31 protein-coding genes are annotated in these 43,991 nt (G+C 60.6%); 28 read left to right on the plus strand and 3 right to left on the minus strand.

Annotated features, from left to right (window positions below; all coding sequences use genetic code 11):
- Positions 1–38: 38 nt before the first annotated feature.
- The gene (locus tag EXY20_RS31290) at positions 39–2,261 is read right to left on the minus strand and encodes a helix-turn-helix domain-containing protein (protein WP_167859657.1); all 2,223 of its coding nucleotides are present in this window, start codon (positions 2,259–2,261) and stop codon (positions 39–41) included.
- Positions 2,262–2,483: 222 nt separating this feature from the next.
- Between EXY20_RS31290 and EXY20_RS31295 the strand changes: the two genes are divergently transcribed.
- Genes EXY20_RS31295 through EXY20_RS31305 form a run of 3 tightly spaced genes read left to right on the plus strand, consistent with a single transcriptional unit; the run spans position 2,484 to position 5,839 of the window.
- Positions 2,484–3,632 (plus strand): GNAT family N-acetyltransferase, encoded by a 1,149-nt coding sequence (locus EXY20_RS31295; RefSeq protein WP_135556357.1) that lies wholly within the window; start codon positions 2,484–2,486, stop codon positions 3,630–3,632.
- 18 nt (positions 3,633–3,650) lie between these two features.
- A complete protein-coding gene (locus EXY20_RS31300) occupies positions 3,651–4,760 on the plus strand; it encodes a Gfo/Idh/MocA family protein (RefSeq protein ID WP_235886285.1) in 1,110 nt (369 codons plus the stop codon).
- A 59-nt stretch (positions 4,761–4,819) separates the two neighbouring features.
- Positions 4,820–5,839, plus strand: a complete 1,020-nt coding sequence (locus tag EXY20_RS31305; RefSeq protein WP_235886286.1) for a Gfo/Idh/MocA family protein — start codon at positions 4,820–4,822, stop codon at positions 5,837–5,839.
- 234 nt (positions 5,840–6,073) lie between these two features.
- Here EXY20_RS31305 and EXY20_RS31310 read toward each other — a convergent pair whose 3' ends face one another.
- Positions 6,074–6,874, minus strand: a complete 801-nt coding sequence (locus tag EXY20_RS31310; RefSeq protein WP_135556359.1) for a coiled-coil domain-containing protein — start codon at positions 6,872–6,874, stop codon at positions 6,074–6,076.
- A gap of 604 nt (positions 6,875–7,478) precedes the next feature.
- On the opposite strand from EXY20_RS31310, the gene EXY20_RS31315 reads away from it, so the two are divergent.
- The 14 genes from EXY20_RS31315 (at position 7,479) to EXY20_RS31380 (ending at position 25,437) form a co-directional block, all read left to right on the plus strand.
- Positions 7,479–8,309, plus strand: coding sequence for an electron transfer flavoprotein subunit beta/FixA family protein (locus EXY20_RS31315; protein ID WP_135556360.1), 831 nt, complete (start codon positions 7,479–7,481; stop codon positions 8,307–8,309).
- Between the two features lie 132 nt (positions 8,310–8,441).
- Positions 8,442–9,596: an electron transfer flavoprotein subunit alpha/FixB family protein gene (locus tag EXY20_RS31320; RefSeq protein ID WP_135556361.1), complete on the plus strand. Its 1,155-nt coding sequence runs from the start codon at positions 8,442–8,444 to the stop codon at positions 9,594–9,596.
- Positions 9,593–10,903, plus strand: coding sequence for an FAD-dependent oxidoreductase (locus tag EXY20_RS31325; protein WP_135556362.1), 1,311 nt, complete (start codon positions 9,593–9,595; stop codon positions 10,901–10,903). The genes EXY20_RS31320 and EXY20_RS31325 overlap by 4 nt, the downstream gene beginning before the upstream one ends.
- Positions 10,900–11,187 (plus strand): ferredoxin family protein, encoded by a 288-nt coding sequence (locus EXY20_RS31330; RefSeq protein WP_135556363.1) that lies wholly within the window; start codon positions 10,900–10,902, stop codon positions 11,185–11,187. Before EXY20_RS31325 ends, EXY20_RS31330 begins: the two co-directional genes overlap by 4 nt.
- Before the next feature lie 835 nt (positions 11,188–12,022).
- On the plus strand, positions 12,023–12,988 hold the full coding sequence (locus tag EXY20_RS31335) for an ABC transporter permease (protein WP_235886287.1): 966 nt from the start codon (positions 12,023–12,025) through the stop codon (positions 12,986–12,988).
- Complete coding sequence (locus tag EXY20_RS31340; RefSeq protein ID WP_135556364.1) at positions 12,982–13,851, plus strand: carbohydrate ABC transporter permease; 870 nt, start codon at positions 12,982–12,984, stop codon at positions 13,849–13,851. The genes EXY20_RS31335 and EXY20_RS31340 overlap by 7 nt, the downstream gene beginning before the upstream one ends.
- A gap of 99 nt (positions 13,852–13,950) precedes the next feature.
- A complete protein-coding gene (locus EXY20_RS31345) occupies positions 13,951–15,546 on the plus strand; it encodes an extracellular solute-binding protein (protein ID WP_135556365.1) in 1,596 nt (531 codons plus the stop codon).
- Positions 15,547–15,612: 66 nt separating this feature from the next.
- Entirely contained in the window at positions 15,613–17,964 is a 2,352-nt protein-coding gene (locus EXY20_RS31350) for a helix-turn-helix domain-containing protein (protein ID WP_135556366.1), read from the plus strand.
- A 21-nt stretch (positions 17,965–17,985) separates the two neighbouring features.
- A complete protein-coding gene (locus EXY20_RS31355; RefSeq protein ID WP_135556367.1) occupies positions 17,986–19,071 on the plus strand; it encodes a TolB family protein in 1,086 nt (361 codons plus the stop codon).
- Between the two features lie 311 nt (positions 19,072–19,382).
- Positions 19,383–20,765 (plus strand): ABC transporter substrate-binding protein, encoded by a 1,383-nt coding sequence (locus EXY20_RS31360; protein ID WP_135556368.1) that lies wholly within the window; start codon positions 19,383–19,385, stop codon positions 20,763–20,765.
- Between the two features lie 128 nt (positions 20,766–20,893).
- A complete protein-coding gene (locus EXY20_RS31365) occupies positions 20,894–21,793 on the plus strand; it encodes a carbohydrate ABC transporter permease (RefSeq protein WP_235886289.1) in 900 nt (299 codons plus the stop codon).
- Positions 21,794–21,797: 4 nt separating this feature from the next.
- Entirely contained in the window at positions 21,798–22,586 is a 789-nt protein-coding gene (locus tag EXY20_RS31370; RefSeq protein ID WP_135556370.1) for a carbohydrate ABC transporter permease, read from the plus strand.
- Between the two features lie 65 nt (positions 22,587–22,651).
- On the plus strand, positions 22,652–24,073 hold the full coding sequence (locus EXY20_RS31375; RefSeq protein WP_135556371.1) for a sulfatase-like hydrolase/transferase: 1,422 nt from the start codon (positions 22,652–22,654) through the stop codon (positions 24,071–24,073).
- Positions 24,070–25,437 (plus strand): sulfatase family protein, encoded by a 1,368-nt coding sequence (locus EXY20_RS31380; protein ID WP_135556372.1) that lies wholly within the window; start codon positions 24,070–24,072, stop codon positions 25,435–25,437. Before EXY20_RS31375 ends, EXY20_RS31380 begins: the two co-directional genes overlap by 4 nt.
- 279 nt (positions 25,438–25,716) lie before the next feature.
- Here the strand turns inward: EXY20_RS31380 and EXY20_RS31385 are convergent, their stop codons facing one another.
- Positions 25,717–26,907: an ROK family protein gene (locus EXY20_RS31385; protein WP_135556373.1), complete on the minus strand. Its 1,191-nt coding sequence runs from the start codon at positions 26,905–26,907 to the stop codon at positions 25,717–25,719.
- Between the two features lie 520 nt (positions 26,908–27,427).
- Here EXY20_RS31385 and EXY20_RS31390 point away from each other — a divergent pair.
- The 11 genes from EXY20_RS31390 (at position 27,428) to EXY20_RS31440 (ending at position 43,194) form a co-directional block, all read left to right on the plus strand.
- The gene (locus tag EXY20_RS31390) at positions 27,428–27,871 is read left to right on the plus strand and encodes an Hsp20/alpha crystallin family protein (RefSeq protein WP_135556374.1); all 444 of its coding nucleotides are present in this window, start codon (positions 27,428–27,430) and stop codon (positions 27,869–27,871) included.
- Between the two features lie 90 nt (positions 27,872–27,961).
- A complete protein-coding gene (locus tag EXY20_RS31395) occupies positions 27,962–29,041 on the plus strand; it encodes a DnaJ C-terminal domain-containing protein (protein WP_167859658.1) in 1,080 nt (359 codons plus the stop codon).
- A gap of 29 nt (positions 29,042–29,070) precedes the next feature.
- The gene (clpB, locus tag EXY20_RS31400) at positions 29,071–31,725 is read left to right on the plus strand and encodes an ATP-dependent chaperone ClpB (protein ID WP_135556376.1); all 2,655 of its coding nucleotides are present in this window, start codon (positions 29,071–29,073) and stop codon (positions 31,723–31,725) included.
- A gap of 455 nt (positions 31,726–32,180) precedes the next feature.
- The gene (locus EXY20_RS31405; RefSeq protein WP_135556377.1) at positions 32,181–33,839 is read left to right on the plus strand and encodes a response regulator transcription factor; all 1,659 of its coding nucleotides are present in this window, start codon (positions 32,181–32,183) and stop codon (positions 33,837–33,839) included.
- 108 nt (positions 33,840–33,947) lie between these two features.
- Positions 33,948–35,027: a beta-galactosidase BglB gene (gene bglB, locus EXY20_RS31410; RefSeq protein ID WP_235886288.1), complete on the plus strand. Its 1,080-nt coding sequence runs from the start codon at positions 33,948–33,950 to the stop codon at positions 35,025–35,027.
- Between the two features lie 139 nt (positions 35,028–35,166).
- On the plus strand, positions 35,167–36,954 hold the full coding sequence (locus EXY20_RS31415; protein WP_135556378.1) for a cache domain-containing sensor histidine kinase: 1,788 nt from the start codon (positions 35,167–35,169) through the stop codon (positions 36,952–36,954).
- A gap of 107 nt (positions 36,955–37,061) precedes the next feature.
- Positions 37,062–38,147, plus strand: coding sequence for a beta-galactosidase BglB (gene bglB, locus EXY20_RS31420; protein ID WP_135556379.1), 1,086 nt, complete (start codon positions 37,062–37,064; stop codon positions 38,145–38,147).
- 213 nt (positions 38,148–38,360) lie between these two features.
- On the plus strand, positions 38,361–40,286 hold the full coding sequence (locus EXY20_RS31425) for a heparinase II/III domain-containing protein (protein ID WP_135556380.1): 1,926 nt from the start codon (positions 38,361–38,363) through the stop codon (positions 40,284–40,286).
- Complete coding sequence (locus EXY20_RS31430; RefSeq protein ID WP_135556381.1) at positions 40,283–41,296, plus strand: glycoside hydrolase family protein; 1,014 nt, start codon at positions 40,283–40,285, stop codon at positions 41,294–41,296. The genes EXY20_RS31425 and EXY20_RS31430 overlap by 4 nt, the downstream gene beginning before the upstream one ends.
- A gap of 74 nt (positions 41,297–41,370) precedes the next feature.
- On the plus strand, positions 41,371–42,135 hold the full coding sequence (locus EXY20_RS31435) for an SDR family NAD(P)-dependent oxidoreductase (RefSeq protein ID WP_167859659.1): 765 nt from the start codon (positions 41,371–41,373) through the stop codon (positions 42,133–42,135).
- Positions 42,136–42,183: 48 nt separating this feature from the next.
- Positions 42,184–43,194, plus strand: a complete 1,011-nt coding sequence (locus EXY20_RS31440) for a zinc-dependent alcohol dehydrogenase (RefSeq protein ID WP_135556383.1) — start codon at positions 42,184–42,186, stop codon at positions 43,192–43,194.
- Positions 43,195–43,991 lie beyond the last annotated feature (797 nt).

Here is a 43,991-nt window from a genome sequence, read left to right on the forward strand (position 1 = left end):
TCATCTGCGCTTGTTGCCGGTCAATGCCGCAGCGGCGCTCATTCGGACGGGCTGTCGGGCTGCTCCTGCTGCAGCATTTTGCGGTAGTCCTGGGGGGTGACGCCTTCGTACTTCTTGAACAGCCGGAAGAAGGTGGCGCGGCTCAGGATGCCGATGCGCTCCGCGATTTCATCGTTTTTGAGACTGGTGGTGGAGAGCATGAGCTTCGCTTCCTGAATCCGTTTGATGCTGATGTAGTCAGTCAGGTTGGTGCCGGTAATTTCCTTGAACAGTTTGCTGATGTATTTGGCGGACAAGTTCATCTCCGTGGCGATGCGCTCCAGATACAGGTCGCTTGTGTAATGGGCGTCGATGTACGCGATGATGCGGGAGACGAGTTGACCCGACTTGGAATCTTCCGGACTGGCGGTGCGGCCGACGATTTCGCCGTAGAAGCGGCGCAGCAGCGCAAGGTGCTCGCGCAAATCGAGCATGTGCGGGCGGGTGCCGATCAAGGTCCGATGCTCGTGCTCCTGCAAAATGTGCAGCGGCGTAATCCCTTTCTCCGACGCGTATTTGACCCCGATCGTATACAGCTCGATCAGCAGCAAATTCATATATGGATTCGACGTGCCTTTCTCCAGGTTCGTGCGAACAATCCGCCCGAGCTCCGAATCGAGCAGTGCGATATCGCCGGCGCGTAAGCCGTTGACGATTTTCTGCTCGTCCACGAAGGTGAACTGGAAGCTTTCTTCCCGCGGCAGCCGCGAGGAGTCGATCACCTGGAAATCGACGGACGCGTCGGTGAGCGCCAGCGCCATCTTCGCTTCGCCGTACGACTGGGCCAAATCGCCGAGATGCGGATACGCCCGGCCGATGCCGACGGCGAGTCGGCAATATTGGGCGTCATAGCGGAACGTGCTCAGGATGGATTCGAGCGCGGCGTCGAATGCGGCGCGGTCTTCCGGACGCTTCAAATTGACCATCACCGCAAAAGAACTGCTCTGGATCGTCAGCACATACGCCGTCACGTGCGGCCGGAGAATGCCGTCGATCACCTTCGTCAGCTTCTCTTCGATCAGCAGCCGGTCGGTATCCTGAATGTCCGCATAGAACGCTTCCTTAAAATAAAACTTCATGCAGCAGCAAAGAAATTGCCCCGCCTCGAAGCCGAGCTCGTGCATGAGCGCTTCCTGCTTCTCCGGCCGGTTGCCGCTCAAAATGTACGTAAAGGCGCCTTCGACGAATTCGGCCGAAAACCGTTCGTGCCGGTTCTGCGCGTCGAGCAAATTGCGGATCGGGTTGTACAGCTTCGTGCTGAAGCGGAAGGAAAGGGCGATGCCGACGATGACGAGCAGGAACGAAAGCCATGTCGTGACGGTCAAAATCCCGCTCGCCATCTTGCGATACTCGGCGACCGGGGTGACGGCGTAATAATGCCAGCCGTATTCGGAAACGAACGAGTTGACCATCGCCAGCGCGCCGTTCAGCCTGGCTTCCGCCATGCCGTCGTCAAGCCCGGTCAGGAGGCGCTGCGTTTCGGGCTGCTGCAGCGTCGGATCGGCCACAACGACATGGCCCTGGCCGTCGGTGACGGCAAACGCCGTCGCTTCGTTCACCCGGCTGCGCTGCAGCATATCCATGATTTTGGCGGTGGAAATGTTGACGACCATCACGACGCGATTGCCGCGGATAAATTGGGAAAGCACCAGCGGGACGACCGTCTCCCGCTTGTCCGTATACGACTTCTCCACGACGGTCGGCTTCAGCACGCGGAACAGGAAGTCCGTTTTCAGCAATTGCGCCCAGTAGTCTTCCTTGTATTCGGCGAAACGGCTGAACTCGCTGAAGAACGAGTGGAAGTTTTCCATTCCTTCGCTTTTGTAAATCCATTGGTTGTCCGCATACACGAACATGTCGTCGATATACGGGTTGACGATATTGCGGCTCATGGAAAGCATTTTGGTGATGCTGGACGATTTTTCTTTTTCGACGTCGGTCAGCAGGTTCGCGGGGAGCAAATATTGCTGCACGGTGTCGGTCATCAGGAAGTTCATGCCCGTCTGCTCGGACGTGCGCAAGTACGCGTCGATCGCCTTGGAGGAAGACTGGACGTTGGAGGTGACGTTGTCGCTCAGCTGTTTTTTGAAAATATGAATGTTGGCGAAATACACGATGAATCCGACGATCAGCGTCGGAATAAGCAGCAGCAAAAAAGAGGCGAGGATGCGGAAATAGAGCGCATTCACATGCAGGGAAACTTTCCATTTGCCGAGTCTCATCTGTCGTTGCTTCCTTTCCGCATCGGCCGGCCGGTCCGGCTCCCGTCTAGATGGCCCCATGATACGGCATCCGGCGCGGCCTGGCAACCCTGCCGGCGCTGAGACTTCGAGGGAAAAGTGAGATTCGCCGCCCGATGCGGACAATCGAGACTGGAGGCGCCGTTTTGAGCATCGTCACCGCGTGCCTTGGCGCGTATCATTGCCTGTGTGGAGGGAGATCCGATGGAACAGGAACCACAGGTTCGTTTGCTGCGGGCGGACGAAATGGCGGAGGCCGCCATGCTGGCCGATGCCGTGTTTCGTTCGGACGGCCGCGTTTCGATGGGGCGATCGCTGCCGAAAGTGTTTTCCGCCAGCCTGCGCCAGGCGGTTGGCTGTTTCGCGGACGGCGCGCTCGTTTCGTTTGCCGGACTGGTGCCGGCTGTCGTGCGGATCGGAGGCGCGCGCATCGCCGTTTATTCGTACGGCGCCGTTTGCACGCATCCGGCCTATCGCGGGAAAGGGCATGCGCGCGCCATTTTGCAATTTGCCAAACGTCATTCGGAGCAGGCGGAAGCGTCTTTGCTGCTCGTGTCGGGAGAGCTTCCCTTATATACGGAAGCGGGCTGCCGCCCGTTCGGGACGACCGGGCTGTACCGGCTGCTGCCGGAGCATGCGGCGTTTACGGGAGATGAGTACGTCTGCCGGGAGGCCGGGTCGGCCGATTGGTTCCGGCTGCAGGAGTTGGCCGAGGCGAAGCCGGTTCGCTACGAGTCGAGCCTGTGGGATTTGGCCGATTTGCTCGATGCCGGCGCGGTGGCGTCGATTCGCCGGCTGCGTCAGCGCACGTTCCTGGCGGAGAAGGACGGCGTGGCGGTTGCGTTTTGCGTGGTAGCCATGAAGCCGCGCGAGGGGGTGGAGGAGCCCGCTGCCGGCGGTTTGCTGATCGAATGGGCGGGCGATGCCGCGGCGGCGGCTTCTTTGCTGCAACACGTCGTGCGGCAAGAGCCGGTGGCGCAGGTGGAGGCGGTTTTGCCGTGGCAGGAGCGGGAACTGGCGCTGTTGCTCGCGCCTGCGTTCGTCTCCGCGAAGAAAAACCAGGGCACGGTTTATGTGGTGAACGCGGAGCGGTTGTTTCGGCAGTTGGCCGGTTATTGGATCGGCTGCGGAGGGGCGTCGGGCGCGCTGCCGGCGGTGCGCGCCGTGGCCGGAGGGGCGTTCGAGCTGACACTGCCCGGTTTATCGCCATTCGTTATGGGGGGCGGAGCGCTTGCGGCGGCGCTGTTCGACGGCGCGCCGGAAGGCGGCTGGGGAAGCGAGGAGCGCGAGCGGGCGGCTTCGGCTTATTTTCCGGTGCCGTTCCCGTATACCAAAGGATTGCATTTCGTCTGAACGGAAGGAGTGGGGCTGATGAACATGAGTGTGAGTATGGGCGATGGCGACAGCGGGCAAATCTCGTTTGGCATCTACGGCTGCGAGCATGCCCATATCGGTATTTTCGTTGAGGAAATGCTGCAGCTTGGGCACACTTGTGTCGGCATTTATGAGCCGAGTCGTTGCCGTGTGGCGCTGGCGCTTGCGGAGAAGTACGGGCTGCCGCTGCTAGAGGACAAAGGTGCGCTGTTTGCGCCGGAGGTGGGCGTGATCGGCTGCGCGGCGATCAACAATGAGAAGATCGGCGAGATCGAGGAATGCGAGGCGCACGGCAAACACGTGATCGTCGACAAGCCGGCCGTCGTCGACCTCGCCGGTTGCGATCGGCTCGATGCCGTCATGAGGCGGGGAACGATTCAGGTCGGCATGCTGCTGACGGAGCGGTTCCATCCGGCGATTTACACGCTGAAGCAGTTGATCGACGCCGGCCGGCTCGGGCGCATCGTCGCGATCTCCATGCGCAAGCCGCACCGGCTTCGGCCGGAAGGGCGGCCGACGTGGTTTTTCTCCAAGGAGCATAGCGGCGGCATTCTGATCGACCTGCTCGTTCACGACGTCGATCTGCTGCATTGGCTGACGGGGGAACCGATTGAGCGCATCGACGGCTATATGGCCAAACGCATCTTGCCGGAGCATCCGGACTTCTACGATGCGGTCATGCTGCAGGCGCTTATGGGCGGCGGGACGACGGCGGGGCTGTACGCCGATTGGCACACGCCGGAGCGCAGCTGGACCTGGGGAGACGGACGCATCTTCGTCACCGGAACGGAAGGCGCGGCCGAACTGCGGCTGAACGGCGATCCGTTCGCGAGGGCGGAGTCGGGGGCGGGCGGAGAGTCCGATGCGGGGAACGCTCCGAAGCTTGGTGGCGGGGCGGCCGCGCAGGAGGAAGCGCTGCTGCTGCTGACGACGCATGCGGAGGCGGCCGCGCGGGTGCCGCTGCTGCAGCCGGCGCATACGATCACGGGAGATTTTCTGCGCCGCATTGCGGGTTTGCCGTCGTGCATCGGCCACGGCGATATTGCCGCGGCGTCGCGCGCGGTTGTTGAGGCCGATGCGTCCGTGCGGGTTGTGCGTTTCGTATAGCGAGGCGCGGGGGCAGCGATAGAACGGTAAAGAGGTACAACAAAGGGGGAGACGTGAAGGTGGAAAATCGGGAAAAACTGCGTTTTGCCGTAATAGGGGCAGGGGTCATTTCCAAGTCGCACATCGCAGCGATTCAGGGCGATTCGGAAGCGGAGCTTGTCGCAATCGCCGATTCCGTCGCCGGCAAAGCGGAGGAGAAGGCGGCGCAGCACGGCATCCCGCAAGCGTATCGGGATTATGAAGATATGCTGCGGCGGGACGACATCGACGCGGTGAGCATTTGTTTGCCGAGCGGCATGCATGCGGACGCCGTCATCGCTTGCGCCCAGGCGGGCAAACACGTGTTGTGCGAGAAGCCGCTCGACATTACGGCGGAGAAGATGGAGCGGATGATTGGCGAATGCCGCCGGCGCGGCGTCAAGCTGGGCGTCGTTTATCAGCGGCGGACGCTGCCGTCCGTCGTTCGCGCCCGCGAGGCGATCCGTCAGGGCCAACTCGGCAAGCTGGTGCTGGGCGATGTCTACATGAAATATTACCGCAGCGCGGACTATTATCGCAGTGCGGGATGGCGGGGCACCTGGGCGCTCGACGGCGGCGGCGCGCTGATGAATCAGGGCGTGCACGGCGTCGATCTGATCCAGTGGCTGATGGGCGACGTTGCGTCGGTATTCGCTTATTCCGCGGCGCTGGCCCGGGAAATCGAAGTGGAGGATACGGCGGTGGCGGCCGTCCGTTACAAGAACGGCGCTTTCGGCATTATTCAGGGCGCGACGACGGTGTACCCCGAACTGGAAACCCGGTTCGAGATTCACGGGGAGAAGGGCAGCGTCACCATCGGAGACGGCGGCGTCAAAAGCTGGAAGCAGTTGCCGGACGACCCGGGGGCTGGCGCCGAGCCGTTCGCGTTCGACGGCAGCGACAGCATGCAGAGCGGGCATGCGGTGCTCGTCCGCGATTTGATCGAGGCGATCCGCGACGATCGCGAGCCGATGATTACCGGCGAAGAAGCGCGCAAAGCGGTGGATTTGATTTTGGCGATTTACGAATCCGCCCGCACCGGCCGGGAAGTGCGGCTGTAGGGCGAAGGGGCGGCGTGAGCGGCACAAATAGCCCATAAAAAATGGCCTATTCGCTCGATTTTTCCGGCTCCATCAAAAATAGCCAGTGATTTCACCGGCTATTTTGCTCAAACTGTTCTCAAATCACACTTTTCTATGAAATAACCAGTGATTTTACTGGTTATTTCTTTTCTGGTGCTCTTTTTTAACGAAATAGCCAGTAAAATATGGCTTATTTGCAGGGCGGCATTCCGTTTATGCTTTGCGGATGCGGTACATGTCGCTTTCCAGCTTGGCCGTTCTGGAGGCATAATCGTCGAGCTTGTCCATTAGCAGCGTAAAGCCGGTCCTCATCTCATTCCGCAACTCACCAATGGTATCGTGCATCTCCGTGCGCAGTGCACCAATCGACTCCTGCGTCTCTGTGCTCAGCTCTGCGATCGATTCGCGCATCTCCGTGCGTAGCGCACCGATAGACTCCTGCGTTTCCGTACGCAGCTCGGCGATGGATTCGCGCATCTCCGTGCGCAACTCCTGTCGCAGCTGAGCATTCGACTCCTGCATCTCCGTGCGCAGCTCTTGCCGCAGCTGAGCATTCGACTCCTGCATCTCCGTGCGCAGCTCCGCGATCGATTCGCGCATTTCCGTGCGCAACTCCTGTCGCAGCTGAGCATTCGACTCCTGCATCTCCGTGCGCAACTCCTGTCGCAGCTGAGCATTCGACTCCTGCATCTCCATGCGCAACTCTTGTCGCAACTGAGCATTCGACTCCTGCAACTCCGTGCGCAGCTCCGCGATCGATTCGCGCATTTCCGTGCGCAACTCCTGTCGCAGCTGAGCATTCGACTCCTGCATCTCCGTGCGCAATCCCGCGATCGAATCGCGCATTTCTTTGCGCGTCAGCTCGTCTCCTTCGCGTATTTCTTTCCGCGTCAGCTCGTCTCCTTCGCGCATTTCTTTCCGCAGCAGAACTTGCTCGTCTTGTATGCTCTTGATCTGAGCCGACATGACTTCGCTATTCTTGAGAATTGCGCTCAACATTTCGCGATCGCTCATTTCAGCCATTTCCTATTCACCTCCATGTACCCCTATTTGTGCCTGGATCGGCTGTTCTTCAGCGTCCGAAAATGCTATGTCTTTCGATGCTACCAAATTTGAAGCAAACGGTCAATTGGCAGTTACGCGTCTTTCTGCGCCTTCGATTGAAGGTAGCTCAAGAAGGGCGAAAAAGAAAATTTTTTCGAAAAACAGGAATCTTTTCCCCCGATTGCGAATTTAATAATCAAAGGCACTCGTTCTCCCTGCGCGCGCCTGACGATGTACGGAAGGGAACGTGATAAAAATCACAAGCGGTCATTCCGACATGGCGCAGCTTGTCATCCCTGGCCACATCACTTCATGAGCCTCTTCGCCTGTCGAATCGAGACAGCGCTTACATATTCCGCTCGAAACGTGTCGAAGCAACGCGCCGCACACGCGCCAACGCGCCGCCAGCGCCAACGCGCCGCCGCAGACGCTTCGCTCCGCGTTCGAGACTCCGCCGCTCGCGCTGTCATCAGCTACTGACGTGCCGAATGCCCGCCCGCCAACAACTACTCTCTGCTCGCACCCGACAAGCCGTTTCACTGTCCCATCGTCCATCAAACGGAGGTGTATTGCCATGCACATTGTCGTTTGCATCAAACAAGTGCCGGACAGCCGCGAAATCCGCATCGACCCGAAAACGAACACGCTGATCCGTCAAGGCGTTCCCAGTATCGTCAATTTTTACGACAAGCACGGCCTGGAGGAGGCGCTGCGCTGGAAAGACAAGCTGGGCGCCGAAGTGACTGTCGTTACGATGGGCCCGCCGCCAGCCGAAAAAAGCCTGAAGGAATGCATCTCGCTCGGCGCCGACCGGGCGGTGCTGGTGACGGACCGCGGCTTCGCCGGCGCGGACACGCTCGCCACCTCGTACGTGGTGGCGCTCACGATCGCCAAAGTGGCGGAGACGTTCGGCCCCGTCGACATGGTATTCTGCGGCAAACAAACGCTGGACGGCGATACCGGCCAAGTGGGGCCGGGCGTGGCGTGCCGGCTTGATTTTGAACAGCTGACGTACGTGAGCAAAGTGGTTGACATCGATCCGGTGAAACGCCGCGTCCGCGTCCAGCGATTGTTGGAAGACGGAGTGGAAGTGGTCGAAACGTCGATGCCGGTGCTGATGTCGTGCCTGAAAGAGCTGAACAAGGTGCGCCGCGCGTCGATGCCCGGCATGCTGCGCGCCGCAAGGTTCAAGCCGGTCGTCTGGACGACGGCGGATTTTCCCGGGATCGAGCGGGCGAAGATCGGCTTGAAAGGCTCGCCGACGATCGTCTCCAAAACGTGGGTGCCGGAAGTGAAAAAGGTGAACACGCAGATGATCGCCGGCGACTCGGCACAGGCGCAGGCGGGTGAGCTCGTCGGCAAGCTGTGGGAAGGCGGCAGGCCGGAACGGCTCGGCTGGGCTTAAGCGTAGTGGCATAACGAACGCAGCTCATTGGGCGCCACCGTTCGGAAGGGGGAACGGCCCCGAGGGAACGTGCAGCAGCAAGAGGGTTTCCTTCAAAGGCGGAAGTCCCGATCGACAGGAGGAGATGCATCCATGGCGCAAGAGGAACGCAAGGAAGAGCAGATGCCGGACTGGTCGGCATACCGCGACGTATTGATTGTGGTGGAGCAGCGAGCCGGCGTTGCCAAAAAAGTATCCTGGCAGCTGCTCGGCGAAGGCCGCAAGCTGGCGACGAAGCTGGAAGCCAAGCTGAAGGCGCTCGTCATCGGCCATGACGTCGGCCATTTGGCGGCGGAAGCGGTGGCGTACGGAGCGGACGTCGTGTACTTGTGCGACGAGCCGGAGCTGCGCGATTACCGCACGCGGCCGTACAGCCGCGTCTGTCTGAAGCTGCTTGAGGAGGTCAAACCGGAAATCGTGCTGTTCGGCGCGACGGCGACCGGGCGCGATTTGGCCGGCGCGATTGCGACGCATTTGCCGACGGGCTTGACGGCGGACTGCACCGAGCTCGACGTCGAGCCGCATCCGTCGCGCTTGCTGCTGGCAAGCCGGCCGGCATTTTCGGAGAAGATGATGGCGACGATTCTGTGCAAGCAGTATCGGCCGCAAATGGCGACGGCGCGAGCCGGAGTGTTCCAGGCGCAGCCGCGAAACGATGCTCGAACGGGGGACGTCGTGCGCATTCGCGGCGCGATGGCGGAGGAGGAAATCGCCGCGCAGGTGGTCGATTTCATCCATGAAAGCGAAGGCGTCAATCTGGAGGAGGCGGAAATTATCGTCGCCGGCGGGCGCGGGCTCGGCGGACCGGAGCCGTTCGCGCTGCTGAAGGAGCTGGCCGACGAACTCGGCGGCGTAGTCGGCGCGTCGCGCGCGGCGGTCGACGCCGGCTGGATCAAACACGAGCACCAGGTCGGGCAGACCGGGCAGACGGTGCGGCCGAAGCTGTATTTTGCCATCGGGATTTCGGGGGCGGTGCAGCACACGGTCGGCATGCAAAATTCGGAGACGATCGTGGCGATCAACCGCGACGAAAAGGCGCCGATTTTCCAGTTTGCGCATTACGGCATCGTCGGCGACTTGTTCCAGATCGTGCCGGCGATCATCCGCGAAATGCGCGCGCGCAAGGCGGCGGCTGGCAGTGGCGGTACGGGGGCGGCAGCGGAAGCGGCCCGGCAGGACGGCAGCACCAAAGCGGAAATCGCCGCGGCGGACGAAGCGGCTTCCAGCGGGAAGGGGGCAATCGTATGAGCGAAACATTCGACGCGATCGTAATCGGCGCCGGACCGGCGGGAACGGCGGCGGCGCTGACGATGGCGCGCGCGGGCTTAAGCGTCGTGCTGCTGGAGCGGGGCGAGTTTCCCGGGGCCAAAAATATTTTTGGCGGCGTGTTGTACCGCAAGCAGATCGAAGAGCTGGTGCCCGACTTCTGGAAGGAGAAAAACGCGCCGGTCGAGCGCCACATCGTCGAGCAGCGCATTTGGCTGATGGGCAAGGAATCGGTGGTGACGCTCGGCCACCGCAACGAAGCGTTCAAGGAGCCGCCGAACTGCTTTACCGGGTTGCGCGTCCGATTTGACCAGTGGTTCGCCGATAAGGCGGTCGAAGCCGGGGCGCTGCCAGTGTACGAAACGGTGGCGCTTGATGTCATTCGCGAAGGCGACCGCGTCGTCGGGATCAAAACCGACCGCGAGGACGGCGATTTGTACGCAAACGTGATCGTCATCGCCGACGGCGTCAATTCGCTCATCGGCAAGAAGATGGGCATCCACCGCGAGTGGGCGCCGGACGAGGTGTCGCTGGCGGTGAAGGAAGTGATTGCGCTGCCGCGGGAGAAGATCGAGGACCGCTTCGGCCTCGAAGGCGACGAAGGCGTGACGATCGAGTTTATGGGCGAAACGTCGCTTGGCATGGCGGGCATGGGCTTCCTGTACACGAACAAGGAAACGATTTCGCTTGGCGTCGGGGTGATGGTCAATCATCTGCGCGAGAAAAAAATCAAGCCTTACGCGCTGCTCGACGCCGTGAAGCAGCACCCGACGATCCGCAAGCTGATCCAGGGCGGCGAAATGAAGGAGTACGCCGGCCATCTGATCCCCGAAGGCGGCTACCATTCGGTGCCGAAGCTGTCGGGCGCAGGCTGGTGCGTCTGCGGCGACGCGGCGCAGCTCGTCAATTTTGTCCACCGCGAGGGCACGAACCTCGCCATGACGAGCGGCCGGCTGGCGGCGGAAACGATTATCGAGGCGAAGCAAAAAGGCGACTTTTCGGCCGCGGCGATGAGCCTGTACGACCGGAAAGTGCGCGAGTCCTTCATTATGAAGGATCTCAAAAAGTACAAAGGCATGCACGCGCTGCTGAAGGAACAAAATCCGGAGCTGCTGTTCGACAAGCTGCCGCGCGCCGTGAACGAAGCGGCGTATACGATGTTCAACATCGACGGCGTCTCCAAAGCCGAAAAGCAGAAGAAGGCGATCGGCATCGTCCGCGAGGCGGCGGGCGGCACGATGGGCCTGCTGAAGCTCGGCTACAAAGGGTGGAGGGCGATGAACGGATGAGTGAAACGAGCGTATCCGACAAGCTGTTTACGATTCGGTACAAGTGTGACGACACGTCGCATCTGATTATCAAGGAACGGGAAACGTGCCTGAAATGCGCGACGAAGGATTGCAACTACTTCTGCCCGTCGGATGTGTACGAGTGGGAAAAGAAGCTGAAGATCACAACCGTCGCCTTCGAAAACTGCATCGAATGCGGCACCTGCCGCATCGCTTGCCCGTCGGACAATATCGAATGGGTGTATCCGAAAGGCGGCTACGGCATCACGTACAAATTCGGCTGATCCGGCGTAGAAGCCGGAACGGCTTCGGCACGCGGGGAAACCGCGTCCGTCAGCAGCATTGGCTGCGGCGGGCGCGGTTTTTTACTTTTTCACGTAAAGGTGATGGAAGCACTCACGTAGTTAAATACATATATGCCCATTACTCCGAAAAGGGCCCTTCGCGAAACATCGCGGCGGGCCAATTCAAACTACCGCGGACTCGCTTGCCCAGCCGCCCGCATGCCCTTTCGGAGTCACACACATATATGCACATCGCTCCGAAAACGGGTCGCCGGGGATAGGAAGTATCGTCGCCCGTCACTCGTCCGCCCCCGCCACAATTCAGCTTTTGGGTTGCCCCGACGCTGTCGGGAGAAGCGCCAGCACAAGACGCTGCTTGTAGCCAACGGCGTCAACGCGACGACCCGGCGAAAGGCTTAACAGGAAAACCTCCCGTTATTTTTAGATTTTTTATTAAAAAAGGTGAAATAGCGGGAAAACCTCCCGCTAAATTGCCGCCAATAGCCGTTTTTCGGCCAAATGGCGTAAATTAACGGGAACTTTTCCTGTTATTTTGGCAAATCGGCGGTTTTGACGCGAAATAACGGGAGGTTTTCCCGCTATTCCACGGGTTGGCGGCAGGGAAAGCGCCGTCGACCGCCGCTTTGTAAGCCCCAGGTAAAAGAATGTATAGCGGTGCAAAAAATGCGTCCCCTCGTATCGCAAAGGAAGGGCAGCCGAGCAAAAAGTGGAGATTTTCCTCGCCGTCGTCCGCTGGTATCGTGAAATCAAGCCGCACCGACACCACCGTTGCGTTGCACCGGTCGGTACCCGATGGAAAGGATGGAGACTCGCTTTGGAGACACCCCTGCACCCGCCGCAGACGACGAACGCCGTTCCCTTCAAATGGCATTCCCGCCGTTCGTTCCGGAAAGACTTGCGCAAGCGGCCGCTCCTTTATTTGCTGCTTGTGCCGGTCGTCGCTTACTTCATTACGTTCAAATACGTGCCGCTGTACGGCGAAATCATCGCTTTCAAACAGTTTCGCCTCGCGGACGGCATCTGGGGAAGCAAGTGGGTTGGCCTGGAGCATTTCGAGCGGCTGCTCCACAGCAGCGATTTTCTGAAAATCGTCCGCAATACGCTGCTGCTGAATGTGTACGCGCTGGTTTTCGGTTTTCCGGCGCCGATCGTACTGGCGCTCTTGCTCAATGAAATGCGCGTGGAATGGTACAAGCGGCTCATTCAGAACCTGCTGTATTTGCCCCATTTCCTCTCCTGGATCATCCTCGGGATGATCGTGATCGGGCTGCTGTCGCCGAGCGTCGGCTTCATCAATCATGCGCTGAAAGCGTTTGGCATGGAGCCGATTTATTTCATGAGCAGCAATTTCTGGTGGCCGCTCGTGTACGTGTTTGCCGGCATTTGGCGCGAGGCGGGCTTCGGCACGATTCTGTATTTGGCCGCCATGTCCGCGATCGACCCGCATCTTTACGAAGCCGCACGCATGGACGGCGCCGGCAAGCTGCGGCAAATGCGGCACGTCACGCTGCCCGGCATCCGAAGCACGATTGCGCTGATGCTGGTGCTGCAGATGGGCCGCATGACCGACGTCGGCTTCGAGCAGGTATGGGTGCTGACAAACCCGATGGTGACAGGCGTGTCGGATGTGATGAGCACGTACATTTACCGGCTCGGCCTGGTGAATTTGCAGTACAGCTACACGACGGCGATCGGCCTGTTCCAGTCGCTGATCGGTTTCGCGCTAGTGCTGACGGTCAATCGCATCATCCGGGCGATGGGGGAGCGTGCGCTATGGTAACGCTGATCGGCAGGCTGTCGCGCGGTCTGCTGTATGGGCTGCTGGCCGCCGCCGCTTTTACGACGCTGTTTCCGTTTCTGAACGTGCTGGCGATGTCGCTCAGCGACGGCGAGGCGATCCGCGCGGGCAAGGTGTCGCTTGTCCCCGTCGATTTCACCTGGATGGCATACCGCAATTTGATCGAGGACGGCCAACTGTTCGTCGCCATGAAAAATACGGTGCTGATGACGGTGGTCGGCACGTCGCTGAACATGCTGGTTACGGTGATGGCCGCTTACCCGCTGTCCAAATCCGATCTGCACGGGCGCGGTCCGCTGCTGGGGCTGATCGTTTTTACGATGCTGTTCGGCGGCGGCCTGATTCCGCAGTTTCTGCTGGTCAAAAGCCTCGGCATTATCAACACGTACTGGTCGCTGTGGTTGCCGGCGCTGATCGGCACGTACAACATGTTCGTGATGAAGACGTTTTTCGAAGGGCTGCCGCCGGAACTGGAGGAATCGGCAGCGATCGACGGCGCCAGGGACTGGACCGTGCTGACGCGCATTGTGCTGCCGCTTTCGATGCCGGTCCTGGCGGCGCTGACGCTGTTCTACGCGGTCGGCTGGTGGAATGCCTACTACAACGTGCTCATTTTCATCAAAAGCTCCGGCAGCATGTCGCTCATGGTCAAGCTGTACCAGATGATCGACAACCTGAACCCCGAGCTGATGGTCATGGATTCCGCCAACTCGGGCCATACGATTCCGCCGGAAGGCGTGCGGGCGGCGGCCGCGATGGTGGCGGCGCTGCCGATTCTGATCGTTTATCCGTTTTTGCAGAAATATTTTGTGAAGGGCGTATTGATGGGGTCGGTAAAAGGGTGAACCCGGCTTGTCCGGTTTGCCCGTTCGGCCGGCGGTTCGTTCATAACGGCGTCAAGCGCCTTATGATATACTAATTACCATTCGGGAGGTCAACGAAGCATGGGGAAAACAAAGCAATGGCTGCTCGGCGGCACGCTGCTCGCCGTCGCGCTGACGTCGGTGCTTGCCGGCTGCAGCGGCAAGGAATCTCCGCAAACGACGGGAAGCGCCGCGCCGTCCGCCGCCAAGTCGGAGGACAAGTACGACAAGCTGCCGAAGGAAATCAGCGTCTCGATGTTCGATCGCGGCGCCGTTGCCGCGGATGAAGGGACATACGAGACGAACCGCTGGACCAAGTGGATTGGCGAGCAGTCCGGCATCAAGGCAAAGTTCGTGCCGGTTCCGCGCGGCCAGGCGCAGGAGAAGCTCAACACGCTGATCGCCTCCGGAGAAGCGCCGGACGTAATCTGGGAATACGACCGCAATTACATCGCCACGCTCGCTTCCCAAGGGGTCATCCAGCCGCTGGACGACTATATCGAGAAGTACAGCACGACGATGAAGGAATATATCAAAGCGAATCCCGACTTGAAGCCTTATATGACGATCAACGGCAACATTTACGCCATTACGACAAGAAGGCCGATGAACGGCATCGCCAACGCCGGCATGTGGATTCGCCAGGACTGGCTCGACAAGGTGGGGATGAAGGCGCCGACGACGGAAGAAGAGTTTTTTGCCGTGGCCAAGGCGTTCAAGGACAAGGGGCTGGCCGGCAGCGCCGCGGCTCCGGTCGTTTCGCTGTACACCTGGGGCAACGTCGTCCAGGCATTGTTCGCGGCGCACAGCTCGCAGTGGTACCTGGAAAACGGCAAAATGACGAACAGCAATTTCGTCGACCGCAATGCCGGATCGATCGCATTCGAGCGCAAGTTATATGAAAACGGATACATCGACAAGGAGTATTTGACCGACAAAAACAGCCAGAAGATGATGACCGACTGGGCCCAGGGCAAGATCGGCATCCTGCTCGGCACCGTCGGCAACAGCATCGACAACTATATGAAGGATCTGCTCAAAAACGTGCCGGACGCCAATCCGGTGCCGCTGGCCGCTTTCTCCACCAAGTACGGCAAGTACGGCGTTTACCAGGAAACCCAGGCGAACATTTTCATCACTTTCAACAAGGACATGAAAAACCCGAAGGCCGCCATCGAGTACCTCGACTGGATGATGGCCAAAGGCTGGTTCCCGCTGATGAACGGCAACGAAAACGTGCACTACAAGCTGGTGAACGGCGTGCCGCAAACAATCGACGCCGACAAGTTCAAGAAGGAAGTTTCGTACGCCGGCGAGTATGCGATCGTGCGCGACGAAGCCAAAACGTTCAAGCTCGACGACTTGCTCGTCAAAGCGGCGCCGGACGCCGTTTCGCAGCGCTGGGCGAAGCTGTTCGCAAACGCGATTCAAACGTCGCTCGCCGTGCCGTTCCGCCGGGACATCCCGTATGCGCCGAACGCGCCGGAGATCAGCAACGTGCTGACTAGCATCGGACCGAAGTTGACCGAAATCCGTACGCGCGCGATCATCAAGGGCGATATCAGCCCGGACGAGGCGCTTGAGATGATGAAGAAGGAATACAAAAACGCGGGCGGCGACAAGGCCGACCAGGTCGCGCAGGACTGGTACGAAAAAAATAAAGCGGGCTTCAAATAACAGCTGACAGCAGGAACGGAACGGGCCTCTTCGGAAGTCCCGTTTCCATGGGCGGGGGGCGGGAGCATGCTCTGGAGGAAGCAAAGTCATACGAAACGGGCGATGGCGGTCATTGTGCTGTTCCTCGGCATCAGCATTGTCGCGACGGCGGGCTTGTCCTATTTCATTACGACCGACCATCTGGAGACGGAAGTCGAGCAGGTGAACCGTTCGCTGCTGCGGGAAGTGAACGGGAAGCTGCTGCTCGTCCTGAAAGGGATCGACACGGAGGCGATCCAGTTTCTGCGCAGCCGGGATATGTGGGGCTTCATGGAGGACGATTCCGACGTGCAGAATAACGCGATCGCGATCAATGCGCGCATCACCGACATTCTGATGAGCAATGACGCCATCTTTTCGATCGACCTGTATTCGTATGCGAAGGACCGCCGGTCCTGGTCGAACTTGTTCCAGCAGCTCGCCCAGCCTTCCGATTACCGATGGCTCGACGATTTCAAAGGCTACAAAGGCTTCTACCAGTGGATCGGCACCCGCAAGCTGTCGATCGACGATACGGGCGCGATCCAGCACAATGTGGTCACCTTGCTGCGATCGTACCCGCTTACGCACGCCGAAGGCTACCGCAAAGGGGTCGTCAGCGTCAATATCGACGAGGTGACGATTTATAATCTGATTGGCAGCGCCATCGAGCCGTCGCTCGGCTACTTGTTCATCGCCGACGGCAGCGGCACGATCATCAGCCATGCCGACAAATCGCGCATCGGCACCAAAACGGGCGCCTCGTTCTGGGGCAAAGGACCGGACAAACAAACGGAAGGCCGCTTCCGCATCCGCGAGAACGGCGCGGGGCAAACCGTGTTCTTCACGACGAACGCCTACACCGGCTGGAAAATCGTCAGCGTCGTGTCCGACGTAGCGCTGAACAAGCCGCTGGTCAGCGTGCGCAATACGATGCTGGGCATCTCGCTTCTGCTTCTGCTGCTCGCCGCCGGCATGGCGGTCGTCGTCGGACGCTGGACGTTCCGGCCGATCAACCGGCTGCTTGCCGGCGTCTCGCGGCAACTGCAAACGCATCGCACTTACCCCGACAAGCCCGAGGACGGCGCGCGCGACGAGTTCGGCCGCATCGAGCGGTCGCTGTCGCACCTCCTCGCGGACAGCGACCGGATGCACCGGCATATGCGCGAGACGCAGCCGATGGTCAAGTGGCGGCTGGCGATGGACGCGCTGACCGGCGCGCGCACGACGCCGGGCGAGCTGCTGCAGAGCCTGGACGCGATCGGCTCGCCGCTGCACGCGGGCCAGTTCGTGGTGATGGCGGCGGAGTTCGACCGCCGGGCGGAAATCGCTTCGGCGCACGATATGCAGCTGTACTGCTACGCGCTCGGCAACGTCGCCGAAGAAATGATCAACGCGGAGAATCGCGGCTTGGCGATCGAAGCGCGCGAAGGGCTTGTCGTCATCGTGGTCAGCTTCGCGGACGACGCCGGCGACGCGAACCAACTGCGCGCGTTTGCCGTCGCGGAGCTGATCAAGAGCTTCGTGCAGGAGCATTTCAAGCGCACGATTTCACTTGGCGTCGGACGGCTGGCGCACAGTGTCGACGAATTGCAGACGTCCTATCACGACGCGCTGTCGGCGCTTTCCTACAAGCTGATTCTCGGCGAAAATACGATCATCTCCGGCGACGATATCCGCGAGCCGGCAGGGGGCGAGTTTCTGCGGCTGATCGGGGCGACGGACGGCATTCTCGACTCGCTGCGGCTGCTCGACCGCGAGAAGATGAAGAAGCAGACGGCACGCTGGTTCGGCGAAATGACGGAGGGGCGCGCGGCGCCCGATCTCATTCGCCAGGCGGTCGTGCAGTTCATGATGAAAGCCGCGGGAGCCGTCGCCGAAATCGATCCGGCGCTGCTGGACGAGGCGCCTTCCCATCGGCTGTTCGACCTGCTCAGCCAATACGAAAGCATTCGCGAGCTGGCCGATTTTGTCGGCGAGCAGTTGGACGGCTACGCCGACCGGATCGAAGCGCGGCGCAGCGCCCGCGAATCGAGCGGCGTAGTGGAGCGGATCATCGCCTTTATCGACAGCCATTACATGCGCAGCGATTTATCGCTGAACTATTTGGCCGGGGAGTTCAAGATGAGCGTTTCGTATTTGAGCCGCTTGTTCAAGGAGCATACCGAAGGCAATTTCATCGACTACCTGATGGATATCCGCATCGCCAGGGCGAAGGAAATGCTGGCCGCAAGCGACATGCTGATCCGGGATGTATCGGAAGCGGTCGGCTACTCCAACGCCAACAGCTTTGTGCGCATTTTCAAGAAGAGCACGGGCCTGACGCCAGGCGAATTCCGCGAACGCGAGCGAGGGTCGGGGGCGGGATCAGGATCGGGAGCGGGGCCGTCCGGCAAGTGACGAAGGGAGAATATGAGGGATATGCTGCAAACGAAAACCGTTGTCGACGCGACAACCGGCCTGCTCACTATGGCGATCGGCAGGGAAGGCGCGGATACGTCGCACCATTATTTTACGGCGATGACGTGGCTGAGCGACAGCCGCCACCTGGTGCTTCAGACGAACATCGATCGCGAAACGCTGCATGGAACGACCGTGCTGTTCGATACGGAAACCGGCCGGACGAAGGTACTGGAAGAGGAGGCCGTCTGGGGCGGCGGCATCGTCTCGTCCGACGACTGGTTGTACATGATCCGCGGGAACGAGCTGCATGCGCTGCATCCGCTGTCGGGCGCCCGGCGGACGGTATGCAGGCTGGACTCCGACTGTGCGCTCCACGGGCCGCCGTCGATCACGAACGACGGCCGTACGCTGGGCCTCTACTGGACGCGGCAGACGGAAGCCGGCGGGGACGAGGCCGCGGGCGGCACGGAGTGGATCGTCGGCACCGTCGATGCCGCAACCGGCGAAGTGAAAGAAGCGATTCGGCCGCAGTTCGCCGAACCTTACCCGGTGGCGAATCATGCGATGATCAACCCGGTCGATCCGGAGCAAATCTTCTTCTGCCACGAAGGCAAAACGGAGCATATCCCGGACCGCCTGTGGGTGGCGGACGTCCGTACGCAGCGGATGCGCAACCTGTTCGCGCAGAAGCGTCGCGGCGACGGCACGCATGTCGAATACGTCGGCCACGAGATGTGGGCGTATGACGGAAGCGGGCTGGTCTTCGTGAAGTACCCGCATAGCCCCGACCAGCAGACAGGCGTCTGGTTCGTCGACCGCAGCGGAGGCGCCAGCTTCGTCAACGGCGACTACCGCTATTGGCATGTCGGCATCAGTCCCGACGGCACGCGCGCCGCTGCCGACACCCAGGAGCCCGGCGTCGCCAAAATCGTGCTGATCGACACGGCGACGAAACGGTCGCGGCTGCTGTGCGAACTGCCGTGCCGCGGCCGCCATCCGGCGCATCCGCACCCGTCGTTCAGCCCGGACAGCCGCAAAGTGACGTTCAGCTTCACGGACGAGCGCGATGACTTGTGGGTCGGCGTGATGACCGTTCCGGATTAAATGTATGCCAGTTATACAAATAAGCAAAATTAATTGGACAAAAACAGTCGGAATACTTTATGATTCTACGTACCGGCGAATAACAAGCATGACGCGGCGGCAATCGTAAACTGCGGACTCGCCGTCATACGGATCGACTGGACCAACCGGAGATACCGAGCCTGTACACAGGCTTGCCGTCTCCGTTTTTTTGTCGTTCCCGGGAAACGACAAAACGAACGGAGAAAAAAATTCGTGCATTTTATTAGTATAACCATTATACTAAATACAAGTGAAGCGCTTTCCAACCACCTGAAGGGGGCAACCGATCCATGAGAAAAACGGGTATTGTCAGCGTGCTGCTGACGGGATTGCTGGTTACGACAGCTTGCGGCTCGCAAGCGAAAAACAACGCGGGCTCATCGCCGAGCGCCTCGGCATCGTCTTCGCCATCCGCTTCTGTCTCCGCCTCGGCTTCGGCCGCGCCGGCATCGGCGACACCGGCCAAGGCGGAAGAAATTACGTTCTGGTCCTGGTCGCCGGAAGACGCCATTTGGCAGGAGCTGATCAAAGCGTTCAACGCCAAATACCCGAACATCAAGGTGACGTACACGCAAACGCCGTCCGCCGATTACCAGAAGAAGATCCAGGTGGCGGTCCAGGCCGGCCAGGCGCCCGATGTCATGGCGTTCGAATACGGCCCGATGATCAAAAACTTCGCTTCCGTGCTCGAACCTCTGGCGCCGCTCGCGGAGAAGTCGCTCGGCAAAGACTGGGAGAAGCTGTTCAAATCGTCGCCGATGACGTTGTCCAAGAAGAACGATTACAAAACGATTCCGACCGGCGTGGCGGTGACGCCGTTCCTGTCCTACGACGTCGACCTGTTCAAGAAGGTGGGCGCGGAGCCGCCGAAAACGTACGATGACCTTAAAGCCGTCGTCAAAAAATTCGAAGACGCCAAGCTGCCGGGCATCATCCCGCGCGTCGGCTTCGCCGGCGGCAAAAGCTCGACCGTCACCGACGTGTTCTACACGCTCATCAATCAGATCGCGCCGAACAAGCTGTACGACGCCGACGCGGGCAAAGCGAAGTTCACCGATCCGGAATTTATCAAGGCGACGCAGGCGTTCAAGCAGTTCTATACCGACAACCTGTTCCAGGACGGGAACTTGACGACGAAATTCGACCCGGACCTGCGCGAAATGTATTTGAAGAAAAATCAGATCCCGATGATTCTGGTCGGCGCCTGGATCATGACCGACGTGGCGAACAAGGACGCGCTCGGCCTCGGCAGCCGCACATTCGGCCTCGTGCCGATGCCGACGATCGCCGGCGGCAAAACGAGCGTGCTGACGAACGGCGACGTGCCTCTCGGCATCAACAAGGAATCCAAGCATAAGGACGCCGCCTGGAAATTCGTCGAATTCATGGCGACCGGCGATTACCAATCGATTTTGGCCAAAGGGCTGCAGTTCCTGCCGGTCAAGGAAGGCATGTCGATGGACACGTCGAAGCTGAAAACCGACATCGAGAAGCAGTCGGCCGACCTGATCGTCAAGACGCTGGCGGAAAGCACCGGCGGCATGCGGTTCCTCGACAATGCCAGCATCGAGCAGGTTCTGTTTACGCAGCTGCAGAAAGTGGCCAGCGGCTCGGCTTCGCCGGAGCAAGCGATGGCGGAAGTGCAGAAGGCGTCGGAAGCGGTCAAACGGTGAGAAAACCTTTACCTTTGCCTTTCGAATTGTGATAACAGACGTACGGTCCGCAGCCGGCGAAAGAGAGCGGCATCGCTTTTCTTTCGCCGGCGCCGCATCGGCCGTATAGGGAGGAACGGGAACCCGTGATGGTCAGTCAGGCTCTTGAGCGTACGTATCGGAAACGGAAGCAACGGTTCGCCGGCTTGCTGTTCGTGCTGCCGCTGCTGCTGTTTGTCGCCGTATTCGTCTTTTTCGGCATCTTCTACAACATCTACATCGGCTTCTTCGACTGGTCGGGAATCGGCGAGAAGGTGTTTGTCGGACTGGGCAACTACGCCGAGCTGTTCCGCGATCCGAACTTTTACGACGCGCTCGGCCATACGTTTTATTTTCTGCTGCTGACGACGCCGGTATCGATTGCGCTTGGCCTTGTGCTGGCCACGATGCTGAACGCGGTGTGGGGAGCAAGCAGTCTGTTCAAATCGATTCTGTTCGTGCCGCACGTCATTGCGATCGTCACCGTCGGCACGACGTTCACCGGCATTTACGAGCCGAACTTCGGGCTGCTGAACGAAGCGCTGCGTTTTTTCGGTCTCGGCTCTCTGGCGCACTCCTGGCTGTCCGATCCGGCCACCTCGCTGATCGCCATCGCCGCCGTTTATATTTTTGCCATCGCCGGCTTCTATATGCTGATCTACTATACGAGCCTGCTGAACATCGACCAGGAAATTTTCGATGCCGGCAAAATCGACGGAGCGGGCGTATACCGCTCGTTCACCCATATTATCGTACCGATGCTGAAGGGAACGCACATCACGCTGCTGATTCTCGGCATCATCTATGCGCTGAAGGTGTTCGATCTGGTCTGGATCATGACCGAAGGCGGGCCTGGCGGCGCAACGGAGCTGTTATCCACTTTTCTGTACCGGGAATCGCTGCTGAAATACCGGACCGGCTACAGCGCGTCGATTTCGGTCGTGCTGCTGCTTATCGCTTTTGGCTATACCGTGTTCCAGCTGCGCATTTACAACCGGGTCAGGAGGTGACGTCATGTTCGGCCGCATCAAGCTTTCGGAAAAAATAACGATCAACGTGCTGCTCATGCTGATCGTCGCGCTTTGGCTCGTGCCGATGTTCTATCTCGTGCTGTATTCGTTCGAAGGCGGCGGATGGGCGAACTACAAGGCGGTGCTGACGCTGGACCTGTTCCCGCACTTCCTGCTGAACAGCCTGATCGTGTCCGTCTCCGTGCTGACGGCTTTGCTCGTCGTCGTGGCGCTGGCCGCTTACGGCTTCAGCAAGCTGAAATTTCCCGGCCACGGCATCTTGTTTGCATTATGCCTGATCGGCCTGATGATTCCTCCGGTGGCGATGCTCGTCCCTCTATTCCAGACGATCAAAACGCTGCACTGGATGAACACGTACTTCTCGCTGATCGGCCCGGAGGTGGCGATGTCGATTCCGTTTTCGCTGCTCATCGCGCGCAACGCGTTCGAGGAAATCCCGAACGAGCTGCTGGAAGCGGCGGATATCGACGGGTGCGGCGTCTGGGGCAAATTCGTGCACATCATTCTGCCGCTGGCCGTTCCGGTGCTGACGACGGTCGGCATTCTCGCTTTTCTCAATTCGTGGAACCAGTATTTGTTCCCGCTTGTATTCATCAGCAAGGAAACGATGATGACGGTGACGATGGCGCCGAAATTTTTTATTCAGGAGTATACGTCCGATTTTCATAAAGTGTTTGCCGCGCTTGTGCTCATTACCATTCCGATCGTAATCCTGTATATATTCGGCCAGAAATACATGCAGCGCGGCTTGACGAGCGGCGCCATCAAATAGATCGACTGCCCAGAGCGGAGAGAGTTTAGCAAGCTAAACTCCCTATATTTGGAGGAGGGAACGAAATGAACGTCAATCGGGCCGCCGGCGCAAGGCGGCCGAACATCATCTTCCTCATTGCGGACGATCATCGATACGACGGCATCGGCGCTTACGGCAACCCGGTCGTGCGCACGCCGGTATTGGACCGCCTGGCAGCGCAGGGAGCATTGCTCGAATCGGTCTACATCATGGGCGGGCAATCGGCGGCGGTATGCGTGCCGAGCCGGGCCAGCCTGATGACCGGAGGGAACGTCTTCCGCACGACGGCGGCCAGCTCGACCGCCGAAACGGAAAACCGCCGGTTGTGGGAGCTGAACCCCGCTTTGCCGACGTTTCCGCAGCTGTTCCGCGAGCGCGGCTATCATACGTTTGCCACGGGCAAGTGGCACAACGGCAAAGAAAGCTTCGCCCGCAGCTTCGCGGACGGGGCCAGCATTTTTTTCGGCGGCATGGGGGACCATGTCGGTTTGCCGGTGCAGCCGTACGATCCGCACGGCGAGTTCCCCGACAGCGACGCCAAGCCGAGCGAGGCGTTTTCGTCGGAGCTGTTCGCGGACGCGGCGGTCGATTTCATCGGCACGTATCGCGAGGAGGAGCCGTACTTGTTGTACGTGGCGTTCACCGCGCCGCACGATCCGCGCACGCCGCCTCCGGAGTACGCGGCGCTGTACGCGCCGGACGAGATTCCGCTGCCGGACAATTATATGGCGCGGCACCCGTTCGACAACGGCGAGCTGGCGATTCGCGACGAGGAGCTTGCTCCGCTCCCGCGTACGCCGGAAGCGATTCGCCGGCATCTCGCCGACTATTACGGCATGATCAGCCATATGGACGCGCAGATCGGCCGGATCCTGCAGGCGCTTCGGGACAGCGGTAGGGAAGAGGACACGCTGATCGTGTATACGGCCGACCACGGTCTGGCGCTCGGGCAGCACGGCCTGCTCGGCAAGCAGAACCTGTACGAGCACAGCATCCATATCCCGCTGGTGATCGCGGGTCCCGGCGTGCCGCAAGGCGTTACGGTCGGCGGGCTCGGCTGCCAGATGGATATTTTTCCGACGCTGTGCGAGCTGGCAGGCATCGATTGCCCCGAAACGGTGGAAGGGCGAAGCCTGGCGCCGCTCATCGCCGGTCAGGCTGAAGCCGTCCGCCCCGATGTGTTCGCCGTCTACAAAGACATGCAGCGCATGGTCAGCGACGGGCGCTGGAAGCTGATCCGGTATTACGGTTCGGATGGAAAGGGCGCGGCGGGCCGCCAGTTGTTCGATCTGGAAACCGACCCGTGGGAAATGAACAACCTGCTCGCCTGGGACGGTTATGCCGACCGGCTGTCGCAGATGGAGCGGCGGCTGCTGGAGTGGCAGCGGCAGGTGGGCGACCCGCTGCTGGTGCGGGCGGAAGCGCAGGCGCTAGCAGTGCGCGGAGATGGAGGGGCGGCGTTATGACGCGAGCAGAGAAGATGCGAACAGAAGCGAAACGCCCGAATGTGCTGTTTCTGTTCCCGGATACGCATCGCGGCGACTGGATGCCTTACGCGCCGGAAGTGGCGGCGACGTTCGGCATGGACCCGCTGCCGCTGCGGATGCCGCAGCTCGCGCGGCTGATGGAGCGCGGCGTCACCTTCACACGCGCCATTACGCCTTCGCCGCTGTGCGCGCCGGCGCGGGCTTGCCTGGCGGCCGGTCTGCGCTATCGCGCAGCCGGCGTGGCGGGCAATCACGTCGATTATCCGCTCGCGCAGCCGACGTTCTATCAGCAGCTGAAGGCAAGCGGCTACGCGGTTGGCGCCGTCGGCAAGCTCGACCTGCACAAGCCGACGCATTGGTGGGGATTGAACGGCTGGGTCGACGACCTTGGCAAGCTTGGCTTCACGCACGCCGTCGACAACGCGGGAAAAATCGACGCCGTCGTCTCCGGTGCGACCGAACCGCGCGACCCTTACATGAAATATTTGTACGACAACGGCCTGGCGCAGGTGCATCTGGCGGACATGAAGAACCGCGGCCGGAGCACGGAGCCGACCGACCTGCCGGACGAGGCATATTGCGACAACTGGGTGACACGTAACGGCGTCGATTTGCTGCGTTCGTTCCCGCAGGACGACCCGTGGTTCCTGATGGTCAACTTCGTTTGCCCGCACGAACCGTGGGACGTCACCCGCGCGATGAAGGCGGAGTGGGAAGGCACGTCGTTCCCCGCTCCGGCGCGGTGCAGCCTCCCGATCGAGACATCGAACGGCATCCGCCAAAATTACGCCGCGATGCTGGCGAACATCGACCGCAATATCGGCTTGCTGCTGGCGGAAGTGGAACGCAGGGGGGAGCTTGCGAACACGGTCGTCATTTATTCCTCCGACCATGGCGACATGCTCGGGGACGACGACAAGTTCGGCAAATGCAAGCCGGACCGGGGTTCGGTGCATGTCCCGCTCGTCGTCAGCGGGCCGGGCGTCCGTCAGGGCAAGGTGAGCGGCGCGCTCGTCGAGCTGCAGGACGTCGCCGCCACGGTGCTTGACTTCGCCGGGCTGGCAATGCCGGAAGCGCGCGATTCCTTGTCGCTGCTGCCGGTATTGACCGGGCGCGGCGAGCGTCATCGCGACGTGCAATTGTCTGCGCTGGGCGAAGGGCCTCAGCACCGCAGCGAGTGGCAAACGGCTGCGGACGGCGAGTGGAAGCTTATTGTCGAACGCGGCAGGGCGGATCGGTTGTACCGGGTGGCGGACGATCCCTGGGAAAACGACAATGTGGCGGAAGCTTATCCGGAGCAAACGGCTCGGCTGAAAGCGGCGCTGCCTGCGGCCGCGCGCTGACCGCCACGCGACGAGCAGCGCGTGCCGCCCGCCGCGTACCAGCCAGACGCTGCCCGCTACGCGTCCCGGGCGAAATAAGCCATGTTTTCTGGCTATTTGGCCCAAAAGGAGCTACAACGAAAAAATAGCCAGTGATTTCACTGGCTATTTCTCTGGAATGTTCGATTTTGAGCCGGTTTGGTCGGAATAGCCAGTGTTTTTGCTGGCTATTTTTGTCGTGCGGCGGGAAAAAGAGCAAATAGGCCATTTTTTGTGGGCTATTTTGGAGAGAAGCCGTCTTCACTCCACCAAAGAGTAGCTGACCAACGTATCGGTCAGGTGGTTGATGACCATCGACACGGCGCCGTATGCGACACCCAACTCCCCCAGCTCCGAACAATAAATTTCGAGATTGTCCAGAAACCGGTCGGGAATGCACTCCTTGAGCGTATTCCAGATCGAGTTGAGCAGCGGCGCGCCGAGCAGCGCCAAGTGGCCGCCGATGCAGATCGCCTTCGGATTGTAGGCGTTGACGACATTCGCCAGCCCGATGCCGTGGTAGTGGCCCAGCTCGTGGACGGCGCCGGCGATTTTGCCGTCGCGGTTGTTCATGCCGGCGACGATGTCCGCGAACGGCAGCTTCTCCGGCGTTGTGCCGAGCAGATCGTACAGCGCTTTGACCGAAGCGTACATTTCCCAGCAGCCCTTGCTGCCGCAAGTGCACTTCTTGCCGTTCAGGTGGATCGTGGAATGGCCCAGCCGGCCGGCAATGCCGGCAGCGCCGGTGAACAGCTCGCCCTTGTGGCAGACGCCTACCGACAAGCCCCAGGAGCTGGCGACATACACAAGCGACTCCGTCTGTTTGGCGCGGCCGAAATGAATTTCGCCCATGGCGCCGGCGTAAGGAGCCGGATTGATGGAGAACGACAGCCCCGGATTCCGCTTGATCAACTCGCCTTGCAAGGGGAAACGGTTCCATTCCTGCAGGTTGGCGCTGTAATCCACCACCTTGGTGCGCAAATTGAAATAGCCCGGGATGACGATGCCGACGCCAACGATCCCGAGCCGATAATGTTGATAAGTGCGGGCAATGTCTGCCAGAATGGTTGAAATGGCGTCCACGAAGCTTTGCGGCTCTTTGCTCGTCAGCGGGTAGGAAGTGCTTTCGAGACTGGTGCCGGCCAAATTGGTGATTAGCACTGTAAACTGGTTGACTTCCACTTCGACGCCTACGCAAATACCCGCAGAAGCATTGATATCGACCAGCGTCGGCGGACGCCCCCGGGAGGTGCCCGTTTTGCCGAGCTCGATCACGATGCCTTTCTGCAGAAACAAATCGACGCAGCTGGAGACCGTCATTTTATTAAGGCCGGTAATGGAGGCGATCGTCGCCCGCGAAACCGGGCGGTGCTCGAGGATCGTTTTGAACGTAATCTCCAGATTGATCTTTCTGACAAGATCCAGATTGCCAATCTGTCCTTTGAATTGCAATGGAATCCCTGCCTATCGTCAATAGAATAGAAACGACGAATGATTTGTATAAATGATATACAAAATAAGCCGGGTTGTCAAAAGCATTGCCAAATAACACGAATCGTTAAAGCCTTCCATCATTCTCCATTATAATAGTAAACGGAGTACAATAGCGGCGTCATTAACAGGGTTGGATGCCGGATTAAAATAGCCCGTGAAAAATGGCCTATTCTTCAGGACGTTTGATTGGAGCAGCACGAAAAGCAAATTTGTTTAGTTGGCGGAAGGGAGAATGCCGCGTGTTTGTGCAGCTTGTCTGCTTGGCGCAGGGGGAAACTAGGGGCGAGAGGGCGGGAAAACCGATAAAGGTCAAAGAAAGTCAAAGTCAATAAATCAAGGCGATTTTATGTGGAAAATGCCGACAGAAGGCTGATTTCGCCCGAAAATCGGCTGAAATCGGTTTTGAACCTTTTTCCCGGGAGGCATATAATGGGTTATGTAAACAACGAAAAACAAACCTTCAAGGAGGAGATTCACCATGTTCGACCTGGTACCTTTCCGCAAAAGAAACGACGACCCGTTTCGTCAGCTGGTGAGATCTTTGAACGATACATTCGACTTTGCGCCGCTGGCGCCGCTTCACGGCTCGCTGCAAACGTTCCGCACCGACATCCGCGAGCAAGCGGACAAATACGCGATCGAGGCGGAGCTTCCGGGCTTCGGCAAAGACGACGTCGAAGTGGAGATGAAAGACAACTACTTGACGATTCGCGCCAAACGGCAGCATGAAGAAGAACAGAAAGACGAGCAGAATCGCGTGATCCGCCGCGAACGACGCTCCGGCGAGTTCGTCCGCCGCTTCTATGTCGACAACGTCGACGAGGCGGGCATTACGGCCAAGCTGAGCGACGGCGTGCTGAAGCTGGATCTGCCGAAGAAGGCGAACACCGAACCGGCGCGCAGACGCATCGACATTCAATAACACCACACGGCGCGCGGGGAGCGAATATCGTTCTCCGCGCGTTTTCTTGGTCGGGCAGGTGTTGCGGGGTAAATGAAGGAGGTGAAGCGGATGGCCCGTGCGAACGATTATTACGATGTGCTCGGCGTCGACCGGAAGGCGACGAAGGAAACGATCAAGAAGGCTTACAAGAAGCTGGCCAAAACGTATCACCCCGACGTCAACAAAAGCGCCGATGCGGAAAAACGGTTCGTCGAGGTGCAAGCCGCTTACGATGTGCTGTCGGACGAGGAGAAGCGGGCGAGCTACGACCGGTACGGCGAGCATTGGCGCGAAGCGATGGAGGCGGCGAAAGCGGGCTACGATTTTGGCGGCGCGTCTCCGTTCGGCGACGGCGGCGCAGCGCGGCCTGCAGCGGCAGGCGGGCGTGCGGGCGGGGCGCGAAGCGGCCGGAACGGTCGGAACGACGGACGGAAAGCGGGAGCAACCGGCGCAGGCTGGCAGCAAGCCGGCTTCGGCGGCGGTTTTGGCGCAGGCGACGATGCCGATCTTGGCGACTTGTTCGGCCGGTTTTTTGGCGGCGGCGCAGGGGGCGGCATCCGGTTCGAAAGCGACTCCGGGGACGGCTTCGGCAGCCCCTTCGGCTACGGTGCCGCGGATGACGCGGCGTGGGACGTGGAGGCCGAGCTGACGCTGACGCTCGAAGAGGCGATGCGCGGCGGCAAAATCAAGCTGCACGCGCTCGGCAAGGAAATCGGCCTGACGCTGCCGGCCTCGATCAAGGACGGCCAGCGCATCCGGCTGAAAGGGCTGGGCGCGCGCAAGCCGGACGGCGGCAGCGGCGACTTGTACGCGACGCTGCGGCTGGCGCCGGACGCCATATTCGCGGCCGACGGCTACGATCTCGCCGCCACGCTGCAAGTGGCGCCTTGGCATGCCGCGCTCGGCACGACGGCGGCGCTGCGTTTGCCGGGCGGCGACACGCTGCAGGTGAAGGTGCCTGCGGGCATGCGCCCCGGCCAGAAGCTGAAGCTTGCCGGCCGCGGTCTGCGCAAGCCGGACGGCAGCCGCGGCGATCTGTACGTGCGGCCCGAGCTTGTGCTGCCGCCGGCCGATTCGGCCAAGGCGCAGGAGCTGTACCGCGAGCTGGCGAAGGAACACGCATATGAACCGAAATTTGTTGAAACCTAATGAATGCCGAAACAAGGGGGAAACGAACGATGGATATGAACCGTTTGACGCAAAAAGCGCAGGAAGCGTTTGGCGCCGCGCAGCAGGGGGCAAGCCGCCGCGGCCACGCCGAGATCGGCCTGCTGCATGTGCTGCAGGCGCTGCTGGAGCAGCAGGACGGCCTTGCGCCGCGGCTGCTGCAGAAGCTTGGCGTGGCGCCGGAAGCGGTGCGCGCCGCGGCGGAAGAGAAGCTGGCCCGCAAGCCGAAGGTCGGCGGTCCGGGAGCGGACAGCGCGCGCGTGTATGTCGCGCCGGGGTTTGAAAAATTTTTCGCCGCGGCGGAGAAAGAGGCGGAGAAGCTGCACGACGACTTCGTTTCCGTCGAGCATCTGGTGCTGGCGCTGCAGGAAGACCGCGGCGAAGCCGGCGAATTGCTGAAGCAGGCCGGCATCACGCGCGACCTGCTGCTGAAGGCGCTGGCGGAAGTTCGCGGCCACCAGCGGGTGACGAGCAAGGAGCCGGAAGCGACATACGAGGTGCTTGCCAAATACGGGCGCGACCTCGTCGCCGAAGTGCGCGCCGGCAAGCTCGATCCCGTCATCGGCCGCGACGGCGAAATTCGCCGGGTCATCCGCATCCTGTCGCGCAAGACCAAAAACAATCCGGTGCTGATCGGCGAGCCCGGCGTCGGCAAAACGGCGATCGTCGAAGGGCTGGCCCAGCGCATCGTCAAACGCGACGTGCCCGAAGGGCTGCGCGACAAGACGATTTTTGCCCTGGACATGGGCGCCCTAATCGCCGGAGCAAAATACCGCGGCGAATTCGAGGAGCGGCTGAAGGCGGTGCTGCACGAGGTCAAGGAAAGCAACGGCCGCATCCTGCTGTTCATCGACGAGCTGCATACGATCGTCGGCGCCGGCAAAACCGAAGGCTCGATGGACGCCGGCAACATGCTCAAGCCGATGCTGGCGCGCGGCGAGCTGCACTGCATCGGGGCGACGACGCTCGACGAGCATCGCAAATACATCGAAAAGGACCCGGCGCTCGAGCGTCGTTTTCAGCAAGTGCTCGTGACCGAACCGAATGTGGAGGACACGATCTCGATTTTGCGCGGGCTGAAGGAACGGTTCGAGCTGCACCACGGCGTCATCATCCATGACAATGCGCTGGTTGCGGCGGGCGTGCTGTCGGATCGTTACATTTCCGACCGGTTCCTGCCGGACAAGGCGATCGACCTGATCGACGAGGCGTGTGCGATGATCCGCACGGAAATCGATTCGATGCCGACCGAGCTTGACGAAACGACGCGGCGGATGATGCGGCTCGAAATCGAGGAGGCGGCCTTGCGCAAGGAAACCGATGCGGCCAGCCGCGACCGGCTGACGGCGCTGCAGAAGGAGCTTGCCGATCTGAAGGAGCGGCAGCACGCCCTCAAGGCCAAGTGGGATCACGAGAAAGACTCGATCCAGCACGTGCAGGGGCTGCGCAAGGAGCTGGAGCAACTGAAGCAGCAGTTGGCCGAAGCGGAAGACCGCTATGATCTGGAGAAGTCGGCCGAGCTGAGCTACGGACGCATCCCCGAGCTGGAGAAGAAGCTGAAAGCGGCGGAAGAGGCGGTGGCGGCGGAAACCGGCGAGCGGCTGCTGCGCGAGGAAGTGACCGAGCGGGAAATCGCCGACATCGTGTCGCGCTGGACCGGCATCCCGGTCAGCCGGCTGGCCGAAGGCGAACGCGAGAAGCTGCTGCGGCTCGAAGACCTGCTGCACAAACGCGTCGTCGGCCAGGACGAGGCGGTGCGGCTCGTGTCCGACGCGGTGCTGCGCGCCCGCGCCGGCATCAAGGACCCGAACCGGCCGATCGGTTCGTTCCTGTTCCTTGGGCCCACCGGCGTCGGCAAAACCGAGCTGGCCAAGGCGCTGGCCGAAGCATTGTTCGACGCCGAGGACAAGATCGTGCGCATCGACATGTCCGAATATATGGAGAAGCATGCGGTGTCGCGGCTCGTCGGCGCGCCTCCGGGCTACGTCGGCTACGAGGAAGGCGGCCAGCTGACGGAAGCGGTGCGGCGGCAGCCGTATTCGGTCGTGCTGTTCGACGAAGTCGAAAAGGCGCATCCGGACGTGTTCCACACGCTGCTGCAGCTGCTTGACGACGGCCGGCTGACCGACGCGCAAGGCCGCATCGTCGATTTCAAGAACACGATCGTCATTCTGACGTCGAACATCGGCTCGCCGCACCTGCTCGAAGGCGTCGGCGCGGACGGCCACATCACCGAAGCCGCCGAAGCGGCGGTGAACCGCGAGCTGCGGGCGCACTTCCGGCCGGAGTTTCTGAACCGGCTGGACGACATCGTGCTGTTCAAGCCGCTGGCCGCCGCGGAAATCGAGCGCATCGTCGACAAGCTGTTGCGCGGGCTGGAGCAGCGTCTGGCGGAGCGCCGGCTGACGATTCGGCTGACCGCCGCGGCGCGCGGCCATATCGCCCGCGAAGGCTACGACCCCGTGTTCGGCGCGCGGCCGCTCAAGCGGTTCATCCAGCGCAACGTGGAGACGAAGCTGGCGCGCGAAATTGTCGCCGGCACGGTGGCGGACGGCTCGCGGGTCGTCATCGACGCGGCGGACGGCAGGCTCGTCGTGAAGGCGGAAGCGCCGGATGCGGCGGCAAACGCGGGCACGGGCAAGGAGCCGGCGACGGCGACGGTATAAGCGAAGCGGCGGCGAAATAAGCCATGTTCTATTGGCTATTTCGACTCAAATAGGGGGTAGCCGGAGAATAGCCAGTGATTCCACTGGCTATTCGGCTTGTCGGCCCGGTTTTGCGGCTGTTTGCGCGAAATAGCAAGTGATTCCACTGGCTATTTCCTGTGAGCCGGGCAAAAATACTCGAATAAGCCATTTTTCATGGCCTATTTTCATGAGGAGCCGTCTGCGTAGGGAGGATCGGCCTTTCTCCCCGATCGGGAGGCAACTGGGCGAATATTTTCATTGCCGCTCCGTCCCGTTCCTGTTATGCTTCTGCCAACGGCGGTAAGACATCTTGCGTGAAATCGCTTACGCGAACGCCTGGGTCGGCCAATCGGACCCGCGACCGGCTTGCGACCATTTCCGCATGCGGCGCCGGTCCACGTTCGACGCGGTTTTGCGCATAAGGAGGAAGCTCATTGAAAAAGACGGTCGTCGTAATTGACGATAAACCGCTCATCCGCCAATCGATCGTGCAGACAATCGACTGGGAATCGCTTCAATGCGAGGTTGTCGGCCAGGCGGAGGACGGCATCCAGGGCAAACGGACGATTCTCGAAAAACAGCCGGACATTCTGATTACCGATATCAAAATGCCGGGCCTAAGCGGGCTCGATTTGGCCGAATTGATGAACGCGGAGCTGCCGCAGTCCAAAACGATCCTGATTACCGGCTACCAGGATTTCGCCGACGCGCAGCGCGCGGTGCGGCTCGGCGTCTGCGACTATATCGTCAAGCCGATCCGCAACGAGGAGCTGGAGCGGGTCATCGGCATGGCGGTGCAGCAGCTCGACGAGCAAATGACGGAGCGTCGGCACAACCGCGAAATCGCGGAAGCCTACACGAATCTGGAGCAGCGGCACCGGCGCTCGCTGCCGCAGCTGCGCAGCCAACTGCTCGCCGGGCTGATCGGCGGCAGCGTGCCGCACGAAGAAGAGTGGCCGTCCGTGCTGCGCAGCCTCGGCATCGACTGCAAAGGCTTCGTCGTCATGATCGTGCGCTCTAAGCTGCCGCTCGGCGAAGGCGCGAAGCTGGAAGGCGCAGGCGAGGCCGTCGCAGGCGACTGGCGGAGCCGGCTGACCGAGCTGGCGCGCGCGAGCTCGGCGAATCGCGAGATCGAGCTGATCGAATATGCGTATCGCAACGACCTCGTGTTCGCCTGCCTGTTCGCCAAGGCGCTTGCGCCGCGCGAAGTCCGGCTCAAGATGCAGCAGTTCGGCCAGTCGTTCATCGAGCAGGCGCGCCGCGAATACGGCTTCGACTGCCGGCTCGCCATCAGCGCGCCGTACAAGTCGCTGCGGGATGCGGGCGAAGCGTTCGCGGAAGGCGCGGCGCTGATGGATATAGGCTTCTTCCGCACCGAGGAGCCGATTCTGTTCCCGGAGCACGGCCAGTGGGGAGCGGCGGACAGCGGCAAATTTTCGATCATCCGCGATCTGGAGCAGTTCAACCAAATGCTCGAGCATGCTACGATCGAAGAGATGATCGCCTACATGGAGCAGTTTCTGGCGCAAATCGCGGTGTACAGCGAAGGCAATATTCTTGTGGCCAAAGGGCTGATTTCGGAAGTCTGCCTGGCCGCGGCGCGGTACTATTTTCGCATTACGGGGGACGAGTTCAGCCTCGGCAAAAGCATCGATCAAATTTTGGAGGAAGTATACCGGCTGGAAAGCATGCGCGCCGCGTCCGATTATTTGGCGGCGTTCATCAAGAGCATCAAGGATAAGCTGGCCGGCGGCGACAAGGAATACAGCCTGATCGTGAAGAAAGTCGTCGACTATATCAACAGCCACTTCGCCGACAACTTGAGCCTGACCTCGGTAGCCGATCAGTTTGGCCTCAGTCCCAGCTACTTAAGCCGGCTGCTGCGGACGGAAACGGGCATCAACTTCGTCGACCTCGTCTGCAAGGCGAGAATCGAAGTCGCCAAACGGCTGCTGAAGGACCCGAAATACAAGGTGAACGAGGTGGGAGAACTGGTCGGCTACCGGGAGTATTCCTATTTTTACCAAGTATTCAAGAAGGTTGAAGGAATTTCGCCGAAGGAATTCAAGAACAAAGGTAAAGAAATCGAATAAAACCGTTAAATGTTCGTCTGTTCGAAGGTCCCGCCTTGAGATATGGTAAGGGGGCCGTTCAACGGCCAAGTAGGGCAACAACGAACTGCCACATGAGGAGGGCACGGTATGGCGATCGTGCAGCTGCAAAAGGCGCAAATCGGCGTTTGGATCGACAAAGTCATCGCGGGGATGCAAAGCCTGGACGTGACGATCGTCGAAGACACGCCGGTCAGCATCATTTCGATGGACAAGTGGGATTGGTCCCAGGGCGTGGGCCTGTTCTCGTTATACCGCTATTACAAGGAAACCGGCAATCATAAAATTTTCCGCTATCTGGTCGACTGGTTCGAGGACCGGATCCGCGAAGGGCTGCCGCCGAAAAACGTCAACACGATGTGTCCGCTGCTGACGCTCAGCTACATTTTCGAGGAGACGCGCAATCCGGACTACCTGCAAATTTGCGAGGAATGGGCGAGCTACGCCGCGGAGGAAATGCCGCGTACGCCCGAATTCGGCATCACGCACGTTACGATCGACAACGCCAACGAAGGCGAGCTGTGGGACGACACGCTGTATATGACGGTGCTGTTCCTCGGCCGGATGGGCGTGCTGCTGAAGAAGGACCACTATGTTCAGGAAAGCATCCGCCAGTTTCTGGTGCATCTGAAATACTTGACCGATACGCGCACCGGGCTGTTCTACCACGGCTGGTCGTTCAACGAGAACGACAATTTCGCCGGGGCGCTTTGGGGCCGCGGCAACGCCTGGTATACGGCCGGACTTGTCGACTACCTCGACATTGTCAAGCTGCCGCTTGGCATCGAGCTGTTCCTGCTGTCTTCGCTCGAACGCCAGCTGCGCCAGTTGAAGGGACTGCAAACCGAGTCCGGCATGTGGCGGACGCTGCTCGACGACCCGACCTCCTACGAGGAAACGTCGGCGACGGCGGGTTTTGCGTACGGCATCCTGAAGGCGGTGCGCAAAGGGTACATCAGCGAAGACTATCGGGAGAGCGGGCTGCGCGCGCTGCACGCCGTCATCCGCAGCATCGACGACAAGGGCACGGTGCATGGCGTTTCCTACGGCACGCGCATGGGGCGGTCGCTGCAGTTCTACAAGGACATCCCGCAATGCCCGATGCCGTACGGCCAATCGATGACCTTGCTCATGCTGGTGGAAAGCTTGCATCACGTGCAGGACAATTAACGGAATAATCGGAAAGTATAAGCTCCGGAGCGGAACTGCCTGATTCGGCATGAAAAGTTACCGCTAAAGCCGGGCCGGCTTCTTCGAAATGCTTCGATAGAAACTTATCTTAATCTCGGGCGAAGGTGATGTCGTGCGCTTGTTCGGCAAACGAATTGTCAACGCGAAGCTGCGAACCAAGTTCCTGCTTTCGTTCGCCGCCATCATACTCGTAACGGTGCTGATGATCAGCATCATTAACTATATCGTGTCCGTCGGTGCGATCAAGCGCAATTCCGGCGAATTCTCCGAATATTTGATCGGCCAGATCGGGATCAACCTGGAGAAGCGCACTGCGGACATCGAGGACATCGCCTTCCAGCAGTTCCGCAGCTCAAGCCTGAGCGAGCAGCTCGGCGCCATCGCGACGACCGACAACGAGCGCTATTTCCGCGACAAATACATCAACGATTTTCTGAACGAGCTGCTGTTCTACAAAGATTATTTCGAGAATGTCTGGATCATCGATACCGACGGCCGCCAGTTCGCGATCAACCGCGATCCGAATCATGCGGCAAGCGCGGCGCTGCTGAAGCGGTTCGACCCGCAGGAGATCCAGGACAAGCGCGGGCGGGCGAAGTGGTTTCAGGTCGAGGACGGCACCGTCTACATGGTGCGCGCGATGTACGACATTCTGTCCAGCCGGTATGTCGGCACGATCGCCATCGGCCTCGAAAAAAGCTACATCGGCAGCATTGTCACGGGTGTTCGCAACGTTATGGACGGCGACATTCTGATCCTGAACGAAGACGGCGAGTCCGTGGTGCAGAACGATCAATCGAGCGAGGTTGCCGGCTTCTTCCTGCAGAACAAGCGGTATTTGCTGAACGACCTGGGCAAGGAAGAGTTTGCGTTCGGACGCAAGCATTATATCGCGACGGTTTCTGCAACCGCTTACGGCAAATGGCGCGTGGTGCAAATTATCGGCGTCGACCAGCTGACACGGGGGACGAGCAGCATCAAGTACGGCACGATCAGCACGATTGCCGTCGCGCTGGCGATCGGTTTCCTGATGGCGGCGTTCCTGTCCAAAAACATCACGGAAAATGTCGGCAAGCTGCTGCAGAGCATGTCGCGCTTCTCGGTCGATTTCAACCATCGGGTCGTGGTGCCGCGCAGCAAGGACGAAATCGGCCTGCTTGCAGAAAAGTTCAATTCGATGGCGGACAAAATCAACGACCTGTTCAACACGGTGTACCGCGAGAAGCTGCTCAAGCAGAAGGCGGAATACCGCACGCTCCAGTTCGAATACAAGGCGCTGCTGGCGCAGATGAACCCGCACTTTTTGTACAATACGCTGGAATCGATCCACAGTCTGGCCAAGCTGCGCGGGGAGAAGGAAATCGGCGAAATGGTGTACCTGCTCGGCACGCTGCTGCGCGAAAGCATCGGCAAACGCGGCGACATCATTGCGCTGGAGGAGGAAATTTCGTTCATCCGCCTCTACTTGTCGATCCACCAGATCATTTACGGCAACCAGATCGAAGTGAACTACGAGCTGGACGAACGGCTGATGGAATGCCGCGTGCCCAAGTTCATCCTCCAGCCGCTGGTGGAAAATTCGGTGCTGCACGGCATCGAAGAGAAGCCCGGCATCGGCGTCATTCGCATTGTTTGCCGGCAGGAGGCCGACGCGCTGATCGTCGAAGTGGCCGACAACGGCATCGGCATGGACGCGGACACGGTGAAGCGGCTGCTCAACCCTGACGTGTTCGGCTCGTTCGGGGACAAGGACAAGCACACGAATGTCGGCGTGATCAGCGTGCAGAAGCGGGTACGGATCCTGTACGGGGACGAGTACGGACTGTCGATCGAGAGCGCGCCCGGCGACGGCACGACCGTACGCATTCGGCTGCCGCTCGTTGCGCCGGAGGAGGAGCCGGCATAAGCGCAAGGCGGCAAAATATTCGGATATAAAGTCAAATTTCTCTCATAGAAAACGGCCTTCGTTTCCGTAGAATGGAGGTAACGTTACGATAGAGGGAGCTGCTAGCTATGACGGTCGCCTGGACGCAGCCGCATGTGGAACGCACGATTGAACAAGTGATTGCCGGAATGAAACAGCTCAAACCGACGATACGGGAAAATGTCAAAGACAGCATCATTTCGATGGATGTCTGGGACTGGTCCCAAGGCGTCGGTTTGTTTGCATTGTATTTGTATTACAAGGAAACCGGCCGGGAGGACATCCGGGGCGATCTCGTTGCCTGGTTCGACCGCCATCTGGCCAAAGGATTGCCGCAAAAAAACGTCAACACGATGTGTCCGCTGCTGACGCTCAGCTATCTGGGCGAAGAGCTGGGGAGACAGGACTACCTGGACCTGTGCGCGTCATGGGCGCAATGGGTGTACAAAGAGATGCCGCGGACGCCGGAAGGCGGCATTTCGCACTTGACGGTCGACAGCGCCAACGAAGGGCAGCTGTGGGACGACACGCTGTACATGACGGTGCTGTTTCTCGGCCGGATGGGCGTGCTGCTGAAAAACGATGCCTACGTGCAGGAGAGCATCCACCAGTTTCTCGTGCACCTGAAATATTTGACCGATGTGCGGACGGGGCTGTTTTTTCACGGCTGGACGTTCCTTGGCAACCATCATTTCGCCGGCGCCCTGTGGGGCCGCGGCAACGCCTGGTATACCGCGGGGCTGGTCGACTACCTCGACATCGTGCCGCTGCCTGGCGGGGTGCGGCGGTTTCTGCTGACGTCGCTGGAGCAGCAGGCGGAGGCGCTTGCCTCGCTGCAGACGGAGAGCGGCATGTGGCGGACGCTGCTGAACGATCCGGAGTCGTACGAAGAAAGCTCGGCAACGGCCGGATTCGCTTACGGCATCCTGAAGGCGGTGCGGGGCGGTTTCCTGCCGGAGAAGTTCCGGGCGATCGGGCTGAAGGCGGCGCAAGCCGTCGTGAGCCGGATCGACGCGGACGGCATGGTGCACGACGTGTCGTACGGCACGTGCGTTGGCGATACCATGCAGTACTACAAGGACATCGCGCGTTGTCCGATGCCGTACGGCCAGGCGATGACGCTGCTCATGCTGGTGGAGAGCCTGAAGCATCCGCAGCTGTGGGGGCAAGCGTAAGGAAGCGCGGGCCGATGAGGCCGGCGACGGGCATGGGGAGCAGGCAGTAGGGAAAGCGGAAAGGGTGGCAGGAAGCCGAAGGGCCGCAGAGAAGCTGGAAGGGCGTTAGGGAAAGCCGGAAAAGCCGCAGGGAAAGCCGGAAAGGCCGAAGGAAAAGCCGGAAGGGCCGGAACGTGCGGCCTTTTCCGGCCGAATCGAAGGGAGAGCGAACCGATGAAACCGATGCAGACAAGAGCGCTGGTGCCGGACTGGCAGGCCGTACGCGATAAAGTGGAAACGCATTCATGGGCGAAACGCATCGTGGAGCAGGTGAAGCCGAACACCGACAAATGGATTGCCGTGTACGAGGACGATGCGACCCGTGTTGCCGGGTGGGGTCACCATTACTTCTGCGACCGTTGTTTCGCATCGCTCGTGTTCGATCCGGAGAAGCCGCACGAGCACCGCTGCAGCGGCTGCGGCGAGCAGCGAGTTGCCCAGGAGGTCGACGACGCCTGGTGTTACATTTACCGCACGTCGTCCTGCTCGCACGTGTTCCATGCGGCCGTGCTGTACCGGCTGTACGGCGACCCGGCGTATTTGGCCTATATCCGCAAGGTGATGGCGTTCCTGTGCGACCACTACGGCACGTTCGAGGTGCGCACGCCGCCGACCCAGGAAGGCATGTTCAGCGGCTGCGACCTGACCGACGCGGTAGCCGACATTTGGCTGCTGAACGGGCTGGAGCTGATCAAGGACGAACTGACCGCGGAGGAGCTGGGCACGTACGCCGCCAAGTTTTTCCTGCCGCAAGCCGATTTCCTGATCGAAAAGGTCGGCTGCACCCCGAATATCATCATCTGGATGAAAGCGGCAGCCGGCATGATTGGCCTGTTCACGGGCGAACGCGTCTGGTGCGAGCGGGCGGCGGAAGGCGTAAACGGGATCAAAAGCAAGCTCGCCGCCGGCCTGCTGCCGGAAGGCTTCTGGTACGAGGCGTCGTTCCACTACCATTTCTACTGCGCGGAAGGCATGACCTACTATCTGGCGTTCTGCAAAATATATGGCCATTCGTTCCCGGAGATGGAAGAAGCGCTGCTGAAAATGTATCGCTACCCGGTTCGGTTTGCGTTTCCGAACGGCGAATTTCCGAACCCGAGCGACGGCTGGCCGCTGCTGTCGTTCGCCAATTACGCCGGCCAATACGAGTGGATGCGCAACTTGTACGACTTGGCGCCGTTTCGTTACGCGTTGTCCAAGTGTTATGCAACGTCGGCGGCAGGGGCTGCGGCGAATGCGAGCAAGGCCGATGCCGGCAATGTCGGCGGCCTGCCGCGGCTTTTGTTCGGCACGGATTGGGAAGCGGCGGCGCGGGAGCTTCCCGCGGACGCGCCCGGGCTGCCGGACGGGAAGCCGCGCTTCGATCCGGGCATCCATTTTGCCAAGCTGCAGAGCGGGGACGCGGCGCTGTTCCTGAAGTACGGCTTCGTGCTGCGCGGCCATTCGCATGCCGACGCGATGCATACGGAGCTGTTCCTTCGCGACGAGATCGTGTCGCGCGACATTTCCAACAGCGGCTACGGCTCGGACCTGTTCCGCGAATGGCAGCGCAAGGCCATCGCCCACAACACGGTGATGGTCGACCGGCAGAACCAGCCGAACCGGCCGGCCGGGAGGATGGTCGCGTTCGACGCGGAAGCGAACAGCTGCCATGCGGCGGCCGACGATGTGTACCCGGGCCTTGGCTTCTCTCGCAAGCTGCAGCTGGCGGCGGACGGGCTGACGGACGAATTTGCGGTGACGCCGGCCGAAGGGCACGAAGGCACGCACACGTTCGACTGGCTGTTCCATTGCTCGGGCGAACTGGAGACGGAGCTGCCGATGGAAGCCGCCGACGCGCCGGGCGAAGCGGACGGCTACCAGCTCATGCTGGATACGTCGTCCTGCGAGACGGACGGCGATTGGGAAGTGAGCTGGAAGCTGCCGGGCAAAACGGTGACGCTGCGCATGGAAGCTTGCCCGGGCACGACCGTGTATGTGTTCCGCGGCTACGAGCACCGGCTCGACCGCACGCGCTGGGGCGTCATGGCGCGCCGGACGGGCGAGTCGGCCGTCTACCGCGCGGCGTTCCGCTGGACCGTGGAAGGCGGGGCGCGATGAGCGGATTGTGGGAAACGCCCTATAAATTGGGGAAGCCGGTGTTGGCCGCATCCGGTCGGACCGGCGCTTACGACGAACAGGCGGTCGACTGCCCGTTCGTCTTTCGTCACCGGGACCGCTTCTTCATGATGCACGTCGGCTTCGACGGCGTCGGCTATCAAACGGCGCTTGCGGTGAGCGACAACCTGCTCGACTGGGAGCCGTACGGGATGATCCTGCGGCGCGGCGAAGGCGCCGAATGGGATCGCCGCAACGCCGCCGGGACGTGGCTGCTGCGGGACAACCGGCTCGACGGGCCGGGAACGCTGAAGCGGTGGGGCGGCAAATACTGGCTTGCCTATCACGCCTATCCCGGCGAAGGCTTCGAAACCGGGCCGGCGAGCATCGGCCTCGCGTGGACGACGGACGAGCGGCTGCTCGACTGGCATCGCCTGCCGGAGCCGGTGCTGACGCCGGAGGAGGGGGCCGACTGGGAGAGCGGCGGCTTGTACAAGGAATGCCTGCTGGAGCACGAAGGCGGCTTGTATTTGTTCTACAACGCCAAGAACAAGCCGGACCCCGCCCTCGGCGCGCACCGCTGGCGCGAGCAGATCGGGTACGCCACGTCGACGGACATGTTGAACTGGCGCCGCGCGGAAACGAATCCGGTGCTGCCGATCGGCCCGGCCGGGAGCTGGGACGACATTTTCGCCAGCGAGCCTTGCGTGCTGCACGACGGAGAGCGCTGGGGCATGGCGTATTTCGGCTTCGATGGCGTCCATGCGCAGGACGGGGTTGCGTTCTCCGCCGATTTGGCGGCGTGGACGAAACATCCGGCGCCGCTCGTAGGAGCCGGCGGGGAAGGCGAGCTCGACTCGATCCACGCGCACAAGCCGTCGTACATCAGTCACGGCGGGGTGTTGTACCATTTTTATGTGGCGAGCCGGCCCTGGCGTTTGGGGGATGCGTCGAAAATTTTCGGCAAAGAGTACCGCACGATTGCCGTTGCCGCGTCGAAGCCGTTCGGCTAGTCGAACGCGTGGCATGGCGTGTTATTTTCGAGATGAACTTATTTCCGGGCATGAAAATGAGAGGAGAATCGCTCATGAGAGGTCTTCGCGGCAAAATCGCCGTCGTTACCGGCGCGGCGCAAGGACTGGGCGAAGCGATAGCGCTTCGGCTCAGCGAGGAGGGGTGCGACGTCTGGGCGCTCGACATCAACGGCGACGGCGAACAAACGGCGGCGCGCATTCGCGAGCAAACGGGCGGCACGGTGCGGTTTGTGCAAACGGACATATCCGACGCGCAGAGCGTTGCGAGCGCTTTCGCCGAAGTCGGCCGCGTTTCGGGCCGGGTGGACGCTCTCGTCAACAATGCGGCGCGATTCGTGTTCAAAAGCGCGGAAGCGACGGCCGAAGACTGGGACGCCATCTGCCGCGTCAATTTGCAGGGCACGACGTTCGTCACGAACGCGTGCGTCCCGCTGATGAAGCAGGCTGGCGGCGGTTCGATCGTCAATTTGTCGTCGGTCAGCGGTTTTGTCGGGCAGGCGAATTTTGCGACGTATAATGCGACCAAGTTTGCGATCCGCGGTTTGACGAAGTGTTGGGCGATCGATTTCAGCCCGTTCGGGATCCGCGTCAACACGGTATGCCCGGGCTACATCCGGACGCAGGCGTTCGAAAACAGCTGCATCGCGCTTGGGCTCGATGTGGCGGAGGAGGACGCGCGAGCGTCGCGGTTGCATATTTTGGGCCGGCAGGGGCGGCCGGACGAGGTCGCCGGAGCCGTCGCGTTCCTCTCTTCGGACGATGCGACGTTCATGACCGGATCGGATTTACTGGTCGACGGCGGCTATTTGGCCATGTAAGGTGCGCGGAAGGGGCAACTTTCAGGCGTGAGGAGAGGGGAAAACGAAATGAAGATGCTCGTTTATGAAGGACCCGAACGCATCGTGCTGGCGAACGCGGCGATGCCGGCCGTAGCGGGCGATGAGCTGCTGATCCGGGTGCGCTCTGTCGGCATTTGCGGCAGCGAGTTGGAAGGCTACCTGGGGCACAGCAGCGTGCGGGTGCCGCCGCTGGTGATGGGGCACGAGTTTTGCGGGGAGGTGGCCGAGATCGGCGCCGATCTTGACGCCGGCGACTGGCGGCTTGGCGACCGCGTCGTCGTCAACCCGCTGATCGGCTGCGGCCGCTGCCGCAACTGTTTGAGCGGGCGGTCCAACATTTGCTCCAGCCGCGCGATTGTGGGGATTCATCGGCCGGGCGCTTTTGCCGAGTATGTGGCGGTTCCCGCGTCCGGCGTCACCCGTGTGCCGAATGAAATGGACGCGGATCTCGCCTCGCTGGCGGAGCCGCTGGCCGTCGCCGTGCACAGCGTCAAGCTGGGGCTGGCGCCGCTGGAGGATATCGTCATCATCGGCGCCGGGCCGATCGGGCTGCTGACGCTGCAGGCGGCGAAGCTGACGGGCTGCCGCCGCGCGGTCGTCATCGAGCGCCAGCCCGGCCGGCTGCAGGCGGCCGAACGTCTCGGCGCGATTGCGGCGACGCCGGAGGAGGCGCATGCCGTCGTGGCCGGTCTCGCCGGCGGAGAAGGCGTCGAGACGGTCATCGACTGCGTCGGCAACGGCGCGACGCGGCGGCTTGCGATGGAACTGGCGGCCGCGGGCGGCACGATCGTGATGGTCGGCCTGGGCCAGGGCGAAACGGCGATGCCGATGAACGACCTGGTCCGGCGGGAAATTCGCCTGCTGGGGTCGTACACCTACACCGTTCGCGACTTCGCTCAGGCGGTGGCGCTGCTGGTGGAAGGGCAGATCGGCATGTCCGGCTGGACGGAGGGGCTTGCGCTCGAGGACGGACCGGATGCGTTCGCCACGCTTGCCCGCGGTACCGCGCCGGTGAGCAAGTATATTTTGCACCCGTAGCGGGCGGCGGCATGGACATGCGCTGATGCGCCGCGGGCGGTGAGCGAAATAAGGCTGATTTCAGCCTTGGAGCGGAGTTTCTGCAGATAGGGAGCGAAATAAGGCTGATATCAGCCTTGGAGCGGAGCTTCTGCGGAGGGGGAGCGAAATAAGGCTGATATCAGCCTTAGAGCAGAGTTTCTGCAGAGGGGGAGCGAAATAAGGCTGATATCAGCCTTGGAGCGGCGTTTCTGCGGAGGGGGGAGCGAAATAAGGCTGATATCAGCCTTGGAGCGGCGCTTCTGCAGATAGGGAGCGAAATAAGGCTGATTTCAGCCTTAGAGCAGAGTTTCTGCAGAGGGGGAGCGAAATAAGGCTGATATCAGCCTTGGAGCGGAGCTTCTGCAGATAGGGAGCGAAATAAGGCTGATTTCAGCCTTAGAGCAGAGTTTCTGCAGAAGGGGAGCGAAATAAGGCTGATATCAGCCTTGGAGCGGCGTTTCTGCGGAGGGGGAGCGAAATAAGGCTGATATCAGCCTTGGAGCGGCGTTTCTGCAGATAGGGAGCGAAATAAGGCTGATATCAGCCTTGGAGCGGGTTGCCAGCAGCTGCAGCGCATGAAACATGCGCTAAACGCGCCGCGGCAAGCCCGCGAAGCAGCTGCAGCGCATGAAACATGCGCTAAACGCGCCGCGGTGAATTTAGACTAGAAAGTAGACACACTGTAACAGCGACCTGATACAATACAAACAAACGAAAGGTCGAGGTGTGTCATGGGAAATATCCGCCAACATTTTGATGAGGAGTTCAAACGCCAA

Source organism: Paenibacillus cymbidii, assembly GCF_004764705.1.
Taxonomy (GTDB): Bacteria; Bacillota; Bacilli; order Paenibacillales; family NBRC-103111; genus Paenibacillus_AN; species Paenibacillus_AN cymbidii.

Bases quoted from the DNA above. Each gene is read 5' to 3' on its own strand.
- EXY20_RS31290 (WP_167859657.1), bottom strand. From the start codon at position 2,261: ATGAGACTCGGCAAATGGAAAGTTTCCCTGCATGTGAATGCGCTCTAT.
- EXY20_RS31295 (WP_135556357.1), top strand. From the start codon at position 2,484: ATGGAACAGGAACCACAGGTTCGTTTGCTGCGGGCGGACGAAATGGCG.
- EXY20_RS31300 (WP_235886285.1), top strand. From the start codon at position 3,651: ATGAACATGAGTGTGAGTATGGGCGATGGCGACAGCGGGCAAATCTCG.
- EXY20_RS31310 (WP_135556359.1), bottom strand. From the start codon at position 6,874: ATGAGCGATCGCGAAATGTTGAGCGCAATTCTCAAGAATAGCGAAGTC.
- EXY20_RS31315 (WP_135556360.1), top strand. From the start codon at position 7,479: ATGCACATTGTCGTTTGCATCAAACAAGTGCCGGACAGCCGCGAAATC.
- EXY20_RS31320 (WP_135556361.1), top strand. From the start codon at position 8,442: ATGGCGCAAGAGGAACGCAAGGAAGAGCAGATGCCGGACTGGTCGGCA.
- EXY20_RS31325 (WP_135556362.1), top strand. From the start codon at position 9,593: ATGAGCGAAACATTCGACGCGATCGTAATCGGCGCCGGACCGGCGGGA.
- EXY20_RS31330 (WP_135556363.1), top strand. From the start codon at position 10,900: ATGAGTGAAACGAGCGTATCCGACAAGCTGTTTACGATTCGGTACAAG.
- EXY20_RS31340 (WP_135556364.1), top strand. From the start codon at position 12,982: ATGGTAACGCTGATCGGCAGGCTGTCGCGCGGTCTGCTGTATGGGCTG.
- EXY20_RS31345 (WP_135556365.1), top strand. From the start codon at position 13,951: ATGGGGAAAACAAAGCAATGGCTGCTCGGCGGCACGCTGCTCGCCGTC.
- EXY20_RS31350 (WP_135556366.1), top strand. From the start codon at position 15,613: ATGCTCTGGAGGAAGCAAAGTCATACGAAACGGGCGATGGCGGTCATT.
- EXY20_RS31355 (WP_135556367.1), top strand. From the start codon at position 17,986: ATGCTGCAAACGAAAACCGTTGTCGACGCGACAACCGGCCTGCTCACT.
- EXY20_RS31360 (WP_135556368.1), top strand. From the start codon at position 19,383: ATGAGAAAAACGGGTATTGTCAGCGTGCTGCTGACGGGATTGCTGGTT.
- EXY20_RS31365 (WP_235886289.1), top strand. From the start codon at position 20,894: ATGGTCAGTCAGGCTCTTGAGCGTACGTATCGGAAACGGAAGCAACGG.
- EXY20_RS31370 (WP_135556370.1), top strand. From the start codon at position 21,798: ATGTTCGGCCGCATCAAGCTTTCGGAAAAAATAACGATCAACGTGCTG.
- EXY20_RS31375 (WP_135556371.1), top strand. From the start codon at position 22,652: ATGAACGTCAATCGGGCCGCCGGCGCAAGGCGGCCGAACATCATCTTC.
- EXY20_RS31380 (WP_135556372.1), top strand. From the start codon at position 24,070: ATGACGCGAGCAGAGAAGATGCGAACAGAAGCGAAACGCCCGAATGTG.
- EXY20_RS31390 (WP_135556374.1), top strand. From the start codon at position 27,428: ATGTTCGACCTGGTACCTTTCCGCAAAAGAAACGACGACCCGTTTCGT.
- EXY20_RS31395 (WP_167859658.1), top strand. From the start codon at position 27,962: ATGGCCCGTGCGAACGATTATTACGATGTGCTCGGCGTCGACCGGAAG.
- clpB (WP_135556376.1), top strand. From the start codon at position 29,071: ATGGATATGAACCGTTTGACGCAAAAAGCGCAGGAAGCGTTTGGCGCC.
- bglB (WP_235886288.1), top strand. From the start codon at position 33,948: ATGGCGATCGTGCAGCTGCAAAAGGCGCAAATCGGCGTTTGGATCGAC.
- bglB (WP_135556379.1), top strand. From the start codon at position 37,062: ATGACGGTCGCCTGGACGCAGCCGCATGTGGAACGCACGATTGAACAA.
- EXY20_RS31425 (WP_135556380.1), top strand. From the start codon at position 38,361: ATGAAACCGATGCAGACAAGAGCGCTGGTGCCGGACTGGCAGGCCGTA.
- EXY20_RS31430 (WP_135556381.1), top strand. From the start codon at position 40,283: ATGAGCGGATTGTGGGAAACGCCCTATAAATTGGGGAAGCCGGTGTTG.
- EXY20_RS31435 (WP_167859659.1), top strand. From the start codon at position 41,371: ATGAGAGGTCTTCGCGGCAAAATCGCCGTCGTTACCGGCGCGGCGCAA.
- EXY20_RS31440 (WP_135556383.1), top strand. From the start codon at position 42,184: ATGAAGATGCTCGTTTATGAAGGACCCGAACGCATCGTGCTGGCGAAC.